This is a genomic window from Escherichia sp. MAL-1 (genome assembly GCF_052948035.1).
The window spans coordinates 4356338-4413520 of the sequence record NZ_CM129609.1; the positions used below are offsets into that span (position 1 = coordinate 4356338).

General features: G+C 52.1%; 56 protein-coding genes, 4 tRNA genes and 2 pseudogenes (1 of these 62 running past the window's edge). 19 read left to right on the plus strand and 43 right to left on the minus strand.

Going from position 1 to position 57183, the window contains the following annotated elements; all coding sequences use genetic code 11:
* The 23 genes and pseudogenes from ACU8XX_RS21735 to nnr all read right to left on the minus strand — a co-directional run.
* Positions 1-7: the start of an isovaleryl-CoA dehydrogenase gene (locus ACU8XX_RS21735; protein WP_001295190.1), read on the minus strand. Its footprint begins 1619 nt before the window's first position; 7 of the gene's 1626 nt are visible here — the first part of the coding sequence; it begins with the start codon at positions 5-7; its stop codon lies off the left edge, out of view.
* A gap of 83 nt (positions 8-90) precedes the next feature.
* On the minus strand, positions 91-1254 hold the full coding sequence (locus ACU8XX_RS21740; RefSeq protein WP_000943964.1) for a glutathionylspermidine synthase family protein: 1164 nt from the start codon (positions 1252-1254) through the stop codon (positions 91-93).
* Between the two features lie 2 nt (positions 1255-1256).
* Positions 1257-1829: pseudogene (locus ACU8XX_RS21745) on the minus strand (DUF1190 domain-containing protein); the annotation flags it as partial.
* Positions 1830-1843: 14 nt separating this feature from the next.
* A protein-coding gene (locus tag ACU8XX_RS21750; protein ID WP_103215986.1) for an IS1-like element IS1A family transposase occupies positions 1844-2541 on the minus strand; the annotation gives its coding sequence in 2 pieces (ribosomal slippage) (positions 1844-2292 and positions 2292-2541; 699 coding nt in all).
* Between the two features lie 56 nt (positions 2542-2597).
* Positions 2598-2672 (minus strand): annotated as a pseudogene (locus ACU8XX_RS21755) (DUF1190 domain-containing protein); the annotation flags it as partial.
* 9 nt (positions 2673-2681) lie between these two features.
* The gene (locus tag ACU8XX_RS21760) at positions 2682-3080 is read right to left on the minus strand and encodes a DUF350 domain-containing protein (RefSeq protein ID WP_000547760.1); all 399 of its coding nucleotides are present in this window, start codon (positions 3078-3080) and stop codon (positions 2682-2684) included.
* A 17-nt stretch (positions 3081-3097) separates the two neighbouring features.
* Positions 3098-3757 (minus strand): YjfK family protein, encoded by a 660-nt coding sequence (locus ACU8XX_RS21765; RefSeq protein ID WP_016241792.1) that lies wholly within the window; start codon positions 3755-3757, stop codon positions 3098-3100.
* 50 nt (positions 3758-3807) lie between these two features.
* The gene (locus ACU8XX_RS21770; RefSeq protein ID WP_000511955.1) at positions 3808-4506 is read right to left on the minus strand and encodes a PspA/IM30 family protein; all 699 of its coding nucleotides are present in this window, start codon (positions 4504-4506) and stop codon (positions 3808-3810) included.
* A gap of 18 nt (positions 4507-4524) precedes the next feature.
* Complete coding sequence (locus ACU8XX_RS21775; protein WP_000220137.1) at positions 4525-4926, minus strand: YjfI family protein; 402 nt, start codon at positions 4924-4926, stop codon at positions 4525-4527.
* A 126-nt stretch (positions 4927-5052) separates the two neighbouring features.
* Complete coding sequence (gene rlmB, locus ACU8XX_RS21780; protein ID WP_001293282.1) at positions 5053-5784, minus strand: 23S rRNA (guanosine(2251)-2'-O)-methyltransferase RlmB; 732 nt, start codon at positions 5782-5784, stop codon at positions 5053-5055.
* Positions 5785-5963: 179 nt separating this feature from the next.
* Positions 5964-8405 (minus strand): ribonuclease R, encoded by a 2442-nt coding sequence (gene rnr, locus ACU8XX_RS21785; RefSeq protein WP_000076316.1) that lies wholly within the window; start codon positions 8403-8405, stop codon positions 5964-5966.
* Between the two features lie 38 nt (positions 8406-8443).
* On the minus strand, positions 8444-8869 hold the full coding sequence (gene nsrR / locus ACU8XX_RS21790) for a nitric oxide-sensing transcriptional repressor NsrR (RefSeq protein ID WP_001177644.1): 426 nt from the start codon (positions 8867-8869) through the stop codon (positions 8444-8446).
* Positions 8870-9073: 204 nt separating this feature from the next.
* Positions 9074-10372, minus strand: coding sequence for an adenylosuccinate synthase (purA, locus tag ACU8XX_RS21795; RefSeq protein ID WP_000527955.1), 1299 nt, complete (start codon positions 10370-10372; stop codon positions 9074-9076).
* Between the two features lie 103 nt (positions 10373-10475).
* On the minus strand, positions 10476-10673 hold the full coding sequence (locus ACU8XX_RS21800) for a DUF2065 domain-containing protein (RefSeq protein ID WP_001089295.1): 198 nt from the start codon (positions 10671-10673) through the stop codon (positions 10476-10478).
* A gap of 81 nt (positions 10674-10754) precedes the next feature.
* Complete coding sequence (gene hflC, locus ACU8XX_RS21805) at positions 10755-11759, minus strand: protease modulator HflC (RefSeq protein WP_001232412.1); 1005 nt, start codon at positions 11757-11759, stop codon at positions 10755-10757.
* A 2-nt stretch (positions 11760-11761) separates the two neighbouring features.
* The gene (hflK, locus tag ACU8XX_RS21810; protein ID WP_000312488.1) at positions 11762-13021 is read right to left on the minus strand and encodes an FtsH protease activity modulator HflK; all 1260 of its coding nucleotides are present in this window, start codon (positions 13019-13021) and stop codon (positions 11762-11764) included.
* 85 nt (positions 13022-13106) lie between these two features.
* On the minus strand, positions 13107-14387 hold the full coding sequence (gene hflX / locus ACU8XX_RS21815; protein ID WP_000460360.1) for a ribosome rescue GTPase HflX: 1281 nt from the start codon (positions 14385-14387) through the stop codon (positions 13107-13109).
* A 75-nt stretch (positions 14388-14462) separates the two neighbouring features.
* On the minus strand, positions 14463-14771 hold the full coding sequence (gene hfq / locus ACU8XX_RS21820; RefSeq protein WP_001051883.1) for an RNA chaperone Hfq: 309 nt from the start codon (positions 14769-14771) through the stop codon (positions 14463-14465).
* An 85-nt stretch (positions 14772-14856) separates the two neighbouring features.
* A complete protein-coding gene (gene miaA / locus ACU8XX_RS21825; protein WP_001280345.1) occupies positions 14857-15807 on the minus strand; it encodes a tRNA (adenosine(37)-N6)-dimethylallyltransferase MiaA in 951 nt (316 codons plus the stop codon).
* Positions 15800-17647: a DNA mismatch repair endonuclease MutL gene (mutL, locus tag ACU8XX_RS21830; protein ID WP_446908313.1), complete on the minus strand. Its 1848-nt coding sequence runs from the start codon at positions 17645-17647 to the stop codon at positions 15800-15802. Before mutL ends, miaA begins: the two co-directional genes overlap by 8 nt.
* A gap of 9 nt (positions 17648-17656) precedes the next feature.
* A complete protein-coding gene (gene amiB, locus ACU8XX_RS21835) occupies positions 17657-18994 on the minus strand; it encodes an N-acetylmuramoyl-L-alanine amidase AmiB (protein ID WP_000990333.1) in 1338 nt (445 codons plus the stop codon).
* An 18-nt stretch (positions 18995-19012) separates the two neighbouring features.
* The gene (tsaE, locus tag ACU8XX_RS21840) at positions 19013-19474 is read right to left on the minus strand and encodes a tRNA (adenosine(37)-N6)-threonylcarbamoyltransferase complex ATPase subunit type 1 TsaE (RefSeq protein WP_000981977.1); all 462 of its coding nucleotides are present in this window, start codon (positions 19472-19474) and stop codon (positions 19013-19015) included.
* Entirely contained in the window at positions 19446-20993 is a 1548-nt protein-coding gene (gene nnr / locus ACU8XX_RS21845; RefSeq protein ID WP_001295189.1) for a bifunctional ADP-dependent NAD(P)H-hydrate dehydratase/NAD(P)H-hydrate epimerase, read from the minus strand. The genes tsaE and nnr overlap by 29 nt, the downstream gene beginning before the upstream one ends.
* Between nnr and queG the strand changes: the two genes are divergently transcribed.
* Complete coding sequence (gene queG / locus ACU8XX_RS21850) at positions 20992-22131, plus strand: tRNA epoxyqueuosine(34) reductase QueG (protein ID WP_001294219.1); 1140 nt, start codon at positions 20992-20994, stop codon at positions 22129-22131. The two genes, nnr and queG, sit on opposite strands and share 2 nt — an antisense overlap.
* Here the strand turns inward: queG and ACU8XX_RS21855 are convergent.
* The 5 genes from ACU8XX_RS21855 to orn form a co-directional block, all read right to left on the minus strand.
* Positions 22114-22167 carry a hypothetical protein gene (locus ACU8XX_RS21855; protein WP_010723271.1) on the minus strand — a complete coding sequence of 18 codons (54 nt, stop codon included), beginning with the start codon at positions 22165-22167 and terminating at the stop codon, positions 22114-22116. The genes queG and ACU8XX_RS21855 overlap by 18 nt on opposite strands.
* A 233-nt stretch (positions 22168-22400) precedes the next feature.
* A tRNA-Gly gene (locus tag ACU8XX_RS21860) sits at positions 22401-22476 on the minus strand.
* Between the two features lie 35 nt (positions 22477-22511).
* Positions 22512-22587, minus strand: a tRNA-Gly gene (locus ACU8XX_RS21865).
* Between the two features lie 36 nt (positions 22588-22623).
* A tRNA-Gly gene (locus ACU8XX_RS21870) sits at positions 22624-22699 on the minus strand.
* Between the two features lie 210 nt (positions 22700-22909).
* Positions 22910-23455, minus strand: coding sequence for an oligoribonuclease (gene orn / locus ACU8XX_RS21875; RefSeq protein ID WP_001295188.1), 546 nt, complete (start codon positions 23453-23455; stop codon positions 22910-22912).
* A gap of 94 nt (positions 23456-23549) precedes the next feature.
* Between orn and rsgA the strand changes: the two genes are divergently transcribed.
* From rsgA to mscM, 3 genes are all read left to right on the plus strand, one after another.
* Positions 23550-24602 carry a small ribosomal subunit biogenesis GTPase RsgA gene (gene rsgA / locus ACU8XX_RS21880; protein ID WP_000041964.1) on the plus strand — a complete coding sequence of 351 codons (1053 nt, stop codon included), beginning with the start codon at positions 23550-23552 and terminating at the stop codon, positions 24600-24602.
* A 96-nt stretch (positions 24603-24698) separates the two neighbouring features.
* On the plus strand, positions 24699-25667 hold the full coding sequence (gene asd, locus ACU8XX_RS21885; protein ID WP_016241789.1) for an archaetidylserine decarboxylase: 969 nt from the start codon (positions 24699-24701) through the stop codon (positions 25665-25667).
* A gap of 21 nt (positions 25668-25688) precedes the next feature.
* Positions 25689-29012 (plus strand): miniconductance mechanosensitive channel MscM, encoded by a 3324-nt coding sequence (gene mscM, locus ACU8XX_RS21890; protein WP_001236847.1) that lies wholly within the window; start codon positions 25689-25691, stop codon positions 29010-29012.
* A 28-nt stretch (positions 29013-29040) separates the two neighbouring features.
* On the opposite strand, the gene ACU8XX_RS21895 is transcribed toward mscM, so the two are convergent.
* The 4 genes from ACU8XX_RS21895 to epmA all read right to left on the minus strand — a co-directional run bounded on the left by ACU8XX_RS21895 (position 29041) and on the right by epmA (position 32416).
* A complete protein-coding gene (locus tag ACU8XX_RS21895) occupies positions 29041-29355 on the minus strand; it encodes a YjeO family protein (protein ID WP_001276180.1) in 315 nt (104 codons plus the stop codon).
* Positions 29352-29666, minus strand: a complete 315-nt coding sequence (yjeN, locus tag ACU8XX_RS21900) for a protein YjeN (protein WP_000342867.1) — start codon at positions 29664-29666, stop codon at positions 29352-29354. Before yjeN ends, ACU8XX_RS21895 begins: the two co-directional genes overlap by 4 nt.
* A gap of 51 nt (positions 29667-29717) precedes the next feature.
* A complete protein-coding gene (gene yjeM / locus ACU8XX_RS21905) occupies positions 29718-31220 on the minus strand; it encodes a glutamate/gamma-aminobutyrate family transporter YjeM (RefSeq protein ID WP_240765301.1) in 1503 nt (500 codons plus the stop codon).
* Between the two features lie 218 nt (positions 31221-31438).
* Positions 31439-32416, minus strand: a complete 978-nt coding sequence (gene epmA, locus ACU8XX_RS21910; RefSeq protein ID WP_000004770.1) for an elongation factor P--(R)-beta-lysine ligase — start codon at positions 32414-32416, stop codon at positions 31439-31441.
* 324 nt (positions 32417-32740) lie between these two features.
* Between epmA and frdA the strand changes: the two genes are divergently transcribed.
* The 6 genes from frdA to blc all read left to right on the plus strand — a co-directional run bounded on the left by frdA (position 32741) and on the right by blc (position 37870).
* Complete coding sequence (gene frdA / locus ACU8XX_RS21915) at positions 32741-34549, plus strand: fumarate reductase (quinol) flavoprotein subunit (protein ID WP_001192973.1); 1809 nt, start codon at positions 32741-32743, stop codon at positions 34547-34549.
* The gene (gene frdB / locus ACU8XX_RS21920) at positions 34542-35276 is read left to right on the plus strand and encodes a fumarate reductase iron-sulfur protein (protein WP_000829498.1); all 735 of its coding nucleotides are present in this window, start codon (positions 34542-34544) and stop codon (positions 35274-35276) included. The genes frdA and frdB overlap by 8 nt, the downstream gene beginning before the upstream one ends.
* Positions 35277-35286: 10 nt before the next feature.
* Positions 35287-35682 carry a fumarate reductase subunit FrdC gene (gene frdC, locus ACU8XX_RS21925; protein WP_000208757.1) on the plus strand — a complete coding sequence of 132 codons (396 nt, stop codon included), beginning with the start codon at positions 35287-35289 and terminating at the stop codon, positions 35680-35682.
* Positions 35683-35692: 10 nt separating this feature from the next.
* Positions 35693-36052: a fumarate reductase subunit FrdD gene (frdD, locus tag ACU8XX_RS21930; RefSeq protein WP_000609663.1), complete on the plus strand. Its 360-nt coding sequence runs from the start codon at positions 35693-35695 to the stop codon at positions 36050-36052.
* 62 nt (positions 36053-36114) lie between these two features.
* Positions 36115-37248 (plus strand): BlaEC family class C beta-lactamase, encoded by a 1134-nt coding sequence (locus tag ACU8XX_RS21935; protein ID WP_001300820.1) that lies wholly within the window; start codon positions 36115-36117, stop codon positions 37246-37248.
* Between the two features lie 88 nt (positions 37249-37336).
* On the plus strand, positions 37337-37870 hold the full coding sequence (gene blc / locus ACU8XX_RS21940) for a lipocalin Blc (RefSeq protein WP_001238369.1): 534 nt from the start codon (positions 37337-37339) through the stop codon (positions 37868-37870).
* Here the strand turns inward: blc and sugE are convergent.
* From sugE to efp, 4 genes are all read right to left on the minus strand, one after another.
* On the minus strand, positions 37867-38184 hold the full coding sequence (gene sugE, locus ACU8XX_RS21945; RefSeq protein WP_000118482.1) for a quaternary ammonium compound efflux SMR transporter SugE: 318 nt from the start codon (positions 38182-38184) through the stop codon (positions 37867-37869). The genes blc and sugE overlap by 4 nt on opposite strands.
* A gap of 181 nt (positions 38185-38365) precedes the next feature.
* Complete coding sequence (gene ecnB / locus ACU8XX_RS21950; protein WP_000239596.1) at positions 38366-38512, minus strand: lipoprotein toxin entericidin B; 147 nt, start codon at positions 38510-38512, stop codon at positions 38366-38368.
* Positions 38513-38622: 110 nt separating this feature from the next.
* Positions 38623-38748, minus strand: coding sequence for a lipoprotein antitoxin entericidin A (ecnA, locus tag ACU8XX_RS21955; RefSeq protein ID WP_000977757.1), 126 nt, complete (start codon positions 38746-38748; stop codon positions 38623-38625).
* 51 nt (positions 38749-38799) lie between these two features.
* Complete coding sequence (gene efp, locus ACU8XX_RS21960) at positions 38800-39366, minus strand: elongation factor P (RefSeq protein ID WP_000257278.1); 567 nt, start codon at positions 39364-39366, stop codon at positions 38800-38802.
* 41 nt (positions 39367-39407) lie between these two features.
* On the opposite strand from efp, the gene epmB reads away from it, so the two are divergent.
* Together epmB and ACU8XX_RS21970 are read left to right on the plus strand one after the other, a co-directional pair.
* Entirely contained in the window at positions 39408-40436 is a 1029-nt protein-coding gene (gene epmB / locus ACU8XX_RS21965; RefSeq protein ID WP_000940526.1) for an EF-P beta-lysylation protein EpmB, read from the plus strand.
* Between the two features lie 393 nt (positions 40437-40829).
* A complete protein-coding gene (locus ACU8XX_RS21970; protein ID WP_001008049.1) occupies positions 40830-41699 on the plus strand; it encodes a YjeJ family protein in 870 nt (289 codons plus the stop codon).
* 202 nt (positions 41700-41901) lie between these two features.
* Here the strand turns inward: ACU8XX_RS21970 and ACU8XX_RS21975 are convergent, their stop codons facing one another.
* The 3 genes from ACU8XX_RS21975 to ACU8XX_RS21985 all read right to left on the minus strand — a co-directional run bounded on the left by ACU8XX_RS21975 (position 41902) and on the right by ACU8XX_RS21985 (position 44376).
* Positions 41902-42255 carry a DUF4156 domain-containing protein gene (locus ACU8XX_RS21975; RefSeq protein ID WP_000558209.1) on the minus strand — a complete coding sequence of 118 codons (354 nt, stop codon included), beginning with the start codon at positions 42253-42255 and terminating at the stop codon, positions 41902-41904.
* A 137-nt stretch (positions 42256-42392) separates the two neighbouring features.
* Positions 42393-44039: a chaperonin GroEL gene (gene groL, locus ACU8XX_RS21980; RefSeq protein ID WP_000729117.1), complete on the minus strand. Its 1647-nt coding sequence runs from the start codon at positions 44037-44039 to the stop codon at positions 42393-42395.
* 43 nt (positions 44040-44082) lie between these two features.
* Positions 44083-44376: a co-chaperone GroES gene (locus ACU8XX_RS21985; RefSeq protein WP_001026276.1), complete on the minus strand. Its 294-nt coding sequence runs from the start codon at positions 44374-44376 to the stop codon at positions 44083-44085.
* A 275-nt stretch (positions 44377-44651) separates the two neighbouring features.
* On the opposite strand from ACU8XX_RS21985, the gene yjeH reads away from it, so the two are divergent.
* Entirely contained in the window at positions 44652-45908 is a 1257-nt protein-coding gene (gene yjeH / locus ACU8XX_RS21990; RefSeq protein ID WP_000015853.1) for an L-methionine/branched-chain amino acid transporter, read from the plus strand.
* Between the two features lie 15 nt (positions 45909-45923).
* Here the strand turns inward: yjeH and ACU8XX_RS21995 are convergent, their stop codons facing one another.
* Positions 45924-46400, minus strand: a complete 477-nt coding sequence (locus tag ACU8XX_RS21995) for an FxsA family protein (protein WP_001267448.1) — start codon at positions 46398-46400, stop codon at positions 45924-45926.
* 336 nt (positions 46401-46736) lie between these two features.
* Here ACU8XX_RS21995 and aspA point away from each other — a divergent pair, with 336 nt between their 5' ends.
* The 6 genes from aspA to ACU8XX_RS22025 all read left to right on the plus strand — a co-directional run bounded on the left by aspA (position 46737) and on the right by ACU8XX_RS22025 (position 52513).
* Positions 46737-48173 (plus strand): aspartate ammonia-lyase, encoded by a 1437-nt coding sequence (gene aspA, locus ACU8XX_RS22000; RefSeq protein ID WP_000069437.1) that lies wholly within the window; start codon positions 46737-46739, stop codon positions 48171-48173.
* A 117-nt stretch (positions 48174-48290) separates the two neighbouring features.
* Positions 48291-49592: an anaerobic C4-dicarboxylate transporter DcuA gene (gene dcuA / locus ACU8XX_RS22005; RefSeq protein ID WP_000961959.1), complete on the plus strand. Its 1302-nt coding sequence runs from the start codon at positions 48291-48293 to the stop codon at positions 49590-49592.
* Between the two features lie 115 nt (positions 49593-49707).
* Positions 49708-50046, plus strand: coding sequence for a divalent cation tolerance protein CutA (gene cutA, locus ACU8XX_RS22010; RefSeq protein WP_000883400.1), 339 nt, complete (start codon positions 49708-49710; stop codon positions 50044-50046).
* Entirely contained in the window at positions 50022-51719 is a 1698-nt protein-coding gene (dsbD, locus tag ACU8XX_RS22015) for a protein-disulfide reductase DsbD (protein ID WP_000068902.1), read from the plus strand. Before cutA ends, dsbD begins: the two co-directional genes overlap by 25 nt.
* A gap of 36 nt (positions 51720-51755) precedes the next feature.
* Positions 51756-52331, plus strand: coding sequence for a transcriptional regulator (locus tag ACU8XX_RS22020; RefSeq protein WP_001188520.1), 576 nt, complete (start codon positions 51756-51758; stop codon positions 52329-52331).
* Between the two features lie 106 nt (positions 52332-52437).
* A tRNA-Phe gene (locus tag ACU8XX_RS22025) sits at positions 52438-52513 on the plus strand.
* Positions 52514-52713: 200 nt separating this feature from the next.
* Here the strand turns inward: ACU8XX_RS22025 and ACU8XX_RS22030 are convergent.
* The 3 genes from ACU8XX_RS22030 to ACU8XX_RS22040 all read right to left on the minus strand — a co-directional run bounded on the left by ACU8XX_RS22030 (position 52714) and on the right by ACU8XX_RS22040 (position 57004).
* Positions 52714-53721 carry a tyrosine-type recombinase/integrase gene (locus ACU8XX_RS22030; RefSeq protein ID WP_446908314.1) on the minus strand — a complete coding sequence of 336 codons (1008 nt, stop codon included), beginning with the start codon at positions 53719-53721 and terminating at the stop codon, positions 52714-52716.
* Positions 53722-53786: 65 nt separating this feature from the next.
* Positions 53787-55556, minus strand: a complete 1770-nt coding sequence (locus ACU8XX_RS22035) for a TraI domain-containing protein (RefSeq protein WP_446908315.1) — start codon at positions 55554-55556, stop codon at positions 53787-53789.
* The gene (locus ACU8XX_RS22040; RefSeq protein WP_446908316.1) at positions 55550-57004 is read right to left on the minus strand and encodes a UvrD-helicase domain-containing protein; all 1455 of its coding nucleotides are present in this window, start codon (positions 57002-57004) and stop codon (positions 55550-55552) included. Before ACU8XX_RS22040 ends, ACU8XX_RS22035 begins: the two co-directional genes overlap by 7 nt.
* Positions 57005-57183 lie beyond the last annotated feature (179 nt).

Consider the following 57183-nt stretch of genomic DNA (forward strand, 5'->3'; position numbering starts at 1 on the left):
AGTGCACTGAGTCTCCCTCCATCAATGGCAGTCACCATTAGTATGGTCACTGCCATGGATTCATGACAGAAAGAGATTGCTAAAACATTCTTATCCAGCAATGTAATGCGGAACGAAACGTGAGGTGTCTTTGGTGATCAGTGTGTTATCTTCACGGATCCCCATTCCGCACGCTTCATCATCGACAATCCAGCTACCGATGAGTGTGTAGCTATCGCCAAACCGCGGCAGAGGTTGAAACGCCTGGTAGATCATCGGTTCATCGGCGTAATCACCATCAGCGTGGTCAACGACGTTATTCTGGCCGTCGAAAATGGTGACATTTCCGCCTTCGCGCGAGTAGAGCGGTTTACGCACATAGCTTTCGCCAGCGGCAATCTGCGATTTTTCACCCTCAAACCAGGATGCAAGAAGGTTAGGATGACCAGGGAAGAAGCGCCAAAGCAGCGGCATTAGCCCTTTATTACTCAAGATACTTTTCCATAACGGCTCCACCCATTGCTCGCGACGCTTGCGCAGCAGCGGACCGTTATCGTCACGCATCATCCACTCCAGCGGATACAGCTTAAATGCACGCTGGATGACATTATCATCAAGATCGGTCAGTACGCCGCCGACGCCCAAACCGAGATCTTCAATGTAGATAAACCGCGACTCCTGCCCTGCCTGCTGGGCGCAGTCCTGCAAGTACAGCACGGTACTCCTGTCTTCATCGGTGTCCTGACAGCAGCAAAAATAAAACGGTTCCCGACTGTAAAGCTCGCTAAAGCGTGAAATCAGGCGTTCCTGAATAGCATTGTACTGATCGGCATCACGCGGAATAATACCGCTGCGCCGGGCATCCTCCAGCCACAGCCACTGGAAATAAGCCGACTCGTACAATGAAGTTGGCGTATCGGCGTTGTACTCCAGCAGCTTCACCGGCGCATTGCCACACCAGGCAAAATCCATCCGTCCATACAGCGAAGGATCGCGGGCGCGCCAGCTTTCAGCGATCACATCCCAGTACAACGGCGGGATCGCCAGTTGCGTCAGGATCTCTTCATCTTTTACCGCGCGATCCACCACCTCAAGGCACATCTGATGCAGTTCCGCAGTCGGTTTTTCGATCTGCTCTTCAATCTGGCGCAGAGTAAAACGGTAAGCCCGACTCTCATCCCAATAGATTTCATTGTCGATGATATGAAAGTCGAAACCGTTGTCAGCGGCGATCTGGTCCAGATCCCGTCGCACAGGAACGTTGTGTCTCAGCATGATTAGCCTCCCCAATGCCCACGGGCGCTGGAAGAACGACCATAGCCGCCGCGAGAAACGGTAGACGCTTTTTTGGTGGTAAAGCCGCCCGAAGAGTAAGACTCTTTTTTGCCAGAACCGGAGCGCCAAGAGTAATCACCAGAAGTGCTGCGCCAGACTGGACGCGAAGCAAAAGAGGAACCGCCGCTGTTATAAACAAACGGCTCATCGCGATCTTTACGAATAACCCGGCTTAACAAAAATCCAGAAACGACCGGGATCCAACTCTGTTCAACATTGTCGTAGTAGCAATTTTCGTACTTAGACTGACAGTTCTGCTGAGTCATATTCTTCGGAACATCGGCATAAAATGCCGTTTTGGCGTTGTTCCAGCCACGCGCGCAAATGTCGGCATTATTACCGTCATCAATACAATCCTGCACTGTCGCGTAAAATGTTCCGTCGCCGTCGTTATCGACATCGCTACTATCGCTACAACCTTTCAATACGAAAAAAGCGGCACCGCCCATTAGCGCCAACGTTAAGTATTTTTGTGCGTAGCGATTGCGACGCGGTTCAAAAGGATTATTCGGTCGGTAATGACTCCAACTTATTGATAGTGTTTTATGTTCAGATAATGCCCGATGACTTTGTCATGCAGCTCCACCGATTTTGAGAACGACAGCGACTTCCGTCCCAGCCGTGCCAGGTGCTGCCTCAGATTCAGGTTATGCCGCTCAATTCGCTGCGTATATCGCTTGCTGATTACGTGCAGCTTTCCCTTCAGGCGGGATTCATACAGCGGCCAGCCATCCGTCATCCATATCACCACGTCAAAGGGTGACAGCAGGCTCATAAGACGCCCCAGCGTCGCCATAGTGCGTTCACCGAATACGTGCGCAACAACCGTCTTCCGGAGCCTGTCATACGCGTAAAACAGCCAGCGCTGGCGCGATTTAGCCCCGACATAGCCCCACTGTTCGTCCATTTCCGCGCAGACGATGACGTCACTGCCCGGCTGTATGCGCGAGGTTACCGACTGCGGCCTGAGTTTTTTAAGTGACGTAAAATCGTGTTGAGGCCAACGCCCATAATGCGGGCTGTTGCCCGGCATCCAACGCCATTCATGGCCATATCAATGATTTTCTGGTGCGTACCGGGTTGAGAAGCGGTGTAAGTGAACTGCAGTTGCCATGTTTTACGGCAGTGAGAGCAGAGATAGCGCTGATGTCCGGCGGTGCTTTTGCCGTTACGCACCACCCCGTCAGTAGCTGAACAGGAGGGACAGCTGATAGAAACAGAAGCCACTGGAGCACCTCAAAAACACCATCATACACTAAATCAGTAAGTTGGCAGCATCACCTATTCGGTCTACCAATGCGACTAATCGCTCCGTGACCAATTTTACTGTTATTTCTTGATTTGCGTTTTCTGGCCATGATCGTCCATTACCATGTCATACAAGCTGCGTTAAAAATACCGCCAGCCAGCGCGGCGGTTCCCATAAACATTCCTGCTGCGGTATTGTGATTAATAATTTTTTCGCTTAATGCGGGCATATAAAGTCTGACACCAGCAAAAACGAGTAACTGAATCACCAGTGCAATCCCGCCCCAGGCGAAATAGTCTGGAATACTCACCGCATTGATTGCCGCACTAGATAAGGGGATAACGTAACCCAACAATGTACCGCTGAACGCCAGTGACGCCGCGGTATTATTGTTTTTGATTAACTGCCATTCGTTGTGCGGTGTAATTTTAGAATAGATAAACAGAAAAATAATCACCATAGCCACGCCAATAAAAAAATAGGCGCTAAAGGCAAGAAGTGAATCCAGTATATGCATTGTAAACGTCCTTGTAATTAACCAATAATATGAAGTGATGTCAGCGGGATATCGACACCCAACGCGCGCGAAAATAACCACTCTGGCTCGCCGAGATCGTTAAAAGATTCCTCACCATTTAGCAGCAAATATTCGTAAGTATCTTCGGTTACTTGCCGTTGGTAGCCCATGGTAAAATTATGGACCTCCCATTTGGCATGGTTTTGATTTTCTACTTTTTCCAGCATGTAGACGGGTTCGATATTTCCCGGTTCTTCGCTGTTAAAAAATCGCTGCCAGCGTTTTTCCTGCCAGTTTAAGGTCATTGCTCCCATCGCTTTGGCGTTGATCGCCTCGCGCCAGTGACTCTCTTTACTGATACCGTAGCTCTCTTCATAGACAAAGAGCTTGATATCATCAATGTCATCAATATCTTCGCCGCCGGTGGTATTGATTTGCAGAAACTCATCGCCTGAAGTGTAGTAGCGGAAAATCTGACTACCGCCGCCCAGATCGATGTGGCTGACGGCGGCTACCGTAAATTCCTCACCCGGCAGCGCAATCAGCAATTCATCTTCCAGCAAACGAAACGCTAACGTGTCGAGCGTAAAGCCACTATTGAGATGAAGTCCCAGCGGACCACGAGCGATAGCTGGCTTATTACCCTTGCCAAACAGACGCTGGAAAAAACCAGACATATTTTATCCTTAAAATAGTTGCCAGCCTTTTAGCGAGGCTGGCAAAAAAATTACTCGCCCTGTTGGCGTTGCAGTCTTGCTAATACATCCTGGGCGCTACTTTTATTGCTACCGCCAATTCCGGCTTCCGCCAGCTTTTCGTCAAGGTCGCGACCGTCTGCGACTTTCTCCAACTGTGCGGCAGCATCCAGGCGAGCCTGACGTTCGGCCTGACGCGTTTGCAGGCGTTTTAAGGATTCTGCCGCTGTCGAAACGCTGGAAGATGCGCCAACGGTAGAGGTTGTTACAGCCTGTTGTGCACGCTGCATGGCTTCAGTGGCTTTAACGACTTCCATTTGCTGCTCAAACTGAGCGATACGCTGCGCTGTCGCTGTAACTGCTTTTTCCACGCCATCACGGGAGACTTCCAGATTCGACAACACTTGCTCTTCAGCGGTAATGAGATTCTCAAGGCGCGCGATTTCTTCAGCAACTTCGTTAATCAACGACGGATTAACGTTCTTGCTTAACGCTTCCAGCGCACGGGCTTCCAGACTGGCTTTGCGCTCACGTAAATCTTTCAGCTTATCGTGACTTAATTTCACCCGCGCCAGCAGATCAACGCGAGATTTTCCGGCTTTATCGAGTTCAGCTTTAGCGTCACGAATATGCTGTTCCAGCATGCGCACGCCCTGGGTTTCTTCAATGGATTCTTCCGCCTGGGAGATAAACGATTTCCCCAGCGTAAATAAACTTTTTAAAATTCCCATAAATACCCGTCCTTGTAATTAGTGTGAATATTCTTCTGTAATTTCAGCCAGATCCAATGCGTTATCTACCAGCGAGGTTATCTCAAGCAGGATATCTTCAAGAGAAGATTTAAGCGATAACGCCCCGAAAACAATGTAATACTCTTCCTGTTGCACGCTGGAGATTCCTACCGATGACAACGGCATCATCTTCTGATTTCTTAATAAGAAGGTATTAAATTCATCTGGATTGCTGATACTACTTACCGGACAAATAAAGGTTTCGATAATCATTTGGCGGGAAGTAAAAAGAATATTGATTTGCAAATCGCCATAATCATTCATTTTAATAATTAATGCGCTCTCGCTATTTGTCACATCAATATTTTGTTCAGGTACAGTTTGCAGCGCCGTCGCCAGCGCCAACGGATTCCATGTCATATATTATTCCATATAGATTTAGTTTAAATATTAATAAAATGAATATTTGCAGTACGTAATTATCTTACCAGCTATAGACAAAAAAAAACCATCCAAATCTGGATGGCTTTTCATAATTCAGACGAACTAGCTGCGCTGACGAACCGCTTCAAATAAGCAAATTCCGGTTGCAACCGAAACGTTCAGGGAAGAAACACTTCCTGCCATTGGGATGCTGATCAACTCATCGCAATGTTCACGGGTCAGGCGACGCATACCTTCACCTTCCGCGCCCATCACCAGCGCCAGGCGTCCGGTCATTTTGCTCTGATAGAGTGTATGATCCGCCTCGCCTGCCGTACCGACGATCCAGATATTCTCTTCCTGCAACATACGCATGGTGCGCGCAAGGTTAGTCACCCGAATCAGTGGAACGCTTTCTGCCGCGCCGCAGGCTACTTTTTTCGCCGTAGCGTTGAGCTGTGCGGAGCGATCTTTCGGCACAATCACCGCGTGAACGCCAGCAGCGTCCGCGCTACGCAGGCACGCGCCGAGGTTGTGCGGATCGGTTACACCGTCGAGGATCAGCAGGAACGGTTGATCGAGCGAAGCGATCAGATCCGGCAGATCGTTTTCCTGATACTGACGTCCTGGCTTCACGCGGGCGATAATGCCCTGATGCACGGCACCGTCGCTTTTCTCGTCGAGATATTGGCGGTTTGCCAACTGGATAACCACGCCCTGAGACTCAAGGGCGTGAATCAGCGGTAACAGACGTTTATCTTCACGGCCTTTTAAAATAAAGACTTCCTGAAAACGTTCAGGGGCGCGCTCCAGCAGGGCCTGCACTGCGTGGATGCCGTAAATCATTTCGCTCATTAATGTACTCGTTGTTTACGTTTTGCCTGATGCACTACGTTTATCCGGCCTACATGATCTCTGCAATATATTGAATTTGCGTGATTATGTAGGCCGGATAAGGCGTTCACGCCGCATCCGGCATGAACAAAGCGCATTTTGTCAGCAATCTAACCCTCTTCTTTTAAAGAGGGTATTGATCACTCTGCCACTTTTTTCTTCGCCGCACGCTTCGCTTTGGTCGCTGCGGCTATTTTCTGCGTTTTCGCCGATGGCTTTTTCGCTTTTCTCGCGTCTTTCTTCGCCGCTTTCGGCTTCGTTTTTTTCTCACCGCGGAAGGCGCTGTCTGGCTCAAAGTTTACCTTTTTACCGACCTGACGACGCTTGCCGCCTTTTTTGCCTGCATCGCCTTTTTTCGCTTTCTCGCGCGCCGTTTTACCGACGTTGCGCGGTGCGCGTTCACTGGAGATCAGACTAAAGTCGATTTTGCGCTCGTCCATATTAACCGCTTCGACGCGAACTTCCACGCGATCGCCCAGGCGATAAGTCTGGCCGCTGGATTCCCCCATCAGGCGTTGCCCTACCTGGTCAAAGCGATAGTAGTCATTGTCCAGCGAAGAGACATGGACCAGACCATCAATGAACAAGTCGTCCAGACGGACGAAGAAGCCAAAGCCAGTGACGCTGGAAATTACGCCTTTAAAGACGTTACCTACCTGGTCGAGCATGAAGTCACACTTCAGCCAGTCAGCGACATCGCGCGTTGCTTCGTCGGCACGACGTTCCGCCATCGAACAGTGCTGACCCAGTTGCAACATCTCTTCCATCGAATAATGGTAGCCGCCGGTTTCAGTGGTGTTGCCCTGATGCCCCTGCTCTTTCGCCAGCAGATATTTAATGGCGCGGTGCAGCGTCAGGTCAGGATAACGACGAATCGGTGAAGTAAAGTGCGCATAGGACTGCAATGCCAGACCGAAGTGACCACGGTTTTCTGGATCGTAAATCGCCTGTTTCATCGAGCGTAGCAGCATGGTTTGCAGCATTTCTGCATCAGGACGGTCGGCAACCGACTCCAGCAGTTCCGCGTAGTCACGCGGTTCCGGCTTGTTACCACCCGGCAGCTCCAGCCCCAGCTCCGCCAGCACTGAACGGAAAGAGGTAATCGCTTCGGTGCTCGGCTTGTCGTGAATACGGAACAGTGCCGGTTCTTTGGCTTTCTCAACGAAACGCGCCGCCGAGATATTCGCCAGAATCATGCACTCTTCAATTAATTTGTGCGCGTCGTTACGCTGGGTCTGTTCGATACGTTCAATACGGCGTTCAGCGTTGAAAATGAACTTCGCTTCTTCGCTCTCAAATGAGATCCCACCGCGTTCTTCACGGGCTTTATCCAGCACTTTATAGAGGTTATGCAACTCTTCGAGATGCTTAACCAGCGGGGCGTACTGCTCGCGCAGATCCTGATCGCCCTGCAGAATATGCCAGACTTTGGTGTAGGTCAGACGCGCGTGAGAGCTCATCACCGCTTCGTAGAATTTGTAGCCCGTCAGGCGGCCTTTCGACGAAACCGTCATCTCGCACACCATACACAGGCGGTCTACCTGCGGGTTGAGCGAACACAGGCCGTTAGAGAGCACTTCCGGCAGCATCGGGATAACCTGCGAAGGGAAGTACACCGACGTGCCACGGTTACGCGCTTCTCTGTCCAGCGGCGTTGGCGGACGCACATAGTAGCTGACGTCGGCAATCGCGACCCATAAACGCCAGCCGCCGCCGCGTTTTTTCTCGCAGTAAACTGCATCGTCAAAGTCACGGGCGTCTTCGCCATCAATGGTGACCAGCGGTAAATCGCGCAGATCAACACGGCCCGCTTTTGCTTCTTCCGGCACTTCTTCTTTCAGCCCGGCAACCTGTTGCTCAACAGCCTGCGGCCAGATGTACGGAATTTCATGGGTACGCAGAGCGATATCAACCGCCATGCCGGTGCCCATATTGTCGCCCAGCACTTCGACGATTTTACCCACCGCTTTGGTGCGGCGAGTCGGACGCTGAGTCAGTTCGACTACGACCACAAAGCCCATCCGCGCGCCCATGATCTGATCGGGCGGGATTAAGATATCGAAGCTCAGACGGCTATCGTCAGGAACCACAAAGCCGACGCCCGCTTCAGTAAAGTAGCGACCAACAATCTGGCTGGTTTTTGGCACCAGTACGCGGACAATACGCGCTTCACGACGACCTTTACGGTCAGCGCCCAGCGGCTGCGCCAGCACCTGATCGCCATGAATGCAGGTTTTCATCTGCTCGCTGGAGAGATACAAATCATCTTTACGCCCTTCAACCCGCAGAAAGCCGTAGCCATCACGGTGGCCAATAACGGTACCTTTCACCAGGTCGAGGCGTTCCGGCAGCGCATAGCACTGACGACGAGTGAAGACCAGTTGACCATCGCGCTCCATCGCGCGCAGGCGGCGACGCAGGCCTTCAAGCTGCTCTTCGCCTTCAATGTGCAGTTCTACCGCCAGCTCATCACGGCTGGCCGGTTTTTCACGTTTGGTTAAATGTTCGAGGATAAATTCCCGACTAGGGATGGGATTCGCGTATTTTTCAGCTTCGCGTTCCTGGAAAGGATCTTGTGACATCTCGGTTCCTCCGTTGTCATCTCTGATGAAGATTTTCGTCACTCCACCAGCAATAATTTATAAAGCGGTTGATTCTCTTCAACCAAATCGGCAAGCGTGTAGTTATCCAGTTCCGTAAGAAAACTTTGCACGGCCTTAGAAAGCGCCTGTTTCAACCGACAGGCAGGTGTAATGTGGCAAAACTCACTGCTGCAATTCACCAGCGATAAGGGCTCCAGCTCGCGCACCACATCACCAATACGTATCGCACTCGCCGATTTACCCAGGCGAATGCCGCCATTTTTTCCACGAACAGCAGTCACGTAGCCGGCACGACTAAGTTGATTGATTATTTTGACCATATGATTACGGGAGACGCCGTAGACGTCAGTCACTTCAGAAATACTGGTCATCCGCCCTTCTGGCAATGACGCCATGTAGATCAGCGCACGTAATCCGTAATCAGTGAAACTCGTTAACTGCACATCAACCTCAAAAGGGAAATCGGGAAAAAATACATTTATATTGATGATAAACCAGCCACAAGCTGTGTCGCTAATTTATTTCAGTTCGGGGAAGGAAAAAAGCGAGGATTTAACACTGTGTCGGATAGCGTAATGGCTTAACCGACACAGCAATGTATCACACTGTTAGCCCGGCAGGCAAAATATCTGCCAGGCGTACCAGAATTACGCGTCGAACGGATCGCGCAGAATCATGGTTTCAGTACGATCCGGACCGGTAGAGATGATATCGATCGGCACACCAGTCAGCTCTTCAATACGCTTGATGTAGTTCAGCGCCGCCTGCGGCAGACCGCTACGATCTTTCACGCCGAAGGTGGATTCAGACCAGCCCGGCATGGTTTCGTAAATCGGCTCTACACCTTTCCAGTCGTCAGCTGCCAGCGGAGTGGTAGTCACTTCGCGACCATCCGGCATACGGTAAGCCACGCAGAGTTTAACCTCTTTCAGGCCATCCAGAACGTCCAGTTTAGTCAGGCAGAAGCCAGACAGGGAGTTCAGCTGTACCGCACGACGAACGGCAACGGTGTCCAGCCAGCCGGTACGACGACGACGACCCGTAGTTGCGCCGAATTCGTTACCCTGCTTGCAGAGGAACTCGCCAGTTTCATCAAACAGTTCGGTCGGGAAAGGACCTGCACCTACACGAGTTGAGTAAGCTTTGAGGATACCCAGAACGTAATCAACATAACGCGGGCCCAGGCCGGAACCGGTCGCCACGCCACCAGCAGTGGTGTTGGAAGAAGTTACGTACGGATAAGTACCGTGGTCGATATCCAGCAGCGTACCCTGCGCACCTTCAAACATGACGAAATCGCCACGCTGACGCGCCTGGTCGAGCAGGTCAGAAACGTCAACCACCATAGAAGTCAGGATGTCGGCAACAGCCATCGTATCATCCAGAACTTTCTGGTAATCAACCGCTTCAGCTTTGTAGTAGTTAACCAACTGGAAGTTGTGATATTCCATCACTTCTTTCAGTTTTTCAGCGAAGGTTTCTTTGTCGAAAAGGTCGCCAACACGCAGACCGCGACGTGCTACTTTATCTTCATAAGCAGGCCCGATACCACGACCGGTGGTGCCGATCGCTTTCGCGCCACGCGCTTTCTCACGCGCGTTATCCAGCGCAACGTGATAATCAAGGATCAGCGGACATGCTTCAGACAGCAGCAGACGCTCACGAACGGGGATGCCACGGTCTTCCAGTTCTTTCATCTCTTTCATCAGCGCGGCCGGAGACAGCACAACACCGTTACCGATGATGCTGGTTACATTCTCGCGGAGAATACCTGATGGAATAAGATGGAGAACGGTTTTTTCACCGTTGATTACGAGAGTATGGCCTGCGTTGTGACCGCCCTGGTAGCGTACAACATATTTAGCCCGTTCAGTCAGAAGATCGACGATCTTACCTTTACCTTCGTCACCCCATTGGGTGCCCAGTACGACGACGTTGTTACCCATTTTTCAAAATCACCGTTTGCTTAAAAATGGATTCTACCATCGCTTTTTCAGAGTTACAGCACTTTTTGCACTCAAAAATGACCTCGATCAGTCTGTTTTTTGTTCAGCCAATCGTTTTCCTCAACATGTAGTAGACCACAACGCCCGCAACCACAAGTCCACCGCCAAAACGACGTAAAATATTATCGGGCAAATTGGTCATCGCAGAGATCATCTTCTTCCATGCCTTCGGGTAAAGCATCGGCCCTAAACCTTCCAGTACCAAAACCAGGGCAAGCGCCAGCCAGATTGTCGAATTCATTCATTATCCTTATAGAAAAAGAAAACCACCGACATCCCTGAGGATGCGGTGGCTTTATTGACCTGTACCGCAGTCGTTATATTAACGCGTTGCGGAAGTCGGCGTCTTCATGTAGCGGAAGAAATCGCTATCCGGGCTCATGACCATCACGTCCTGATTGCCAGAGAAGCTGTTCTCATAAGCACGCAGGCTACGGATGAATGCGTAGAAGTCCGGATCTTTACTGAATGCATCAGCAAACAGTTTGGCTGCTTCGGCATCGCCTTCACCACGCATGATACGGCCCTGACGCTCAGCTTCTGCCAGCGTTCTGGTCACTTCATAGTCGGCAGTCGCGCGCAGTTTTTCCGCTTCTTCCTGACCTTGTGAACGGTGACGACGCGCTACCGCTTCACGCTCGGCGCGCATACGGTTGTAGATCGCTTCAGACACTTCGGTAGGCAGGTTGATCTGCTTAATTCGCACATCGACAACTTCAATACCCAGCGCCGCCATACTGTTCGGGTTGATGACCGGAACTTTGCCCTTCGTCTCAGCCGTTACGCGCTCTGCCGCTTCGGCAATGGCGTTATCTGCCGCCGGGGTAGTAACTTCATCTTCTGTACCCGCAGAACCGGAGTTCAGCGCGTCACGTACTTCGAGGGTCAGACGACCACGGGAATCGGTGACGATGTCTTTCACGTCCAGGCGACCAATTTCAGAACGCAGACGGTCAGAGAACTTACGTTTCAACAGCACTTCCGCTTGCGAAATGTCGCCACCACCCGTTGCCAGGTAGTAACGGCTGAAATCGCTGATGCGCCATTTGATGTAAGAGTCGACGATCAGGTCTTTCTTCTCTTTGGTCACAAAGCGGTCGGCCTGGTTGTCCATGGTCTGAATACGTGCGTCGAGCATTTTCACCGTTTCAATGAACGGTATCTTGAAATGCAGACCCGGCTCATAAACCAGAGGTTTGTTGTCATCGTCACGCAGTACCTTACCAAAACGCAGCGTAATACCGCGCTCACCTTCTTTGACGACAAAGACAGACATGTAAAGCACTACCAGCACGATGATGATAATCGCGATAACTGACTTACGCATCGTTATTCCCCCTGACGCTGGTAGTCGTTACGCTGCGCGTTGGCGCGGCGTTGGTCCATAATATCGCCCTGACTGGTGGACGACGTGTTGCTTGCTCCACTGGTTGTGGAGGAAGAGGCTGGCGGCAGACGCAGCAGATTGCTGGCACCGTTATCGCTCTTCGCCGCAGGGGCGTTACCACCTTTCAGCATCTGGTCTAACGGCAGAACCATCAGGTTGCCACCTTTATCGTTAACCAGCACTTTGCGGGTGTTGCCCAACACTTTTTCCATCGTCTCGATATACAGACGCTCGCGAGTAATTTCCGGCGCGGCTTTATATTCCGGCAGAAGTTTAGCAAAGCGCGCCACTTCACCCTGGGCTTCCAGGATGGTCTGGGCCTTGTACGCACGCGCCTCTTCGAGGATACGTTGCGCCTGACCGTTCGCACGCGGCTGAACTTCGTTGGTATACGCTTCTGCTTCACGAATGTATTGCTGTTCGTTTTCACGCGCGGCAATCGCATCGTCAAACGCCGCTTTTACTTCTTCCGGCGGACGAGCAGCCTGGAAGTTGACGTCCAGCAGCGTGATACCCATGTCATACGGACGAATCGTCTCTTCCAGTTCGCGCTGAGTATCGCTACGAATCACGGTACGACCTTCCGTCAGAATGCGGTCCATGGTGTATTTACCGATAACTCCACGCAGGGCGCTGTCGGTAGCCTGACGCAGGCTGTCATCCGGGCTGGTCACGCTATACAGATATTTTTCCGGATTGGTGACGCGGTACTGCACGTTCATCTCAACGCGCACTACGTTCTCGTCCGACGTCAGCATCACACCAGAAGCGGCCAGTTCACGCACGGCTTCCACGTTCACCGGTTTGACTTCGTCGATAAACGTCGGTTTCCAGTTCAGACCCGGCTCAACCAGATGGCTGAATTTACCAAAGCGTGTTACCACGCCGCGTTCGGCTTCTTTAATGGTATAGAAACCACTGGCCGCCCAGATAATGACAATCGCTGCCGCTGCGATGGTAACGACACGACCGCCAAGCTGCGGGCGCGGGCCTTGCGATGAACTGCCACCGCCAGATCCGGTGCCTTTACCGCCGCCCAGACCACCGAGCTTTTTGCTCAGTTTGCGGAAGATATCATCTAAATCAGGTGGCCCTTGATCGCGACCGCCTTTGTTTCCATTTCCCTCAGAGTTGCCGCCAGGTTTGCTGCTTCCCCACGGGTCGCGGTCTTGTCCGTTATTACCGGGCTGATTCCACGCCATGTTTGTGCTCCATATTTGTTATGCGGTGATCCCTGTTGTCTTTCGACGCCAGAGGATATGACTCCACGCTTCAGACGCTACGCCGTTAGATCAGGTAATCGATCAACGCCGGTTCTTGTTTACAGAGGCGACGCCAGTCAACGATCGGCATACGAACTTGCAGACTTACGCTGCCGTCCTCCTCCATCCACTCTTTTTCTATTGCCTGAAGCTGATAAAAACGACTTCTCAGACGCCCTTCCTGCGGTGGCAGACGCAATGTATGCTGCGCCACCTCGCCGGAAAGCCGCTCCGTCAAAGCCTGAAAAAGCTGTGGTATCCCCGCTCCGGTCTGTGCGGAAAGCCAGACACGGATCGGTTTGTTCTCTTCGTCCCGATCAATACGCGGTTCGAAATCTTCCAGCATATCGATCTTGTTCATCACCAGCAGGGTTGGGATCTCGTGAGCGTCGATCTCTTCAAGAACCGTATTCACCGCTTCGATGTTTTCTTGTACACGCACATCCGCCGCATCAATGACGTGCAGCAGTAATGTGGCTTGCCGCGTCTCTTGTAACGTGGCTTTAAATGCCGCCACCAGATCGTGCGGCAGATGGCGAATAAACCCTACGGTATCTGCAAGTACGGTTTCACCGACATCCGCGACGTCAATACGCCGCAACGTCGGGTCGAGGGTGGCAAACAACTGGTCTGCCGCGTAGACCCGCGCTTCGGTGATGCGATTGAAAAGGGTAGATTTACCGGCGTTGGTATATCCCACCAGCGAAACAGTAGGAACGTCGGCTTTGATACGCGATTGCCGCCCCTGCTCACGCTGCTTTTCAACTCTTTCCAGGCGCGACTGTATCTGCACGATGCGATTACGCAACAAACGACGGTCGGTTTCGAGCTGGGTTTCACCCGGACCACGCAAACCTATCCCGCCTTTCTGTCTTTCAAGGTGGGTCCAGCCACGCACCAGGCGCGTAGCCAGATGGCGCAGCTGCGCCAGCTCAACCTGCAACTTACCCTCATGGGTACGCGCACGTTGGGCGAAAATATCTAAAATAAGGCCGGTGCGGTCGATAACACGACACTCGCACAAACGCTCCAGGTTACGCTCTTGCGCCGGGCTCAGGGCATGGTCAAAAAGAACGACCGAAGCACCCGTCGCTTTGACAGCTTCCGCAATTTCAACTGCTTTACCTTCACCTACAAAATACTTTGGGTGCGGCGCTTTACGGCTACCGGTAATCACCTGCAATGCTTCGACACCGGCGGAAGAGACCAGAGATTCAAACTCCTGGAGGTCTTCCATATCTTTGTCTTGCGTAAAATAGATGTGTACCAGTACCGCCTGCTCACCAGCATCATAACGGTCAAACAAGCGTATAACCCTCTAAATAGATCAGCGGGGAACGCAGGATCGCTGGCTCCCCGTGTAAAAAAACAGCCCGAAACCTTATTCGGTTTCTTCGCTGTCCTGTTGCGCGGAAGTATTCTGCGCGCTGCTACCATGATGGTAGTTACTGCTGGTACCGCCACCGGCGTTGTTACTGTGATGAGAAACCGGGCGAGACGGGACAACAGTAGAAATCGCGTGCTTGTAAACCATCTGGCTGACCGTGTTTTTCAACAGGATCACGAACTGATCAAAAGACTCGATTTGCCCTTGCAGCTTAATACCATTCACCAAATAAATAGAAACTGGAACACGTTCCCGACGCAGTGCGTTCAGGAACGGATCTTGTAAAGATTGCCCCTTAGCCATTCTCTCTTTTCCTTATATGCTTATTTGTACTTTGAACCTTTCGATTCTGAAAAAATTGCGCACGATACGTCTCAATTGTACACATTCAGCCTGCGATAGCACCAACAACCTGTAATACTTCGTCACGCGCCTGTTCTGGTTTTTCACTGTCAAGCCAGTGAACCCCTTCCCAACCACGCAGCCAGGTTATCTGCCGCTTCGCCAACTGTCTCGTGGCGCAAACACCTCGATAAACCATTTCATCGTATGAGATTTCGCCTTCAAGGTAAGACCACATCTGGCGATAACCCACGCAACGAATGGAAGGCAAGTCCGTATGCAAATCTCCTCGGGCAAAAAGCGCCCGGACTTCTGCTTCAAAACCTGAAGCCAACATCTGATGAAAACGCTGCTCAATGCGTTGATGGAGCAGTTCACGGCTCGCCGGGGCGATGGCGAACTGATGCACCTGATACGGTAGAGCGTCTCCTGACGTTTGCGTCAGTTCCGTTAAAGTTTTACCCGAAATGAAAAAAACTTCCAGTGCCCGGGAAAGCCTTTGTGGATCATTTGGATGAATCCTTGCTGCCGCAACCGGATCTACCTCCTGAAGTTGACGATGCAATGACTCCCAACCTTGCTCTGCCGCCTGTTGCTCAATTCTGGCCCGTACTTCCGGGTCTGCCGACGGTAGCGGCGACAACCCTTCCAGCAATGCCTTGAAATACAACATCGTACCGCCCACTAACAGTGGGATCCGCCCCGCCGCGGTGATATCGGCCATTTCCGCCAGCGCATCGCGGCGAAAATCAGCAGCCGAGTAAGCCTGCGACGGATCGCGAATATCCAGCAATCGGTGCGGCGCGGCGAGTAACTCTTCAGCGTTCGGCTTCGCCGTCCCGATATCCATCCCTTTGTAAATAAGGGCAGAATCAACGCTTATCAACTCTACTGGTAAAATTTTACGCAGCTCAATGGCTAACGCCGTTTTACCGGAGGCCGTCGGCCCCATCAAAAAAATCGCCTTAGGCAGGCTCGCCTTACTGATATCACTCATCTTTCAGGGCTTTTATCGCCGGATGTAAATCAACAGATTGTAACAGACCACCCGGCGGCGTTTTCACAAGTTGCGGACATAACCGTTCCACGTCCGCCAGCAGGGTTATGGCCTGTGCCATTGACCACTGCGCATGTTCGCTCATCAGATTTCGTGCAATCCACTGCGCAATATTGCCAGGTTCGAATACGGACTGCTTCGCCAGGTAGCCTATCAGTTCAGGAATCAAGATTTGTAAATTTTGTTGGCGTAAGGGTAAAGGCACTGCCCTGATGGTCACATGCTGTGCATCTGACTGGAAATCAATACCCAATTCCGCCAGGGCAGACTGCGCTTTTTCTAATGCCGATTTTTCTTCGGCAGAAACTTTTAGCCGCAACGGAATCAGCAGCGGCTGGGCGCAAACGGGCGCTTCACCCGGCGTCAATTGTGCCTGACGCAGCCAACGTTCTGCCACTGGCAAGGATAAAAGTGAAATGTTGCCGTCGCGCTCCAGCAACGCACAGTCGGAATGGACGATAGTCAGTACCCGACCAAAACTCTGACTGTTCGCCGCAAGTGCAGGTTCCTGCGGTTCCGGCGCTTTTAATTTTTGCATCGGCGCGGGCGTTTGCAAAAGCTGGCGATACACTTCACCTTGCTGTTTCTGGTAGCCTGGCTGCGCATTCGGCCAGGGGGCAGCCGGACGACTGACTGATGCTGGCGCAGGAGTGTAGCGCGGAGCTACCGGCTCACGAGCTGCCGGTTCTGCAAAGTGATTGCGCCCCGCCGCCACGCGGTTTTCCGGAATGGAACGCGGTGCAGGTTGGGGTTCATCGTCCAGCGGTAGCGGCGTTTCCAGTTGCTGTTGTAGCACGCTCAGCACGCCCTGATAGATAAAATCATGCACCAGACGCGACTGATGGAAACGCACTTCGTGTTTGGCGGGGTGCACGTTGACGTCCACCTGATGTGGGTCGATCTCCAGATACAACACAAATGTCGGTTGCTGATCGGCCCCCAGTTTGTCTTCGCAGGCCTGGCGGATCGCGTGATTGATCAGGCGATCGCGCATCATGCGACCGTTCACGTAGCAATACTGAATTTCTGCCAGTGCGGGCGTGGTGTGATTTGGATCGGCCACCCAGCCGCGTAGCGTGAGATCGCCGTGTTGCCATTCAATCGCCAGCGCTTGTTCAAGAAAAGCGGTGCCGCAAATCGCGCCTAAGCGCCGTTCTTTTTGCCCGCCTTCCGGCACTGCGCGGTACTGACGCACAATTTTACCGTTATGCGACAGGTTGATCGTGACGTCGAAACGCGCCAGCGCAATGCGGCGGATGATCTCATCAATGTGGTTAAATTCGGTTTTCTCGGTGCGCAGGAATTTGCGCCGCGCCGGGGTGTTGTAGAACAGATCCAGCACCTCCAGCGTCGTCCCCACAGGATGCGCCGCCGGTTTTACCGTCACGTTCATATCGCGCCCTTCGGCATAGGCCTGCCAGGCTTCCTGCTGTTCTGCGGTGCGTGAAGTGAGCGTCAGGCGGGAAACCGAACTGATACTCGCCAGCGCCTCACCGCGAAAGCCCAGGCTGATAATGGCTTCGAGATCGTCCAGAGAGGCGATTTTACTGGTGGCATGACGAGCCAGCGCCAGCGCCAGCTCATCTTTTTTGATACCGCAGCCGTTATCACGAATGCGGATAAGTTTCGCCCCACCGCGTTCGATATCAATATCGATACGCGTCGCACCTGCATCGAGGCTGTTTTCCACTAGTTCTTTGACTACCGACGCAGGTCGCTCGACCACCTCACCTGCGGCAATCTGGTTCGCCAGTTGTGGCGGTAAGACCTGAATTGGCATCAATCGTCCTTAGTTTGGCAGCGTGCGATCTGGCGTCGTCACCGTACTGGCAGTTTGTGCCGTTGCACCCTGCGGCGCAGATTGCATCGGATGCGCAAGGAAGTAATTGCGCAGGCCTTTGTAAATGGCTTCTGCCAGCTGTTGTTGGTAATCGTCGCTCGCCAGCAAACGTTCTTCGCTGTTGTTGCTGATAAAACCGGTTTCGACCAGTACTGATGGGATATCCGGCGAGCGCAGAACGCCAAGGCTGGCGTGTTCTGGTCGACGTTTATGTATTTCGCCAATGCGTTGCAACTGACTGATCATACTGGTCGCTACATCATACCCTACCCGCTGGGAATGACCGAACTGTAAATCCAGCACCGCCTGGCTTAAATAGGGGTCAGACTGACTGTTCGCCAGCACATCACCCGCCCCACCCAGCAGCTCCGACTGTTTCTCGTGCTGCTCCAGCCAGCTGGCCATTTCACTGTTGGCGCGACGGTTAGAGAGCACCCATACGGAAGCGCCAGTCGCACTGCGGTTCGGTGCGGCATCAGCGTGAATCGACACGAGGAAATTGGCGTTTTGCTTACGTGCCACATCACTGCGCCCCATCACCGAGATAAAGTAATCCCCGTCACGGGTTAAAACGCCTTTAAACATCGGATCGTCATTGAGCAAAGTACGCAATTTACGCGCGATGGCGATGGTGACATTTTTCTCCCGCGTACCACCGGGGCCGATAGCGCCAGGGTCCTGACCGCCGTGTCCGGCATCAATAGCGATGATAATTTTATCGCCAGTGTTAGCCGTCGCGCGCGCTGCCGGACGCGTTACCGTATTACTGCTGATAACACCCGTAGTGCGGTTACTTTCCGTTTTAAACGGATTGCGCGCCGGTTCGCTGACGCGCGGTGCGACAACCGCAGGCGTTTCAACGCGTTTCGCAACCACGGGCGGCGGAGGAGGCGGTGGCGGCACATCGGCGTTAATCGTAAAGACGACAGTGTAATTGCTGCCATTCTGCCGCTTCACCGCTTCGGTTTTACCGTTTTCGGTAAGATCGACCACCAGCCGTAGCGTTTGTGCATCTTTAGGCGTTCCAGAGCGAATCGCCTTCACCAGATTATTGCCGCTGAACAACAACGGCAGTCCCTGAATCACGCCCGTTTGTTTGATATCGAGCGCCACGGTGCGTTTGCTTTGATGGCTAAACGCATAATCAGGATCGCCAATAAAACTCAACGTTATCCGCGCCTGTTGATTACCGTTAGAAACCTGAATATCAGAGAGCGTCGCGGCACCCACCGGCGTGCACAGCAGCAGCAGCGTCGCTACCAACCAATTTCTGATGCGATACATCATCCCGCCACCTTTCAAAGGTTAACCGGCTAAACGCGCCAGCAACAATTCACCCGCAGAGGAAACCGCACTCACGCGCGCCTCACGGCCTTGTGCCTGATAATCAATGTGTATTTCGACATCCGGGTCAGGAAGAACACCTGTACCTTGTTGTGGCCACTCCACCAGGCAGATGGCATCGTTGGCAAAATAATCGCGGATCCCCATAAACTCCAGCTCCTCGGGATCGGCAAGGCGGTACAAATCAAAGTGATAGACCATTAAGTTGTCGAGCGTATAGGGTTCGACCAGCGTATAAGTGGGGCTTTTGACATTACCCTGATGACCCAGAGCCTGTAAAAAGCCCCGGCTAAAGGTGGTTTTACCTGCGCCTAAATCGCCATACAGATAGATTACGGTTGCGCCATCGCAGGCTTTCGCTACCCGCTCGCCCAGGTCTAATGTTGCCTGCTCATCAGGGAGCGGAATTACTCGATTCATCATGGTTTTTATCAGTCACTTCCGGGTTAACAATACGCTGTAGCGTGGAAAAGAGATCGGTTGCCAGCATCCCGCGCGTTCCAAAACGCGCCGCCAGTACGTCAGCTGCCGCACCGTGCGCGACACAGCCTGCACAGGCTGCATCATACGGCGACAGTTTTTGCCCAAGCAATGCGCCAATAATACCAGAGAGCACATCGCCCATGCCGCCGCTCGCCATGCCTGCATTTCCGGCATCAATAATGCCTAAAGCGTCAGGATGGGCGGCGACCACGGTTCCGGCACCTTTCAGCACCGCTACGCCGCCATAACGTTGTACCAGACGTTTGGCGCAATGTAAGCGGTCACTTTCAATTTCAGCGACGGAACAGCCTAACAACCGTGCGGCCTCGCCAGGATGCGGCGTGATCACGCGATTGTGACGCTTATCGGGATTGATTGCCAGCAGGTTCAATGCATCGGCATCCCACAACATCGGTTTGCGAAAATTCTCAACTTTTTGCAGTGCTTTTTTCCCCCACTCTTGCTGGCCCAGACCGGGACCAATCACCACCACATCGGCCCATTCCAGGCTTTCGGTAAGAGAGTCCATCGTCAGTTCATGCACCATCAATTCCGGTCGTGCAGTCAGCAGCGGCGCAATGTTTTCACTGCGGGTCAGTACTCGGACTAAACCAGCACCAGCACGCAGCGCCGCTTCCCCCGTCATACGAATAGCCCCCGCCGTGCCGTGATCGCCACCGATAATTACCAGCCGCCCGTGATCGCCTTTATGCGAAGTCGGGCGACGCGGTTTTAGCCAGTGAGAAAGTTGTTCTGCTGAAAACCGCTGAATTTTCGTCTCCTGACCTGCCAGCCAACTATCCAGCCCCAGTGAGTCAAAATGCAGTTGTCCGGTAACATCCCGCGCTTTTCCAGTGAGCAAGCCTGGTTTCAGCGCAATAAAAGTGATGGTGTGATCGGCGTTGATCACCGCGCCTGGCGTAGCGCCAGTTTCAGCCAGCAGGCCGGAAGGGATATCAACCGCCACAATCGGCGCAGGATGGGAATTAGCGTGGTCGATTAACTGGCTAATGGATTCGCGGGGCGCTTGCCGCAAACCGGTACCGAGCAGCGCATCAACAATCAGATCTACCGATTCGGGCCAGACAATATTCGAAGCATGGATCTCGCCACCCGCGTTTAACCATGCTTCGCGTGCCAGCGCGGCCTCTTCCGGCAACGGTTTGTCGCTCTCCTGGGCCAACAACGTGACCTCAATGCCGACCGCTTTGGCCAGTCGCGCGACCACGTAGCCATCGCCGCCGTTATTACCATGACCGCACAGCACCAGCCAGTGGCGGGCGTCAGGATACGCCGAACGACACACCTGGAATGCGGCCTCGCCAGCGCGAAGCATCAGCTCATAGAGTGTGAGCCCCAGCACATCTGCCGCCTCGCGTTCTCCGCGGCGGATATCGTCGGCGTACCAGACGGTGTGTGGTATACTTACGGGGTTTTTCTTCATTGTATGGTCCGTCATGTCAGAGCCCCTCGATCTCAATCAGTTAGCGCAAAAAATTAAACAGTGGGGGCTGGAACTGGGCTTTCAGCAGGTAGGTATTACCGATACCGATCTCAGCGAGTCCGAGCCCAAACTGCAAGCATGGCTGGACAAACAATACCACGGCGAAATGGACTGGATGGCACGTCACGGTATGCTGCGCGCTCGCCCTCATGAGTTATTGCCCGGTACGCTGCGCGTGATCAGCGTGCGGATGAATTACCTTCCTGCTAACGCCGCATTTGCCAGCACGCTGAAAAACCCCAAACTCGGCTATGTTAGCCGTTATGCGCTGGGCCGTGACTATCACAAACTTCTGCGCAACCGACTCAAAAAGCTGGGCGAGATGATTCAGCAACATTGTGTTTCGCTGAATTTTAGACCGTTTGTCGATTCTGCGCCTATTCTCGAGCGCCCGTTAGCTGAAAAAGCTGGGCTCGGCTGGACAGGTAAGCACTCACTTATCCTCAATCGCGAGGCCGGTTCGTTCTTCTTTTTAGGCGAATTGCTGGTCGATATTCCGCTGCCCGTGGATCAACCAGTCGAGGAAGGATGCGGCAAATGCGTGGCCTGTATGACGATTTGCCCGACCGGTGCCATCGTCGAGCCATATACCGTCGATGCTCGCCGCTGTATCTCTTATCTCACCATCGAACTTGAAGGGGCGATCCCGGAAGAGTTGCGACCGTTAATGGGAAACCGTATTTACGGTTGCGATGACTGCCAGCTTATCTGCCCGTGGAATCGCTATTCACAACTCACCACAGAAGAGGATTTCAGCCCGCGTAAGCCGCTACACGCACCGGAACTCATTGAGTTATTCGCCTGGAGCGAAGAGAAGTTTTTAAAAGTCACGGAAGGATCGGCGATTCGTCGTATTGGTCACCTGCGTTGGCTGCGTAATATCGCCGTAGCATTAGGCAATGCCCCTTGGGATGAAACGATTTTGACAGCGCTGGAAAGTCGTAAAGGTGAGCACCCACTTCTCGATGAGCACATAGCGTGGGCGATTGCGCAGCAAATAGAGAGACGAAATGCGTGCATAGTCGAAGTGCAATTGCCGAAAAAACAGCGTCTGGTTCGGGTGATTGAAAAAGGGTTACCGCGTGACGCCTGATTCATCCACAGCTTGTGAATAAAAATAAAAACGCATTGCAATTCAAGACGAATAAAATCGTCAAGTGATCGACTCGACAAAACGGAATCTTAATTTTTAACTTATCTATCAATAGGTTAAAAAAATACTATTCACCGTGCGAAGTTTCTTTGAAATTAAGATTACAGCCTGAGGCTGTGGATAACTCTGTTTACAAGAGTTTGTCAGAGACAACAAAAACCAGCAATAACGCATCGCGTCGCTGTGGATATTTTATTGAGAGAAGAATTTGGAGCGGGAAACGAGACTCGAACTCGCGACCCCGACCTTGGCAAGGTCGTGCTCTACCAACTGAGCTATTCCCGCTTGGGTGGTCTGTGCCTTACAGCACTTTCAAATTTTGGAGCGGGAAACGAGACTCGAACTCGCGACCCCGACCTTGGCAAGGTCGTGCTCTACCAACTGAGCTATTCCCGCTTGGGTGGTCTGTGCTTTGCAGCACTTTTCAAATTTTGGAGCGGGAAACGAGACTCGAACTCGCGACCCCGACCTTGGCAAGGTCGTGCTCTACCAACTGAGCTATTCCCGCGTACTACTTAATTTTGCTTTCGTAATTTTCGCATTTCTGCGTCGTTACGGGAGGCGCATTATACGAGAAATCTTTCCCTCTGCAACCCCCCAAAAAAGTTTTTTTTGCGTTTTTATCTCAAGTGCTGAAATTATCAGCAAGACGTTCAATTTAGCGTCAAAATCACGCCGCCGCAAGTGGATTCCGGCGCTTACGTGACCAGGAAAAATTTTACAGCTTGATAAAATGCTCGCGGTAGTAAGCCAGCTCCGCCACCGATTCACGGATATCATCCATCGCCTGATGCGTCCCCTGCTTGGTAAAACCATCCAGAATTTCCGGCTTCCAGCGGCGCGCCAGCTCTTTCAGGGTGCTGACATCGAGATAACGGTAGTGGAAGTAGGCTTCCAGCTCCGGCATGTATTTAAACAGGAAACGACGGTCCTGACCGATGCTGTTACCGCAAATCGGCGATTTTCCCGCAGGCACCCACTGTTTTAAAAATTCGAGCGTTGCCAGTTCAGCTTCCCGATCGCCCATCGTGCTCGCTTTCACGCGCTCTACCAGCCCGCTGGCGGTATGGGTGCGCACGTTCCAGTCATCCATCAGCGCCAGCTGTTCATCAGACTGGTGTACTGCAATGGTCGGCCCTTCTGCCAGAATATTCAGGTTGGCATCGGTCACCAGCGTGGCAATCTCAATAATGCGATCGCGCTCGGGATCCAGACCGGTCATCTCAAGATCGATCCAAATCAGGTTGTTTTCATTGGCACTCATGCTATTTTCCACCCATTCACAGTGACTATATTGATCCACAATTGCGTGTATCATAGATGTTTTGCCCATCAGGGGCGACCAGGAGTCTGTACGATTGAGTAAAAATAAACTCTCCAAAGGCCAGCAGCGCCGCGTGAACGCCAATCACCAGCGTCGTCTTAAAACGTCTAAGGAGAAGCCCGACTACGACGACAATCTGTTTGGCGAGCCTGATGAAGGTATCGTCATCAGCCGCTTTGGTATGCACGCTGATGTGGAATCCGCCGATGGCGACGTTCACCGCTGCAATATTCGCCGTACCATCCGTTCGCTGGTAACCGGCGACCGCGTAGTCTGGCGTCCGGGTAAACCGGCGGCGGAAGGCGTAAATGTCAAAGGGATCGTGGAAGCGGTGCATGAGCGTACCTCGGTGTTGACGCGTCCGGATTTCTACGACGGCGTAAAACCTATTGCCGCCAACATCGACCAGATTGTCATTGTCTCCGCCATTTTGCCGGAGCTGTCGCTCAATATTATCGACCGTTACCTGGTGGCCTGCGAAACCTTGCAGATTGAGCCGATTATTGTGCTCAACAAGATAGACCTGCTGGACGACGAAGGCATGGCGTTCGTCAACGAGCAGATGGATATCTACCGCAATATCGGTTATCGCGTATTGATGGTTTCCAGCCATACTCAGGATGGGCTAAAACCGCTGGAAGAGGCGTTGACCGGGCGCATCAGCATTTTTGCCGGGCAGTCTGGCGTCGGCAAATCCAGCCTGCTGAATGCGTTGCTGGGGCTGCAAAAAGAGATCCTGACCAACGATATCTCTGACAACTCGGGGCTCGGTCAGCACACCACGACCGCCGCTCGGCTGTATCACTTCCCGCACGGCGGTGATGTGATTGACTCCCCAGGAGTGCGTGAGTTCGGCCTCTGGCACCTGGAGCCGGAACAAATCACTCAGGGCTTTGTCGAATTCCATGACTATTTAGGTCTGTGTAAATATCGCGATTGCAAACACGATACCGATCCGGGCTGCGCTATCCGGGAAGCGGTTGAGGAAGGGAAAATCGCGGAAACCCGTTTCGAAAACTATCACCGTATTCTGGAAAGCATGGCGCAGGTAAAAACGCGTAAAAACTTTTCTGATACGGATGACTGACAATTAAGCTAACCGTCGTTAGAATCGTCCCCTTTTTTTCAGGATCCGGCATGTAGGCCGGATCAGGAACGACAAAACAATGGCCTGGAGGCTACCTTGTTAAATTCATTTAAACTTTCGCTACAGTACATTCTGCCGAAACTATGGCTTACTCGCCTGGCGGGTTGGGGCGCAAGCAAGCGGGCAGGATGGCTGACAAAACTGGTTATCGATCTGTTCGTTAAATACTACAAGGTCGACATGAAAGAGGCGCAAAAGCCGGACACCGCCAGCTACCGCACCTTTAACGAATTCTTTGTCCGTCCGCTGCGTGACGAAGTACGCCCAATCGATACCGATCCGAATGTACTGGTCATGCCTGCCGATGGCGTTATCAGCCAGTTGGGTAAAATCGAAGAAGATAAAATCCTGCAAGCCAAAGGCCACAACTACAGCCTCGAAGCCCTGCTGGCAGGCAACTATCTGATGGCGGACCTGTTCCGCAACGGTACGTTTGTGACCACTTACCTCTCCCCGCGTGACTACCACCGCGTACACATGCCGTGCAACGGTATTCTGCGTGAGATGATCTACGTGCCGGGCGATCTCTTCTCCGTTAACTATCTCACGGCTCAGAACGTGCCGAATCTGTTTGCCCGTAACGAACGCGTGATTTGCCTTTTCGATACCGAATTTGGCCCAATGGCGCAGATTCTGGTCGGAGCGACGATTGTTGGCAGCATTGAGACGGTCTGGGCGGGCACCATTACGCCGCCGCGCGAAGGTATCATCAAGCGCTGGACCTGGCCTGCCGGGGAAAACGACGGTTCTGTGGCACTGCTGAAAGGCCAGGAAATGGGTCGCTTTAAACTCGGTTCCACCGTTATCAACCTGTTTGCACCGGGTAAAGTGAATCTGGTTGAGCAACTGGAAAGCCTGTCTGTCACGAAAATTGGCCAGCCGCTGGCAGTATCTACCGAAACCTTTGTTACGCCAGACGCTGAACCTGCCCCGCTTCCTGCTGAAGAGATCGAAGCAGAACACGACGCCAGCCCATTGGTTGACGACAAAAAAGACCAGGTCTAATCCATCAAAGGAAACGCTGACGTGCGCCTGATTATCACTTTTCTGATGGCCTGGTGCCTCAGTTGGGGGGCGTACGCCGCGACGGCCCCCGATAGCAAACAAATCACTCAGGAACTGGAGCAGGCAAAAGCGGCGAAACCCGCACAGCCGGAAGTCGTAGAGGCGCTCCAGTCTGCCTTAAATGCGCTTGAGGAACGAAAAGGTTCCCTTGAGCGCATCAAACAATATCAGCAAGTTATCGATAATTATCCGAAACTCTCCGCTACTCTGCGCGCACAATTAAACAACATGCGTGACGAGCCGCGCAGCGTGTCGCCGGGAATGTCTACCGACGCGCTGAATCAGGAAATTCTCCAGGTCAGCAGCCAGTTGCTGGATAAAAGCCGTCAGGCCCAGCAAGAGCAGGAGCGCGCCCGCGAGATTGCCGATTCGCTGAATCAACTGCCGCAACAGCAAACCGACGCCCGCCGTCAGTTAAATGAGATCGAGCGCCGCCTGGGAACGCTTACCGGCAATACTCCGCTCAATCAGGCACAAAATTTCGCGTTGCAGTCTGACTCTGCACGTCTTAAGGCGCTCGTTGATGAACTGGAGCTGGCGCAGCTGTCTGCCAATAACCGCCAGGAATTAGCGCGCTTACGCTCAGAGCTGGCGGAAAAAGAGAGCCAGCAACTGGATGCGTATTTGCAGGCCTTGCGTAATCAATTAAACAGCCAACGTCAGCTTGAGGCGGAGCGGGCGCTGGAAAGTACCGAATTGCTGGCAGAAAACAGCGCCGATTTGCCGAAAGATATCGTCGCGCAATTCAAAATTAACCGCGAACTATCGGCGGCTTTGAATCAACAGGCGCAGCGGATGGATCTCGTTGCCTCGCAACAGCGTCAGGCTGCCAGCCAGACGTTACAGGTCCGGCAGGCGTTGAATACGCTGCGTGAACAGTCGCAATGGCTGGGATCGTCCAATCTGCTCGGCGAAGCGCTGCGGGCGCAGGTGGCACGGCTGCCGGAAATGCCGAAACCACAACAGCTTGATACCGAAATGGCGCAGTTGCGTGTGCAACGGTTACGTTATGAGGATCTGCTTAATAAACAGCCGCTGCTACGGCAAATTCATCAGGCCGACGGTCAGCCGCTGACTGCCGAGCAAAACCGTATTCTGGAAGCACAACTGCGCACTCAGCGTGAGTTGCTGAACTCATTGTTGCAGGGTGGCGACACGCTACTATTGGAACTGACCAAGCTGAAAGTCTCCAACGGGCAACTGGAGGATGCGCTGAAAGAGGTGAACGAAGCAACGCACCGCTATCTGTTCTGGACCTCTGACGTGCGCCCGATGACCATCGCCTGGCCGCTGGAAATCGCCCAGGATCTGCGTCGTCTCATTTCGCTGGACACCTTCAGTCAGTTGGGCAAAGCCAGTGTGATGATGCTGACCAGCAAAGAGACAATTTTGCCGCTGTTTGGCGCGTTGATTCTGGTCGGTTGCAGTATTTACTCGCGCCGCTATTTCACCCGTTTTCTTGAACGTTCGGCGGCGAAAGTTGGCAAAGTGACTCAGGATCACTTCTGGCTGACGTTGCGCACTCTTTTCTGGTCGATTCTCGTCGCGTCACCGTTACCGGTGCTGTGGATGACGCTGGGTTACGGCTTGCGCGAGGCGTGGCCTTATCCGCTGGCGGTCGCGATTGGCGATGGTGTAACGGCCACCGTGCCGCTGCTGTGGGTAGTGATGATTTGCGCCACCTTTGCCCGCCCGAACGGCTTGTTTATCGCTCATTTTGGCTGGCCGCGCGAACGTGTTTCCCGTGGGATGCGCTACTACCTGATGAGCATCGGGCTTATTGTGCCGCTGATTATGGCGCTGATGATGTTCGATAACCTCGACGACCGTGAATTCTCCGGTTCGCTGGGACGGCTTTGCTTTATCCTCATTTGCGGTGCGCTGGCGGTGGTCACCCTCAGCCTGAAAAAGGCCGGGATCCCACTGTATCTCAACAAAGAGGGCAGCGGCGACAACATTACCAACCATATGCTGTGGAACATGATGATTGGCGCGCCGTTGGTTGCCATTCTGGCGTCGGCTGTGGGTTATCTGGCAACGGCACAGGCGCTGTTAGCGAGGCTTGAAACCTCGGTTGCCATCTGGTTCCTGCTACTGGTGGTTTATCACGTTATCCGCCGCTGGATGCTGATCCAGCGTCGCAGGCTGGCGTTTGACCGGGCGAAGCATCGCCGGGCAGAGATGTTAGCGCAACGCGCGCGTGGCGAAGAGGAAGCGCATCATCACAGTAGCCCGGAAGGGGCAATTGAAGTCGATGAAAGCGAAGTCGATCTCGATGCCATCAGTGCGCAATCCTTGCGGCTGGTGCGCTCAATTTTGATGTTGATCGCCCTGCTTTCGGTCATTGTGCTGTGGTCAGAAATCCATTCCGCTTTCGGCTTCCTCGAAAATATTTCTCTGTGGGATGTCACTTCCACTGTACAGGGCGTAGAAAGCCTGGAGCCGATTACCCTCGGTGCAGTGCTAATTGCCATTCTGGTATTTATCATCACCACGCAGCTGGTGCGCAACCTACCCGCGCTGCTGGAACTGGCGATTTTGCAGCACCTGGATTTAACGCCGGGTACGGGTTACGCCATCACCACCATCACCAAATATCTGCTGATGCTGATTGGCGGGCTGGTCGGCTTCTCAATGATTGGTATTGAGTGGTCGAAATTGCAGTGGCTGGTTGCCGCGCTCGGTGTTGGTCTCGGTTTTGGTTTGCAGGAAATTTTCGCCAACTTTATCTCTGGTCTGATTATCCTGTTCGAAAAACCGATTCGCATTGGCGATACGGTGACAATTCGCGATCTCACCGGTAGCGTGACGAAAATTAACACCCGCGCCACCACCATCAGCGACTGGGACCGTAAAGAGATAATCGTGCCGAACAAGGCGTTTATTACCGAGCAGTTTATCAACTGGTCGCTCTCTGACTCGGTCACGCGCGTGGTGTTGACGATACCGGCCCCTGCCGATGCCAATAGCGAAGAAGTGACGGAAATCCTGCTCACCGCAGCGCGTCGCTGCTCGCTGGTGATCGACAACCCGGCACCGGAAGTCTTCCTGGTGGATCTGCAACAGGGGATTCAGATTTTCGAGCTGCGTATTTACGCCGCTGAGATGGGTCACCGTATGCCGCTACGCCATGAGATCCACCAGCTGATTCTGGCTGGCTTCCATGCCCACGGTATCGATATGCCATTCCCGCCCTTCCAGATGCGTCTGGAAAGCCTCAACGGTAAACAAACGGGGAGAACGCTGACGTCTGCGGGCAAAGGTCGTCAGGCGGGAAGTTTGTAAGTTTGTGTGCCGGATGAACCAATCCGGCTCACAAACAAAACTGATAGCGCAGAAAAAACTGCCACAGCCAGTAGCCGAAAATAGCCAGCGCGGTGGCGTACATAAACCAGCCGCGTTTTTTTCGCCACAAAGCGAACCAGAGAAAAGGGAAAAAGAGCGGTAACGTCATTATCACACCAACATCACGGGTATCGTCTTCTTCGAGATACATCAACACATCGCAGACGTTGTTAATCCCGCGTCCATCAATCATCCACTCTTTGTCCAGCGCGGAAGTGATGGTTATCCAGAGGAACGCCACAATAAACCAGATGCAGCATAAGACAAACATGCGCGCACTCATAAGGTAACCGGTCGCTTAATTTCGCTATAGCGCATACGAAACAAATCGCCGTATCCCACTAATTCCCCGCGAAAAACCAGACATCGGATAAGATAAGCGCAATAAATATCCGGCAGGTTTCCCCACCGTTTACCATCGCGATCTTTGAGGGTGTTAATGGTGCTACCCACCACCATCGCCACTTTACGGGTGTGGCAGGCATCGACAAAAGAGAGAATCGTCTGCTCTATTTCCGCTACATCCCCGGCAGAAAATTGCAGCGCCCTGATTTCATCTTCGGTTATTGCCGGGTCCCGGCTGGTGTCATCCATAACATTTCCTGTCTTTACGCCCTATCGTCAGGTAGACGATAGGGCATCGGGTTATTCCACCGCCCACTGCGGATTTTTTGCCACTCTGCTGCAATAGTTCTGGTAAATCGCCATCGCTAACAGCGAGAAGAAGACAGGGCCGCCAATCATCCACAATGTGCTGTCCCAGTCTCCAGCTTCAACCACAGGTTGAATGATGGTGAAGACGTTCGCAAATGTCACCACCAGTACGACAACCACCGTCGCGATCATTGCCGACATACGCGTTTTGAAAATCACAAATGGTCTGTCGAGATCCTGACGTGCTTTAAAGAATGGGAAAGCCAGCGCGAGGAACAGGTAAGGAAGCGTCATAGACACGTTCGCCATCAGCGTCAGCTTGTTAAAGAACGCCGATGCGGTACCGCCACCAAACGAAACCAGCAGAATGAAGATAGTAACCAACCCGCACTGCATCCACATGGCGATAGACGGCATCCCCATCGCATTCAGGCGCGTCATCGGTTCCGGCCACAATGCTTTCGGCGTCCCCTGGATGATGGCTTTCAACGGTGAATAGCAAAGCGTAAAGAACGCACCGGTATAGGCGAGGAACATCGAAAGTCCAGTAATACGCGCAAACCATACGCCCAGCGACAATGACGCTTCAGGTGACAAATGCAGTGCATTACCCAGCGTCATCCCAAGGCTCTTCATCAGCACATAGGTAATATTGCCGAGGTTAACGGAACCATTACTTAATACCTGCTGCCAGTTTGTGCTGACGCCCCATAAAAATATTGCCAGCGAATAACCGATTGAAATAACAATAGCGGCAAAAACAATACCTTTGGCAAAGTTCTTTTCTGGATTTTCCGTTTTATCGACCAGACCACCAACCGCTTCAATTCCGCCATAGGCAAAAATGGCAAATACCACAAACGATAGCATTGCCAGACCGGACTGATAACCCGGGTTCGGTGATGCAAGGAAATTAATATCCTGCGCGAAATGCCCACCATTTAATAACAAAATAGTAATGCTTACTAACAGCAATACTAAATTCAGACACATTACTGCAATACCGCCCACCGCAGTAATGCGGGCAATTTTATTAATCCCCTTAGAAGCAACGACGGTGACCAGAATCATCCATGCCACTGCCAGCAGACCAACCACCTGCGTAGGCTCCAGTCCGGCAATACGCCAGTGCTGGGTCATGTCGCTACCATAGAGGAATGTTGAGAACGGTACCCAAACTTTCGCGGAGGTACTCACCATCCAGATGATATAAGAGGAAAACCACATAAACGTACCAATGAAGGCAAAACGTGGTCCGACACTATTATTCATCCAGGAATAGATACCACCTTCTTCTTTGCGATAAGCAGCTCCCATTTCAGCCATCATTAAGGCGAATGGAATAAAGAATAACAATGCAGATAATATATAAAAGGGAATCGCACTATAACCCATTAAGTAATAAGCCGATGGGCTATTGGCAAAACCAAATACGGAAGTAAAGATCATCAATATGAGTCCTATCAGACTCATTTTTTTTATCGTGTGAGGCATGAAACCATCCTTCATTTCAGCGCGTGTATAACACGTGCCCACTGAACTGCACTGCGCAACATTGAGCAGGCAGCGTAAAAACCAATACAGAATTGATACCTGGATGATATCAAATATCCAGTCTTAAATTGTGGCCTTTAGCGGAAAAATGAAAACATATGCTACAGAATGGCGCTTATTACGCCATTCTTCGCTGTTAATTCAGTAATTTTTCAGAATTATGCCCGGTCAACGCTAAAGGCGATGACTTCAGCCAGTGTCTCCGCGCCCAGCGCCAACATCACCAGACGATCAACACCTAATGCCACGCCGGAACAGTCAGGCATACCGACTTTCAAGGCGTCAATCAGATTCTGGTCAATGGGGTGCTGCGGCAAACCGCGCGCCGCGCGCTTACGGTTATCTTGTTCAAAGCGTTGTTGCTGCTCACGGGCATCCGTCAATTCATGGAAACCATTCGCCAGCTCAATACCTTTATAATAAACCTCAAAGCGTTCAGCGACCCGATGATCTTCGGTACTGATTTGCGCCAGTGATGCCTGGCTGGCTGGAAAGTGGTACACAAAGGTCGGTTTTTCTTTACCAATATTTGGCTCTACGCCAAAGGTAAACAGCAATTGTAGCAACGTGTCGCGGTCTTCTTCGGTATCAGCAACATTGCTCAAATCCAGTTTCGCTGCCACTTCCCGCAGTTGCGTTTTGTCGGCAGAGAGTGGGTCAATTTCCAGATAACGCAAGAAAGCTTGTTGATAAGAAAGGCTTTCTGCTGCAGGGCAGTCCAGCACCTGTTGTAAGAGATCGTCCACCTCGTTCATCAACCGGTACATATCATAGTGCGGTCGATACCACTCCAGCATAGTGAACTCAGGGTTGTGATAACGCCCCATCTCTTCATTACGGAAACTGCGGCACAGCTGGAATACCGGCCCACAACCGGCAACCAGCAGGCGTTTCATATGGTATTCCGGGCTGGTCATTAACCAGAGATTCATCCCCTGCGAATGCCCGGGGCCAACGAAACGTGTCTCAAACGGGACCAAATGAATATCGGTTACCGTCGCCTGGCTCATACAAGGCGTCTCCACCTCCAGCACTCCACGATCGGCAAAGAAACGACGGATCTCCGCCATAATCGCCGCGCGTTTTAATAAGTTAGGAATGGATGCGCTCGGCTGCCAGGATGCCGTTTCGCTCATAGTTAAATCTCCAGTTTTTGACAAGGGCACGAAGTCTACTCGCAACGCGACGGCGAGACAAATTTTACGCAGGAATCAAACAACGGTGGGCAGTGACTAAAAAAAGCACGATCTGATGGTTTAGTAATTAAATTAATCATCTTCAGTGATAATTTAGCCCTCTTGCGCACTAAAAAAATCGATCTCGTCAAATTTCAGACTTATCCATCAGACTATACTGTTGTACCTATAAAGGAGCAGTGGAATAGCGTTCGCAGACCGTAACTTTCAGGCACTTACCCTGAAGTACGGGGCTGTGGGATAAAAACAATCTGGAGGAATGTCGTGCAAACCTTTCAAGCCGATCTTGCCATTGTAGGCGCCGGTGGCGCGGGATTACGTGCTGCAATTGCTGCCGCGCAGGCAAATCCAAATGCAAAAATCGCACTAATCTCAAAAGTATACCCGATGCGTAGCCATACCGTTGCTGCAGAAGGGGGCTCCGCCGCTGTCGCGCAGGATCATGACAGCTTCGAATATCACTTTCACGATACAGTAGCGGGTGGCGACTGGTTGTGTGAGCAGGATGTCGTGGATTATTTCGTCCACCACTGCCCAACCGAAATGACCCAACTGGAACTGTGGGGGTGCCCATGGAGCCGTCGCCCGGATGGTAGCGTCAACGTACGTCGCTTCGGCGGCATGAAAATCGAGCGTACCTGGTTCGCCGCCGATAAGACCGGCTTCCATATGCTGCACACGCTGTTCCAGACCTCTCTGCAATTCCCGCAGATCCAGCGTTTTGACGAACATTTCGTGCTGGATATTCTGGTTGATGATGGTCATGTTCGCGGCCTGGTAGCAATGAACATGATGGAAGGCACGCTGGTGCAGATCCGTGCTAACGCGGTCGTTATGGCTACCGGCGGTGCGGGTCGCGTTTATCGTTACAACACCAACGGCGGCATCGTTACCGGTGACGGTATGGGTATGGCGCTAAGCCACGGCGTTCCGCTGCGTGACATGGAATTCGTTCAGTATCACCCAACCGGTCTGCCAGGTTCCGGTATCCTGATGACCGAAGGCTGCCGTGGTGAAGGCGGTATTCTGGTCAACAAAAATGGCTACCGTTATCTGCAAGATTACGGCATGGGCCCGGAAACTCCGCTGGGCGAGCCGAAAAACAAATATATGGAACTGGGTCCACGCGACAAAGTTTCTCAGGCCTTTTGGCACGAATGGCGTAAAGGCAACACCATCTCCACGCCGCGTGGTGATGTGGTTTATCTCGACCTGCGTCACCTCGGCGAGAAAAAACTGCATGAACGTCTGCCGTTCATCTGCGAACTGGCGAAAGCGTACGTTGGCGTCGATCCGGTTAAAGAACCGATTCCGGTACGTCCGACCGCACACTACACCATGGGCGGTATCGAAACCGATCAGAACTGTGAAACCCGCATTAAAGGTCTGTTCGCCGTGGGTGAATGTTCCTCTGTTGGTCTGCACGGTGCAAACCGTCTGGGCTCCAACTCCCTGGCGGAACTGGTGGTCTTCGGCCGTCTGGCCGGTGAACAAGCGACAGAGCGTGCAGCAACTGCCGGTAATGGCAACGAAGCGGCAATTGAAGCGCAGGCAGCTGGCGTTGAACAACGTCTGAAAGATCTGGTTAACCAGGATGGCGGCGAAAACTGGGCGAAGATCCGCGACGAAATGGGCCTGGCAATGGAAGAAGGTTGCGGTATCTACCGTACGCCGGAACTGATGCAGAAAACCATCGACAAGCTGGCAGAGCTGCAGGAACGCTTCAAGCGCGTGCGCATCACCGACACTTCCAGCGTGTTCAACACCGACCTGCTCTACACCATTGAACTGGGCCACGGTCTGAACGTTGCTGAATGTATGGCGCACTCCGCAATGGCACGTAAAGAGTCCCGCGGCGCACACCAGCGTCTGGACGAAGGTTGCACCGAGCGTGACGACGTCAACTTCCTCAAACACACCCTCGCCTTCCGCGATGCTGATGGCACGACTCGCCTGGAGTACAGCGACGTGAAGATTACTACGCTGCCGCCAGCTAAACGCGTTTACGGTGGCGAAGCGGATGCAGCCGATAAGGCGGAAGCAGCCAATAAGAAGGAGAAGGCGAATGGCTGAGATGAAAAACCTGAAAATTGAGGTGGTGCGCTATAACCCGGAAGTCGATACCGCACCGCATAGCGCATTCTATGAAGTGCCTTATGACGCAACTACCTCATTACTGGATGCGCTGGGCTACATCAAAGACAACCTGGCACCGGACCTGAGCTACCGCTGGTCCTGCCGTATGGCGATTTGTGGTTCCTGCGGCATGATGGTTAACAACGTGCCAAAACTGGCATGTAAAACCTTCCTGCGTGATTACACCGACGGTATGAAGGTTGAAGCGTTAGCTAACTTCCCGATTGAACGCGATCTGGTGGTCGATATGACCCACTTCATCGAAAGTCTGGAAGCGATCAAACCGTACATCATCGGCAACTCCCGCACCGCGGATCAGGGTACTAACATCCAGACCCCGGCGCAGATGGCGAAGTATCACCAGTTCTCCGGTTGCATCAACTGTGGTCTGTGCTACGCCGCGTGCCCGCAGTTTGGCCTGAACCCAGAGTTCATCGGTCCGGCTGCCATTACGCTGGCGCATCGTTATAACGAAGATAGCCGCGACCACGGTAAGAAGGAGCGTATGGCGCAGTTGAACAGCCAGAACGGCGTATGGAGCTGTACTTTCGTGGGCTATTGCTCCGAAGTCTGCCCGAAACACGTCGATCCGGCTGCGGCCATTCAGCAGGGCAAAGTAGAAAGTTCGAAAGACTTTCTTATCGCGACCCTGAAACCACGCTAAGGAGTGCAACATGACGACTAAACGTAAACCGTATGTACGGCCAATGACGTCCACCTGGTGGAAAAAATTGCCGTTTTATCGCTTTTACATGCTGCGCGAAGGCACGGCGGTTCCGGCTGTGTGGTTCAGCATTGAACTGATTTTCGGGCTGTTTGCCCTGAAAAATGGCCCGGAAGCCTGGGCGGGATTCGTCGACTTTTTACAAAACCCGGTTATTGTGATCATTAACCTGATCACTCTGGCGGCAGCTCTGCTGCACACCAAAACCTGGTTTGAACTGGCACCGAAAGCGGCCAATATCATTGTAAAAGACGAAAAAATGGGTCCAGAGCCAATTATCAAAAGTCTCTGGGCGGTAACTGTGGTTGCCACCATCGTAATCCTGTTTGTTGCCCTGTACTGGTAAGGAGCCTGAGATGATCAATCCAAATCCAAAGCGTTCTGACGAACCGGTATTCTGGGGCCTCTTCGGGGCCGGTGGTATGTGGAGCGCAATTATTGCGCCGGTGATGATCCTGCTGGTGGGTATTCTGCTGCCGCTGGGGCTGTTTCCGGGTGATGCACTGAGCTACGAGCGCGTTCTGGCGTTCGCGCAGAGCTTCATTGGTCGCGTATTCCTGTTCCTGATGATCGTTCTGCCGCTGTGGTGTGGTTTACACCGTATGCACCACGCGATGCACGATCTGAAAATCCACGTACCTGCGGGCAAATGGGTTTTCTACGGTCTGGCTGCTATCCTGACAGTTGTCACGCTGATTGGTGTCGTTACAATCTAACGCATCGCCAATGTAAATCCGGCCCGCCTATGGCGGGCCGTTTTGTATGGAAACCAGACCCTATGTTCAAAACGACGCTCTGCGCCTTATTAATTACCGCCTCTTGCTCCACATTTGCTGCCCCCCAAAAAATCAACGATATTGTGCATCGCACAATTACCCCGCTTATAGAGCAACAAAAGATCCCCGGTATGGCGGTGGCGGTAATTTATCAGGGTAAACCTTATTACTTTACCTGGGGCTATGCGGACATCGCCAAAAAGCAGCCCGTCACACAGCAAACGTTGTTTGAGTTAGGTTCGGTCAGCAAAACATTTACGGGCGTGCTTGGTGGCGACGCTATTGCTCGAGGGGAAATCAAGTTAAGCGATCCCGCAACAAAATACTGGCCTGAACTTACCGCTAAACAGTGGAACGGGATCACACTATTACATCTCGCAACCTACACCGCTGGCGGCCTGCCATTGCAGGTGCCGGATGAGGTGAAATCCTCAAGCGACTTGCTGCGCTTCTATCAAAACTGGCAGCCTGCATGGGCTCCAGGAACACAACGTCTGTATGCCAACTCCAGTATCGGTTTGTTCGGCGCACTGGCTGTGAAGCCGTCTGGTTTGAGTTTTGAGCAGGCGATGCAAACACGTGTCTTCCAGCCACTCAAACTCAACCATACGTGGATTAATGTACCGCCCGCAGAAGAAAAGAATTACGCCTGGGGATATCGCGAAGGCAAGGCAGTTCATGTTTCGCCAGGGGCGTTAGATGCTGAAACTTATGGTGTGAAGTCGACCATTGAAGATATGGCCTGCTGGGTACGAAGCAATATGAATCCCCGTGATATCAACGACAAAACACTTCAGCAAGGGATACAACTGGCACAATCTCGCTACTGGCAAACCGGCGATATGTATCAGGGCCTGGGCTGGGAAATGCTGGACTGGCCGGTAAATCCTGACAGCATCATTAACGGCAGTGGCAATAAAATTGCACTGGCAGCACGCCCCGTAAAAGCGATTACGCCCCCAACTCCTGCAGTACGCGCATCATGGGTACATAAAACAGGGGCAACCGGCGGATTTGGTAGCTATGTCGCGTTTATTCCAGAAAAAGAGCTGGGTATAGTGATGCTGGCTAACAAAAACTATCCCAATCCAGCGAGAGTCACCGCCGCCTGGCAGATTCTCAACGCTCTACAGTAAAATTTCATCGGGTCCGAATTTTCGGACCTTTTCTGCGCTTTTCCTTGCTGTCATCTACACTTAGAAAAAAACCAGTAAGGAAACATTTATGCGCCTGCTCCCTCTCGTTGCCGCAGCGACAGCTGCATTTCTGGTCGTTGCCTGCAGTTCTCCTACGCCGCCGCGTGGCGTGACAGTAGTGAATAATTTCGACGCTAAACGCTATCTCGGTACCTGGTATGAGATTGCCCGTTTTGATCACCGTTTTGAACGTGGACTGGAAAAAGTCACCGCAACATACAGTCTGCGTGATGACGGCGGCCTGAATGTCATCAATAAAGGCTATAACCCTGACAGAGAAATGTGGCAGCAGAGTGAAGGGAAAGCGTACTTTACCGGCGCACCAACACGCGCTGCGCTGAAAGTGTCATTCTTTGGTCCTTTCTATGGCGGTTATAACGTCATTGCACTTGATCGGGAATACCGCCATGCGCTGGTTTGCGGCCCGGACCGCGACTACCTGTGGATACTCTCCCGCACGCCAACCATTTCTGACGAAGTGAAACAGGAGATGCTGGCAGTCGCGACCCGGGAAGGGTTTGATGTCAGTAAGTTTATTTGGGTACAGCAGCCCGGTAGTTAGTGAGTGCTGAGTTTCAGACCAATAATCCCCAATACGATTAACGCCAGACTCGCCAGGCGCATCGGGTTAGCGGACTCACCGAGCAGTACAATGCCGGTGATAGCCGCGCCGACTGCGCCAATACCCGTCCACACGGCATAAGCCGTCCCTACTGGTAACGATTTCATCGCCCAGGCAAGTAGCGCCATACTGACAATCATCGCCGTCACGGTAATAACACTCGGCGTCAAACGACTAAAGCCGTGGGTATATTTCAGGCCAACGGCCCATACCACTTCCAGCAGACCAGCAATAACTAAGATAATCCAGGACATATCAGGCTCCGGAGAATTGGGGCCGTCCCCGGTGAAAAGACGCGTTTGCAGGTCGTCCTGCAAAGCTGATGGTTGAACGGATATTTTGCCAGGTGGCAGGGGAATTTCAACTATTACCTTAGTGACTATCGCAGAAAAAACAAACGGCACGACACAGCTGTCGTACCGTTATTGCTTATTGCTATTGCTGCGCTTTCGTTGCTGCGCCAGAAATCGCGTTACCGCCATCAGAAATGTCTTCACCAACGCCACGCGTGGTGTTGCAGGCAGTTAATACTGTTGAAAGCACCAGAACAGAAAAGATCGCTGCAATTGTCTTCTTCACCATAACGTCTTCCTTTTAGGTAATGTTATTTATGTTTGCCTATAGCAAATTAATAATAGACAACATCGCCAAAAATGACGGAAATCTGATGATTTTTCGGAAGAGAAGAAAAATTAGCTGGCAGCGCGAGAGATGGAGTTGCCGAGATGTTTGATGTCTTCGCCGAAACCGCGAGCGGTGTTACAGCCCGTGAGCAGCGTGCTGGCAAGCAAAACAAGAACGATAAGGCGTTTCATCATCTCTGACCTGAATAAGTGATGGTGCAGCCTGCAGGCCGCACCACAACCGCATTACTTCACGCGAGAGACGTATTCACCAGAGCGGGTATCCACTTTGATGACTTCGCCGATTTGTACGAACAGCGGAACCTTAACCACAGCGCCAGTAGACAGGGTAGCCGGTTTGCCGCCAGTACCTGCGGTATCACCTTTCAGGCCCGGATCGGTATCAACGATTTCCAGTTCAACGAAGTTCGGCGGAGTAACGGAGATCGGCTGACCATTCCACAGAGTTACGATACACTCTGCCTGATCCAGCAGCCATTTAGCGTTATCGCCAATTGCTTTTGCATCAGCAGACAGCTGCTCGAAAGTTTCGTTGTTCATGAAGTGCCAGAACTCACCGTCGTTGTACAGGTAAGTCAGGTTCATATCGACAACATCAGCGCCTTCAGCGGAATCAGTAGATTTGAAGGTTTTTTCTACGCGAGTACCGGTCAGCAGACGACGCAGTTTAACGCGAGCAAATGCCTGGCCTTTACCCGGTTTTACGAATTCACTCGCTTCAACCGCGTAAGGTTCGCCGTCTAACATGATTTTAAGACCAGCACGAAAATCGTTGCTATAGTACGTTGCCATAAGGCCCTCTGAAATTTGTTAATTGGTAGCTAAGCCACAAAATGGCGCATATTGTAACCCTAAATACCCCATCCAGAGAAGATTGGTTAACGCAACTTGCCGATGTTGTGACCGATCCTGATGAACTTCTGCGTCTTTTGAATATAGACGCGGACGAAAAACTGTTGGCCGGACGCAGCGCCAAAAAGCTGTTTGCCCTGCGTGTGCCCCGCTCATTTATCGATCGCATGGAGAAAGGCAATCCGGACGATCCTCTTTTGCGTCAGGTACTTACCTCGCAAGATGAGTTTGTCGTCGCGTCCGGATTCTCCACCGACCCACTGGAAGAACAGCACAGCGTAGTGCCTGGTTTGTTGCATAAATACCACAACCGGGCGCTTTTGCTGGTCAAAGGCGGCTGCGCGGTAAATTGCCGCTATTGCTTCCGTCGCCACTTCCCCTATGCCGAAAATCAGGGCAACAAGCGTAACTGGCAGACTGCACTTGAGTATGTTGCTGCGCATCCGGAACTGGACGAGATGATTTTCTCTGGCGGCGATCCGCTGATGGCGAAAGATCACGAGCTGGACTGGTTGCTCACACAACTGGAAGCCATCCCGCATATCAAACGTCTGCGGATTCACAGCCGTCTGCCGATTGTGATCCCGGCACGCATCACAGATGCGCTGGTTGAACGCTTTTCACATTCTACGCTGCAAATCTTGCTGGTGAATCACATCAACCATGCCAATGAGATAGATGAAACATTCCGTCAGGCGATGGCTAAGTTGCGCCGGGTAGGCGTTACTTTGCTGAACCAGAGCGTTCTGTTACGTGATGTGAACGATAACGCACAAACGCTGGCAAACCTGAGTAATGCGTTGTTCGATGCCGGCGTGATGCCGTATTACCTGCATGTGCTCGATAAAGTACAGGGCGCGGCGCATTTTATGGTGAGTGATGACGAAGCACGGCAGATTATGCGTGAGTTGCTGACATTGGTGTCGGGATATCTGGTGCCGAAACTGGCGCGAGAAATCGGCGGCGAACCCAGCAAAACGCCGCTGGATCTCCAGCTACGCCAGCAGTAACTGATTAAACAGGGAAGTTAAACATTAAAATTGCCTGATGCGCTACGCTTATCAGGCCTACATCGTGCATTGAAATTGAATGGATTTGCATGAACTGTAGGCCGGATAAGGCGTTTACGCCGCATCCGGCAAGAGCAACAAACGCAAGTACAGCAACCTGTCATTAAACTGAGAAATTTAATCTTTGCCCGTTGCATAACCTTTAATTATTCATATGCATTGCTGTTGTTACTTTTTATATAGCTAACACCAATAATTAACCTTTCTTTTCTGTTTATATAGAGTGAGCACGGCTATTTATGTTATTTTAACAACTATTACTACCAAGCCCATTTATCTGGCTTATAAATTAAAATTAATTATTTAATTGAGAAATAGTTAGGGAGAACCTACATGGCCATAAGCATCAAGGGTGTTAATACCGGTGTTATTCGCAAGAGTAATAATTTCATTGCACTGGCGCTGAAAATTAAAGAACCTCGCAATAAAGAATCGTTGTTCTTTATGTCTGTCATGGAACTGCGCGACCTGCTGATTGCGCTGGAAAGTCGTCTGCATCAAAAGCATAAACTGGATGCTGCTGCACGCCTTCAGTATGAGCAAGCTCGCGATAAAGTCATTAAGAAAATGGCAGAAAACATCCCAGAAATTCTGGTTGATGAGCTTAAAAATGCCGATATTAATCGTCGGGTTAACACGCTGGAACTTACCGATAATCAAGGCGAAAATCTTACCTTCGTATTAACGCTACATGACGGTAGCAAATGTGAGTTAGTCGTCAATGAGTTGCAGATTGAAATGCTGGCGCGAGCAATCATTCATGCAATTAATAATGCGGAAATGCGTGAACTGGCATTACGTATTACCTCACTGTTAGATTTCCTGCCGTTATATGACGTTGACTGCCAAGAAAATGGCAATCTGGAATATGACACCTATTCCCAACCGGAATGGAAACATAACCTGTTCGACCATTATCTGGCGGTGCTTTACCGCTTTAAAGATGAAAGTGGCAAAGAACAATTTAGCGGCGCAGTGGTGAAAACGCGTGAAGCAACGCCGGGTAAAGAAATAGAGGCGATCACTCGCCGAATGCTTGATTTCAGCCCACGACTGAAAAAACTCGCGGGTGTGCCATGTCAGGTCTATGTTCGCACCGTAGCGGCGAATAACGCCCAACCGCTAACCCAGGATCAATGCTTACGCGCGCTGCATCACTTACGTGTTCAATCCACCAGCAAAACTGCACCACAGGCGAAATAATCTCATCTTTGCTAATGCGAGGCTGGAGCCATCCAGCCTGAAATGACTGATAACGTGATCGTTGGTCATGCCGGATGCGGCGTAAACGCCTTATCCGGCCTACAAATTCTCAAGCATTCAATCAGTTGCAATGCCTGCTGTAGGCCTGATAAGCGAAGCGCATCAGGCAATAATACGTTTGTCACCCAGCCTCTGGATCACATCAGTTCGGGCACTTATAAACCTGACCGATAATCTGGCTATCCGTCGGGACAAAACTGGACAACATTCCCTGCGACGGGCTGCTGATGCCATAAATCACGTTACCGCCCATTGCAGCCGCCTGGTTGCGCAGATCGTTTGCTGCGCCGCGCATAGAACCGCCCTCTTCTCCGTGTTGCCCGGAAAGCCAGTTGCTTTGCTTACCTGTCGCAGTACCAATCAGCTGGCACTCTGCGCCTGGCTGCTCGTCCACAATGCGTACACTCTGACCGGCAGCACTCAATTCGTTGCTGGAGCTACAACCCGCCATCAGTAGCGCGGCACCGACAATCCCTGCTAAGTATTTTACGTGCATGTTATTCCCCATAATCAATGAGCTGGACGCCACTCGCGTCGTCCGTGTCTGAATCTTATACTAGAAAGATGACCAAAAGAAAAACCCCCAGACATTTCTGCCCGGGGGTTTGTTTATTTCTGCGAGGTGCAGGGCAATTACATCATGCCGCCCATGCCACCCATGCCGCCCATACCGCCAGCAGCGCCTAAGTCAGCTGCATCATTTTTCGGCAGGTCGGTAACCATGCACTCGGTGGTGATCATCAGGCCAGCCACAGAAGCCGCGTACTGCAGAGCAGAACGGGTTACTTTGGTTGGGTCCAGGATACCCATGTCGATCATGTTGCCGTATTCTTCGGTTGCTGCGTTGTAACCGTAGTTGCCGTCGCCGCCTTTAACGGTGTTAGCAACAACAGACGGTTCTTCGCCGCAGTTCAGGACGATCTGACGCAGCGGAGCTTCCATTGCACGCAGTGCAACTTTGATACCCACGTTCTGGTCTTCGTTCTGACCACGCAGGTCAGCCAGTTTAGACGCTACGCGGATCAGCGCAACACCACCACCAGCAACCACGCCTTCTTCTACCGCAGCACGGGTCGCGTGCAGGGCGTCTTCAACGCGTGCTTTTTTCTCTTTCATTTCAACTTCGGTAGCAGCACCTACTTTGATAACTGCAACGCCGCCTGCCAGTTTCGCTACGCGTTCCTGCAGTTTTTCACGGTCGTAGTCAGAAGTTGCTTCTTCAATCTGCTGACGGATCTGAGCAACACGGCCCTGGATTGCAGCTTCTTCACCCACGCCATCGATGATAGTGGTGGTGTCTTTGTTGATCACAACACGTTTAGCCTGACCCAGGTCTTCCAGGGTTGCTTTTTCCAGCTCCATACCGATCTCTTCAGAGATTACGGTACCGCCAGTCAGGGTTGCGATATCCTGCAGCATAGCTTTACGACGATCGCCGAAGCCCGGAGCTTTAACCGCAGCAACTTTCACGATGCCACGCATGGTGTTAACAACCAGAGTTGCCAGCGCTTCGCCTTCAACATCTTCAGCGATGATCAGCAGCGGTTTGCCTGCTTTGGCAACAGCTTCCAGAACCGGCAGCATTTCGCGGATGTTAGAGATTTTCTTGTCAGCCAGCAGGATGAACGGGCTTTCCAGTTCTACTGCGCCAGTTTCCGGCTTGTTGATGAAGTAAGGAGACAGGTAGCCACGGTCGAACTGCATACCTTCAACCACGTCCAGTTCGTCCTGCAGACCGGTACCGTCTTCAACGGTGATAACGCCTTCTTTACCGACTTTGTCCATCGCTTCAGCGATCAGTTTACCTACGGTTTCGTCGGAGTTAGCGGAGATGGTACCAACCTGAGCAATCGCTTTAGAGTCAGAGCACGGTACGGACAGCGCTTTCAGTTCTTCAACTGCAGCGGTAACGGCTTTGTCGATACCACGTTTCAGGTCCATCGGGTTCATGCCCGCAGCAACAGCTTTCAGACCCTCAGTGATGATAGCCTGAGCCAGTACAGTTGCAGTGGTGGTACCGTCGCCTGCAGCGTCGTTCGCTTTAGAGGCAACTTCTTTCACCATCTGCGCACCCATGTTTTCGAACTTGTCTTCCAGTTCGATTTCACGAGCAACGGAAACACCATCTTTGGTGATGGTCGGTGCACCGAAAGATTTATCCAGAACTACGTTACGGCCTTTCGGACCGAGGGTAACTTTCACTGCATCTGCCAGTACGTTTACGCCGCGCAGCATTTTCACACGAGCGTCGTTACCGAATTTTACGTCTTTAGCTGCCATTATCTTTATTCCTTAAATTCGTATGTTCAGTGTCGTGCGAGGATTACGCTTCAACAATTGCCAGAATGTCGCTTTCGGACATGATCAACACTTCTTCATTGTCGATCTTCTCAGATTTCACACCGTAGCCATCGTTGAAAATAACGATGTCGCCAACTTTCACATCCAGCGGCTTCACTTCGCCATTTTCAAGGATACGGCCATTGCCGACAGCCAGCACTTCGCCGCGGGTGGATTTAGCCGCTGCAGAGCCGGTCAGAACGATGCCGCCAGCAGATTTAGTTTCAACTTCTTTACGCTTGACGATCACGCGATCATGCAATGGACGAATATTCATTGATAACTCTCCTTTGAGAAAGTCCGTATCTGTTATGGGTGACGCCGGAGCTTACGTGGTTTCCCGGCTGGTGACCAGAGAAATGGGGATGAGGATTCGCCCCTTCAAGGGGGAAAAAGAAAAAAAATTCTGATCAGCACAAAATCGGGTGAAAACCCTGATTCACCTCACATTTCATCGCAATTTCTTCATCGCCGTCATAAGCGAATCTGATTGTGCTACCATCGAAAATCTACGCAGTTGCCCAAAATTTGGGCGCAATCGGATATCAACCCATGAGTGGACTCAAACAAGAACTGGGGCTGGCCCAGGGCATTGGACTGCTATCGACGTCATTATTAGGCACTGGCGTGTTTGCCGTTCCTGCGTTAGCTGCGCTGGTAGCGGGCAATAACAGCCTGTGGGCGTGGCCCGTTTTGATTATCTTAGTGTTCCCGATTGCGATTGTGTTTGCGATTCTGGGTCGCCACTATCCCAGTGCAGGCGGCGTCGCGCACTTCGTCGGTATGGCGTTTGGTTCGCGGCTTGAGCGAGTCACCGGCTGGCTGTTTTTATCGGTCATTCCCGTGGGTTTGCCTGCCGCGCTACAAATTGCCGCCGGGTTCGGCCAGGCGATGTTTGGCTGGCATAGCTGGCAACTGTTGTTGGCAGAACTCGGTACGCTGGCGTTGGTGTGGTATATCGGTACTCGCGGTGCCAGTTCCAGTGCAAATCTACAAACCGTTATTGCCGGACTTATCGTCGCACTGATTGTCGCTATCTGGTGGGCGGGCGATATCAAACCTGCGAGTATCCCCTTCCCCGCGCCAGGAAATATCGAACTTACCGGGTTATTTGCTGCGTTATCAGTGATGTTCTGGTGTTTTGTCGGTCTGGAAGCATTTGCCCATCTTGCCTCGGAATTTAAAAATCCAGAACGTGATTTTCCTCGTGCTTTGATGATTGGTCTGCTGCTGGCAGGATTAGTCTACTGGGGCTGTACGGTAGTCGTCTTACACTTCGACGCCTATGGTGAACAAATGGCCGCGGCAGCATCGCTTCCAAAAATTGTAGTGCAACTGTTCGGTGTAGGAGCGTTATGGATTGCCTGCGTAATTGGCTATCTGGCCTGCTTTGCCAGTCTCAACATTTATATACAGAGCTTCGCCCGCCTGGTCTGGTCGCAGGCGCAACATAATCCTGACCACTACCTGGCACGCCTCTCTTCTCGCCATATCCCGAATAATGCCCTCAATGCGGTGCTCGGCTGCTGCGTGGTGAGCACTTTGGTGATTCATGCTTTAGAGATCAATCTGGACGCTCTTATTATTTATGCCAATGGCATCTTTATTATGATTTATCTGTTATGCATGCTGGCAGGCTGTAAATTATTGCAAGGACGTTATCGACTACTGGCGGTGGTTGGCGGGCTGTTATGCGTTCTGTTACTGGCAATGGTCGGCTGGAAAAGTCTCTATGCGCTGATCATGCTGGCGGGGTTATGGCTGTTGCTGCCAAAACGAAAAACGCCGGAAAATGGCATAACCACATAATCCGGCGTTTCGACATTAATCCTGGCGATCGTCTTTATGATCAAGGCGGTCGCGCTCATCATCCTTTCGCTGGTACTCACCATCAAAAGTATTACCGCCACCGGTCCCGGCGCTAAAACCGCCGCCTGGCATACGAGAAAAGCGCAAATGCGGCATCAACTTCACTGTCAGATGCTTTTGCACCGGCGGTAATAAAAGCAGAAGACCGAGGAAGTCGGTGAAAAAGCCCGGTAATAAAAGCAGCAAACCGGCAATGATCAGCGAAACACTTTTAATCATCTCCGCCGCTGGGTTTTCACCCGCCGCCATTTTTTGCTGCATCAGCACGAAATTCTTAAAGCCCTGGTTACGTACCAGTGACATCCCGATAACTGACGTGAATATAACCAGCACGAGGGTCAGCAATACCCCCAATACATGGGCAACCTGAATAAAGATTGAAATCTCAATATAGACATAAAGGAAAATGGCAATAAAAGGTAACCAGCGCAAAGGTTTCTCCTGTAATAGCAGCCGGTAAAACCCGGCTACCTGAATGGGTTGCGAATCGCGTTCAGCTTATATTGTGGTCATTAGCAAAATTTCAAGATGTTTGCGCAACTATTTTTGGTAGTAATCCCAAAGCGGTGATCTATTTCACAAATTAATAATTAAGGGGTAAAAACCGACACTTAAAGTGATCCAGATTACGGTAGAAATCCTCAAGCAGCATATGATCTCGGGTATTCGGTCGATGCAGGGGATAATCGTCGGTCGAAAAACATTCGAAACCACATATATTCTGTGTGTTTAAAGCAAATCATTGGCAGCTTGAAAAAGAAGGTTCACATGTCAAACAACATTCGTATCGAAGAAGATCTGTTGGGTACCAGGGAAGTTCCAGCTGATGCCTACTATGGTGTTCACACTCTGAGAGCGATTGAAAACTTCTATATCAGCAACAACAAAATCAGTGATATTCCTGAATTTGTTCGCGGTATGGTAATGGTTAAAAAAGCCGCAGCTATGGCAAACAAAGAGCTGCAAACCATTCCTAAAAGTGTAGCGAATGCCATCATTGCCGCATGTGATGAAGTCCTGAACAACGGAAAATGCATGGATCAGTTCCCGGTAGACGTCTACCAGGGCGGCGCAGGTACTTCCGTAAACATGAACACCAACGAAGTGCTGGCCAATATCGGTCTGGAACTGATGGGTCACCAGAAAGGTGAATATCAGTACCTGAACCCGAACGACCATGTTAACAAATGTCAGTCCACTAACGACGCCTACCCGACCGGTTTCCGTATCGCAGTTTACTCTTCCCTGATTAAGCTGGTAGATGCGATTAACCAACTGCGTGAAGGCTTTGAACGTAAAGCTGTCGAATTCCAGGACATCCTGAAAATGGGTCGTACCCAGCTGCAGGACGCAGTACCGATGACCCTCGGTCAGGAATTCCGCGCTTTCAGCATCCTGCTGAAAGAAGAAGTGAAAAATATCCAACGTACCGCTGAACTGCTGCTGGAAGTTAACCTTGGCGCAACAGCAATCGGTACTGGTCTGAACACGCCGAAAGAGTACTCTCCGCTGGCAGTGAAAAAACTGGCTGAAGTCACTGGCTTCCCATGCGTACCGGCTGAAGACCTGATCGAAGCGACCTCTGACTGCGGCGCTTATGTTATGGTTCACGGCGCGCTGAAACGCCTGGCTGTGAAGATGTCCAAAATCTGTAACGACCTGCGCTTGCTCTCTTCTGGTCCACGTGCCGGCCTGAACGAGATCAACCTGCCGGAACTGCAGGCGGGCTCTTCCATCATGCCAGCTAAAGTAAACCCGGTTGTTCCGGAAGTGGTTAACCAGGTATGCTTCAAAGTCATCGGTAACGACACCACTGTTACCATGGCAGCAGAAGCAGGTCAGCTGCAGTTGAACGTTATGGAGCCGGTCATTGGCCAGGCTATGTTCGAATCCGTTCACATTCTGACCAACGCTTGCTACAACCTGCTGGAAAAATGCATTAACGGCATCACTGCTAACAAAGAAGTGTGCGAAGGTTACGTTTACAACTCTATCGGTATCGTTACTTACCTGAACCCGTTCATCGGTCACCACAACGGTGACATCGTGGGTAAAATCTGTGCCGAAACCGGTAAGAGTGTACGTGAAGTCGTTCTGGAACGCGGTCTGTTGACTGAAGCGGAACTTGACGATATTTTCTCCGTACAGAATCTGATGCACCCGGCTTACAAAGCAAAACGCTATACTGATGAAAGCGAACAGTAATCGTACAGGGTAGTACAAATAAAGAAGGCACGTCAGATGACGTGCCTTTTTTCTTGTGAGCAGTAACTTAAAAACAACAATCTAATATCAACTTGTTAAAAAACAAGGAAGGCTAATATGCTAGTTGTAGAACTCATCATAGTTTTGCTGGCGATCTTCTTGGGCGCCAGATTGGGGGGAATAGGTATTGGTTTTGCAGGCGGATTGGGGGTGCTGGTTCTTGCCGCTATTGGCGTTAAACCCGGTAACATCCCGTTCGATGTCATTTCCATTATCATGGCGGTTATCGCCGCTATTTCTGCCATGCAGGTTGCTGGCGGTCTGGACTATCTGGTTCATCAGACAGAAAAGCTGCTGCGCCGTAACCCGAAATACATCACGATCCTCGCACCTATCGTGACCTATTTCCTGACAATCTTTGCTGGTACTGGCAACATCTCTCTGGCGACACTGCCAGTTATCGCTGAAGTTGCGAAGGAACAAGGCGTTAAACCTTGCCGTCCGCTGTCTACTGCAGTGGTATCCGCGCAGATTGCGATCACCGCATCGCCAATCTCAGCGGCAGTGGTTTACATGTCTTCCGTGATGGAAGGTCATGGCATCAGCTACCTCCATCTGCTCTCCGTGGTCATCCCGTCCACCCTGCTGGCGGTTCTGGTGATGTCCTTTCTGGTCACTATGCTGTTCAACTCCAAACTCTCTGACGATCCGATTTATCGCAAGCGTCTGGAAGAGGGCCTGGTTGAACTGCGCGGTGAAAAGCAGATTGAAATCAAATCCGGTGCAAAAACGTCCGTTTGGCTGTTCCTGCTGGGCGTAGTTGGCGTGGTTATCTATGCAATCATCAACAGCCCAAGCATGGGTCTGGTTGAAAAACCGCTGATGAACACCACCAACGCAATCCTGATCATCATGCTCAGCGTTGCAACTCTGACCACCGTTATCTGTAAAGTCGATACCGACAACATCCTCAACTCCAGCACCTTCAAAGCAGGTATGAGCGCCTGTATTTGTATCCTGGGTGTTGCGTGGCTGGGCGATACTTTCGTTTCCAACAACATCGACTGGATCAAAGATACCGCTGGTGAAGTGATTCAGGGTCATCCGTGGCTGCTGGCCGTCATCTTCTTCTTTGCTTCTGCTCTGCTGTACTCTCAGGCTGCAACCGCAAAAGCACTGATGCCGATGGCTCTGGCACTGAACGTTTCTCCGCTGACCGCTGTTGCTTCTTTCGCTGCGGTGTCTGGTCTGTTCATTCTGCCGACCTATCCGACGCTGGTTGCTGCGGTACAGATGGATGACACGGGTACTACCCGTATCGGTAAATTCGTCTTCAACCATCCGTTCTTCATCCCGGGTACTCTGGGTGTTGCCCTGGCCGTTTGCTTCGGCTTCGTGCTGGGTAGCTTCATGCTGTAATGACCAATCGCGGGGCGTTCACGCCCCGCTTTCTTTCCCGCCGACTAACATCCTTCCCCCGTCCGTTGTATAGTGACCTCTCTCTTGCGGTTCCATCTGTTCTTGCGAGGTGTTTATGCTTGATGAAAAAAGTTCGAATACCGCGTCTGTCGTGGTGCTATGTACGGCACCAGATGAAGCGACAGCCCAGGATTTAGCCGCCAAAGTGCTGGCGGAAAAACTGGCGGCCTGCGCGACCTTGATCCCCGGCGCTACCTCTCTCTATTACTGGGAAGGTAAGCTGGAGCAAGAATACGAAGTGCAGATGATTTTAAAAACTACCGTATCTCACCAGCAGGCACTGCTGGAATGCCTGAAGTCTCATCATCCATATCAAACCCCGGAACTTCTGGTTTTACCTGTTACACACGGAGACACAGATTACCTCTCATGGCTCAACGCATCTTTACGCTGATCCTGCTACTTTGCAGCACTTCCGTTTTTGCCGGATTATTCGACGCGCCGGGACGTTCACATTTTGTCCCCGCGGATCAAGCCTTTGCTTTTGATTTTCAGCAAAACCAACATGACCTGAATCTGACCTGGCAGATCAAAGACGGTTACTACCTCTACCGTAAACAGATCCGCATTACGCCGGAACACGCGAAAATTGCCGACGTGCAGCTGCCGCAAGGCGTCTGGCATGAAGATGAGTTTTACGGCAAAAGCGAGATTTACCGCGATCGGCTGACGCTTCCCGTAACCATCAACCAGGCGAGTGCGGGAGCGACGTTAACTGTCACCTACCAGGGCTGTGCTGATGCCGGTTTCTGTTATCCGCCAGAAACCAAAACCGTTCCGTTAAGCGAAGTGGTAGCCAACAACGCAGCGTCACAGCCTGTGTCTGTTCCGCAGCAAGAGCAGCACACCGCGCAATTGCCCTTTTCCGCGCTCTGGGCGTTGTTGATCGGTATTGGTATCGCCTTTACGCCATGCGTGCTGCCAATGTACCCACTGATTTCTGGCATCGTGCTGGGTGGTAAACAGCGGCTCTCCACTGCCAGAGCATTGTTGCTGACCTTTATTTATGTGCAGGGGATGGCACTGACTTACACGGCGCTGGGTCTGGTAGTTGCCGCCGCAGGGTTACAGTTCCAGGCGGCGCTACAGCACCCATACGTGCTCATTGGCCTCGCCATCGTCTTTACCTTGCTGGCGATGTCAATGTTTGGCTTGTTTACTCTACAACTCCCCTCTTCGCTGCAAACACGTCTCACGTTGATGAGCAATCGCCAACAGGGCGGCTCACCTGGCGGTGTGTTTGTTATGGGGGCGATTGCCGGACTGATCTGTTCACCATGCACCACCGCACCGCTTAGCGCGATTCTGCTGTATATCGCCCAAAGCGGGAACATGTGGCTGGGCGGCGGCACGCTTTATCTCTATGCGTTGGGCATGGGCCTGCCGCTGATGCTAATTACCGTCTTTGGTAACCGCTTGCTGCCGAAAAGCGGCCCGTGGATGGAACAAGTCAAAACCGCGTTTGGTTTTGTGATCCTCGCACTGCCGGTCTTCCTGCTGGAGCGAGTGATTGGTGATGTATGGGGATTACGCTTGTGGTCGGCGCTGGGTGTCGCATTCTTTGGCTGGGCCTTTATCACCAGCCTACAGGCTAAACGCGGCTGGATGCGTATTGTGCAAATTATTCTGCTGGCAGCGGCATTGGTTAGCGTGCGCCCACTTCAGGATTGGGCATTTGGTGCGACGCATACCGCGCAAACTCAGACGCATCTCAACTTTACACAAATCAAAACGGTAGATGAGTTAAATCAGGCGCTCGTTGAAGCCAAAGGCAAACCGGTGATGTTAGATCTTTATGCCGACTGGTGCGTCGCCTGTAAAGAGTTTGAGAAATACACCTTCAGCGACCCGCAGGTGCAAAAAGCGTTAGCAGACACGGTCTTACTTCAGGCCAACGTCACTGCTAACGACGCACAAGATGTGGCGCTGTTAAAGCATCTTAATGTCCTTGGCCTACCGACAATTCTCTTTTTTGACGGACAAGGCCAGGAGCATCCACAAGCACGCGTCACGGGCTTTATGGATGCTGAAACCTTCAGCGCACATTTGCGCGATCGCCAACCGTGAACGACACTTGCAGTGGGAAAGACGGAGGAAAATAGCGTGCAACGTGAAGATGTACTGGGAGAAGCCCTGAAATTATTAGAATTACAAGGGATTGCCAACACCACGCTGGAGATGGTTGCTGAACGTGTGGATTATCCACTGGACGAGCTGCGCCGCTTCTGGCCAGACAAAGAGGCAATCCTCTACGATGCGCTGCGTTATCTTAGCCAACAGATAGATGTCTGGCGTCGTCAGCTGATGCTGGACGAAACGCAAACCGCCGAACAAAAGCTGCTGGCACGTTATCAGGCGTTATCGGAGTGCGTTAAAAACAACCGCTATCCGGGCTGTCTATTTATCGCTGCCTGTACGTTTTATCCCGATCCTGGCCACCCTATTCATCAACTGGCCGATCAGCAAAAAAGCGCGGCCTACGATTTCACCCACGAACTGTTAACCACGCTGGAAGTTGACGATCCGGCGATGGTAGCAAAGCAGATGGAACTGGTGCTGGAAGGCTGTTTAAGCCGAATGCTGGTGAACCGTAGCCAGGCGGATGTCGACACTGCACATCGGCTGGCGGAAGATATCCTGCGCTTCGCCCGCTGCCGCCAGGGTGGTGCATTGACCTGACAGAAACACAGAAAAGAAGCGATTTGCCGCAATCTTAAGCAGTTGAATCGCTTTTACTGAAATTAGGTTGACGAGATGTGCAGATTACGGTTTAATGCGCCCCGTTGCCCGGATAGCTCAGTCGGTAGAGCAGGGGATTGAAAATCCCCGTGTCCTTGGTTCGATTCCGAGTCCGGGCACCACTAATTCTGCATGAAAGCACGCTAGTTAGAGGCATACCTTTAACGGGCGGAACAAAGGAGCTTTGCAAGTCAAAATCGAAGTGTTGTTAACTGCACTATCGAGATTGATGATTAGGTTCCTCTTAAAAAGGATGCCTGTGGTTGGACACAGGCGTCCTTTTCTCGATCACTGGCTATTTTTACAGCTTATTAAAGTTATGTCAAGATACCCCGGTGCCTGTTGCTGGTATTCGGGGTATATCCATATAAAGCGCCAGCTCACTTTCCAATGCCTGTCCTGTTATCTTCAGATCCAGCTCAATATATTCCATAGTGGTACTCACGCTGCGGTGCCCCAAAAGATTTTTAACCATGGCCAGATTGCGCTCAGGAGATTTCATCATCTCAGTCGCCAGAGTATGTCGGAAACGATGTGGTGTGACCTTAAAACCACACTCTTTTGTCAGTCGCGTGAAAAAAGAGCGCACCGGTTGTATCTCAGGTTCCGGGCCGACTAGCCCCAAAGGATTTTTAAATCGCTTCACGTCGAACAGATAATCTCCCGGCTCAGCCCCCTGATTGATTGCCCTGTTGATTAATATTCGCATCCGTTCACGCGCAAAGCCGACTATCGGGACAAGCCATTCGCGATGCGTTTTACTCCCTTCCCTGCACAACAATATCGAATTTGCCTCCATATCAACATCCATCAGACGGATATGTAACAACTGGTTTTGTCGCATCCCAGTCGAACGCAGAACGTCAATGACAGTCCTCCAGAACCATACAGGGTAAAGGGCGCATGGACGATTCTTGCCAACACTCAATTTTTCCTGTCCTTCAAATTGTTCCAACACCAGATTCAGCCTCACCAGTTGGTCACGATTGAGCAACCTTTTCCTTTTACTACCAGGAGGAACCTGAGTTTCCTTAACTGGGTTCTCAGATATCAAGAGCCATTTTTTCTTGATCCCCTGGTTATAAAGCGCCTGAAGATGGCGTACCTTATTATTCCAGGTGCTGGTAGTCAGCCCTCGTCCAAGCATGTCCCTGCGCCATAGAATAAAATCACGATGCGTCACTTCGTCTGGAAACTTATCTTCGCCAATAAACTTTTGGAAAACGGCCACAACACCGCGATAGCTTTTCTCCGTATCTGGTCGTAACGGCTTCGAGAAGAAATACTCCTCAAGTAGCGTCTCCCAGTCCATCATTCCTCGTTTATTCATGATATACCCCCGGGTTGATATTAAGTGCCCTAAGCAGTCGTGCTTGAAGACACAGGCAATCTCTATCACGGGATAACCAGTACCGGACTGTCGTCAGGTACGGGTACGCCTCGGTAGAGTAAACTGGCTTTAATGAGATACCCTTTCGTTCGCTTGAAAGATCCTTTGCGTTCTGAGCTGGCATACAACTCCGCAAAATAAAAACGCTTACCCTTAACTCGGCGATGCTTGTCCAGGCGCTCGAAACTATCCTGTAATGCTTCACGCTGATCGCCGACTAATCCGGTTTGCTTCAGATAGAGGTAAAAAATTCCAGGTACCGTGATAAAGACGAACCCGGCAACCAGGTGCACCCTCGCCTCTACCGTATTAATCTGGATGTCTCCTGAACTCAGGCCGGCGCTCAGCCACTGCCAGAACAGTTCCCCGGAATGCTCATCGGAGGCAGGTACAACCTCCCCACTGACCACTGCGCTTTCCTGGTCTGTCCCAGGTTCCGTTAGTTCAGGAGGCGATTGAGGCATCACTGTTTCTGCACGGGCAACGACATCCTTAGAGGGGGCAGCGCTTGCCGTCAGGATTGGTGTCTTTTCTGGCACTGCCGGCTCACTATCCGCTACAGTGGGCAAATCTGTTGCCGGTCGTTCACGTTGTGCATGCTCAGGATCTTCCTCCTGGGGGGCGTCCTCCTGAGACTGCATCTCGGGAGCCTCCGGCGCAGATACACTGACATTCATCAGCGAAAGCAGCGCCTGCATATCCTCCTCAACCTCAACAGCAGGTTCGGGGGCAACAACCATCTCAGCCAGGGGCAAATCATTTACAGGGGCATCCAACGCGGAGCTCAGCAGTACATCCCCCGATGGAACAGCCATGGCTTCTTCCGAGCTGACTGCAGCTACAGTGTCAGCACCATTTTCCTGGTCGTTAGTGGCAGCTGGTTCTCCCGTCACAGCACTTTGGACAACTGCACCAGGTACACTGCTCTCCAACACAACCTGCGCAGCAGGTGCTCCAACAGGATCTGGCAATGTCTCTGCCGGCACGGGCATGGAAGAAGAAGGACCAGTAACGGCCGTTGGCGCGGCCATGCCAATGGCATCACCGCGCGCCAGCTTGACAGCCTCCTGGACTATCTCATCGATCACCGGCAGGGAACTGGGCTGACGTGAAGCTATCAGCATCACTGCCTGCACTGCAGCCGGCAGGGTAGACAGCCAGTTGACCGCCTCCGCCGGCAACAACCGACACGCTATTAACGCACTTTGGCTTGCCGTGATAACAGGATCAGGAACCACCGGTTTGAACCGAAAACGGTAAGGTTCAGCGGGTACCATAACACCAGGTAACCACGCCCGGCCGTTTTGAAACTCGCCTTCTACCAGGTCTAATTGCGGCAGGTAACGCCAGAGCGCCGCGTAAAACACCACCGCGTTCCACAGAATATTTTGCGCCGACTGATCTTCAGGTGCGGCGCCAGGCGGCAACATATGCCCCTTGGCCAGGCGAACGGCAAAGGTCGTCGTCTGCAGCGTGATATCAACCAGCCCCCCTTCGCTGGCATACTCACCTTGCCGGGCTGCCGGCAGTACCTGCATCAGAGTCACCAGGTGATGCAGCGGCTGCAGATAAAACTGCTCGTACAAATCCTTTGGCAGCGCACTGTTTTCCCACAGCTGCTGCAGGCACTGTTTACGGGCGGGCATGTCCAGCAGCTGCGTGGCGGACTTCGGCATAAAATACCCTGCCGGTCCTGCAGGTGATGAAGCCACAGAGGAGGATTTAGCCCTGGTCGGCGCCGTGCCGATCAGCAGTTCCTTGATGGCCTTCAACATGCCGGCATATCCCCTTCCCCGTCATCCGCGGCGTCTTCATCAAGGAGTACCTGCAGCAACCCGTTAATGACCAGAACTTTTCGTGCGCGAGTCACCGCCACATACAACAGATTGGTTTCATCGGTACGTTCATCATCAGGCAACATCGGGTCGGTGATGTCGGCAAAGTCTTCGTTCAGGGCGACCACCGGCCATTCCAATCCCTTACTGCGGTGCGCTGTCGACACCGTAACCTGGGCATGGGTTTCCTCCTTCACCGCATGCTCACGCATCACCTGCAGTTTCTGCGGCAACGGGAAATACTGTTCAAGCAGGCGTAAACCCTGGTTCATTTCCGGATCTTTCGTGGCCTTGGCCACCGATTCGAATTCCTCAAAATCACGGTACTCCCGCGACAACGCCGGCGAGCGCATACGTTCCGGCATGTCTGCAGAGAACCAGTACAGGTCCTCGAGCTCCTCAGTCTTGTAGCCGGCGATACCGCCGACCCAAAACACCTTTTGTCCTGCCAGGCTGGCATCCAGCGCCGCGCCAATCACGCCGGCAACGGTTCGGCTTAATACCGTGACGTGCTCTCCCCGATGCTCGTCTGGAAGGCGTGTGACCACCGCGTCTTCCCCGCCATCGCCCACTACGGACAGCGTTTCTCCCTGGCGGGCCAGCAGCATGTTAGCCACGCTGGCCACCGCAGGTCCAAACCGGAAGCTGTGGGTCAGATTCAACCGTTCAGCGTCAACCAATGCCGGCGCATCGAGGGCATTTTCGGCACCTCGGAAGCGGTAAATCTGCTGATGACGATCGCCGACCAGCACTACATTACAGTTCTGCGCCAGCACCAGGCTCTGTGTCACCGGATTGGCATCCTGCGCCTCGTCGAACAGCAACGTTTGCCAGCGTTTTGAGAGATCTGGCTGAGAAAGCTGATACAGCTTGAGATAGACATCGTGCGTGACCGGGAATGTGCCATCCTGGCGCGCGGATTCGCGCCACAGCTGCTGTGCAGCGGCCAGGGTCCGGCCTGCTGATAACCCGCTGCGGTCATCCTCATCCGGCAGGTGTTGCGGCCCAAATTCGTGGTCACCACTGCACAAAAAAGCATTGAAGGTCATGATGGCCGTTCTGGCCAACGGCCAGTGACGGGTATTGAGCTGGCGGGCAACGTCAGTGATCCGCAGATTCCCTGCTAACCGCGTCTGGTAATGACGACCGAAGTTGGGCCAGGCCAGCTGATGCGACGTTTTGCACTCAACGTTGAAGGGGAATTTTTGTTCGGCTTCATCTCTGACCGCGCGGTTATACGCAAGATAGAGCATCCTGCTATTGGGGTTCGCCAGGGCATAGCGCACCAGGGTGGACGTTTTACCCGTACCGGCAAACGCTCTGACGACCAGGCGATGACCAGACCAGCCGATAATAGCGGCCTGTTCAGGTGTATCAGAATAAGACATCAGCAGCACTCCATTAAAACGGGACCGGCGCTATGCTGCGCAGGTCGGCACGATACGCACCACAGGAAACTCTTTTCCCGGAAGAAAAGATTTATCCTGTTCAGGCGTATCCAGGGTGATATACCGTTATCACTCTCATGCTGCTTCAGTCTGGTAAGGTAAAAGGCCGAAAAAAGACC

Excerpts from the sequence above, each read along its gene's own strand:
- cutA (WP_000883400.1), top strand. The coding sequence starts at position 49,708 with ATGCTTGATGAAAAAAGTTCGAATACCGCGTCTGTCGTGGTGCTATGT.
- ACU8XX_RS21935 (WP_001300820.1), top strand. The coding sequence starts at position 36,115 with ATGTTCAAAACGACGCTCTGCGCCTTATTAATTACCGCCTCTTGCTCC.
- ACU8XX_RS21985 (WP_001026276.1), bottom strand. The coding sequence starts at position 44,376 with ATGAATATTCGTCCATTGCATGATCGCGTGATCGTCAAGCGTAAAGAA.
- ACU8XX_RS22035 (WP_446908315.1), bottom strand. The coding sequence starts at position 55,556 with ATGTTGAAGGCCATCAAGGAACTGCTGATCGGCACGGCGCCGACCAGG.
- rlmB (WP_001293282.1), bottom strand. The coding sequence starts at position 5,784 with ATGAGCGAAATGATTTACGGCATCCACGCAGTGCAGGCCCTGCTGGAG.
- ACU8XX_RS22030 (WP_446908314.1), bottom strand. The coding sequence starts at position 53,721 with ATGAATAAACGAGGAATGATGGACTGGGAGACGCTACTTGAGGAGTAT.
- miaA (WP_001280345.1), bottom strand. The coding sequence starts at position 15,807 with ATGAGTGATATCAGTAAGGCGAGCCTGCCTAAGGCGATTTTTTTGATG.
- ACU8XX_RS21975 (WP_000558209.1), bottom strand. The coding sequence starts at position 42,255 with ATGCACGTAAAATACTTAGCAGGGATTGTCGGTGCCGCGCTACTGATG.
- purA (WP_000527955.1), bottom strand. The coding sequence starts at position 10,372 with ATGGGTAACAACGTCGTCGTACTGGGCACCCAATGGGGTGACGAAGGT.
- blc (WP_001238369.1), top strand. The coding sequence starts at position 37,337 with ATGCGCCTGCTCCCTCTCGTTGCCGCAGCGACAGCTGCATTTCTGGTC.
- hflK (WP_000312488.1), bottom strand. The coding sequence starts at position 13,021 with ATGGCGTGGAATCAGCCCGGTAATAACGGACAAGACCGCGACCCGTGG.
- sugE (WP_000118482.1), bottom strand. The coding sequence starts at position 38,184 with ATGTCCTGGATTATCTTAGTTATTGCTGGTCTGCTGGAAGTGGTATGG.
- nnr (WP_001295189.1), bottom strand. The coding sequence starts at position 20,993 with ATGACGGACCATACAATGAAGAAAAACCCCGTAAGTATACCACACACC.
- rnr (WP_000076316.1), bottom strand. The coding sequence starts at position 8,405 with ATGTCACAAGATCCTTTCCAGGAACGCGAAGCTGAAAAATACGCGAAT.
- groL (WP_000729117.1), bottom strand. The coding sequence starts at position 44,039 with ATGGCAGCTAAAGACGTAAAATTCGGTAACGACGCTCGTGTGAAAATG.
- dcuA (WP_000961959.1), top strand. The coding sequence starts at position 48,291 with ATGCTAGTTGTAGAACTCATCATAGTTTTGCTGGCGATCTTCTTGGGC.
- hfq (WP_001051883.1), bottom strand. The coding sequence starts at position 14,771 with ATGGCTAAGGGGCAATCTTTACAAGATCCGTTCCTGAACGCACTGCGT.
- ACU8XX_RS21770 (WP_000511955.1), bottom strand. The coding sequence starts at position 4,506 with ATGGGAATTTTAAAAAGTTTATTTACGCTGGGGAAATCGTTTATCTCC.
- ACU8XX_RS21895 (WP_001276180.1), bottom strand. The coding sequence starts at position 29,355 with ATGAGTGCGCGCATGTTTGTCTTATGCTGCATCTGGTTTATTGTGGCG.
- dsbD (WP_000068902.1), top strand. The coding sequence starts at position 50,022 with ATGGCTCAACGCATCTTTACGCTGATCCTGCTACTTTGCAGCACTTCC.
- ecnB (WP_000239596.1), bottom strand. The coding sequence starts at position 38,512 with ATGGTGAAGAAGACAATTGCAGCGATCTTTTCTGTTCTGGTGCTTTCA.
- frdC (WP_000208757.1), top strand. The coding sequence starts at position 35,287 with ATGACGACTAAACGTAAACCGTATGTACGGCCAATGACGTCCACCTGG.
- mutL (WP_446908313.1), bottom strand. The coding sequence starts at position 17,647 with ATGCCAATTCAGGTCTTACCGCCACAACTGGCGAACCAGATTGCCGCA.
- ACU8XX_RS21740 (WP_000943964.1), bottom strand. The coding sequence starts at position 1,254 with ATGCTGAGACACAACGTTCCTGTGCGACGGGATCTGGACCAGATCGCC.
- ACU8XX_RS21760 (WP_000547760.1), bottom strand. The coding sequence starts at position 3,080 with ATGCATATACTGGATTCACTTCTTGCCTTTAGCGCCTATTTTTTTATT.
- hflC (WP_001232412.1), bottom strand. The coding sequence starts at position 11,759 with ATGCGTAAGTCAGTTATCGCGATTATCATCATCGTGCTGGTAGTGCTT.
- ACU8XX_RS22040 (WP_446908316.1), bottom strand. The coding sequence starts at position 57,004 with ATGTCTTATTCTGATACACCTGAACAGGCCGCTATTATCGGCTGGTCT.
- aspA (WP_000069437.1), top strand. The coding sequence starts at position 46,737 with ATGTCAAACAACATTCGTATCGAAGAAGATCTGTTGGGTACCAGGGAA.
- ecnA (WP_000977757.1), bottom strand. The coding sequence starts at position 38,748 with ATGATGAAACGCCTTATCGTTCTTGTTTTGCTTGCCAGCACGCTGCTC.
- tsaE (WP_000981977.1), bottom strand. The coding sequence starts at position 19,474 with ATGATGAATCGAGTAATTCCGCTCCCTGATGAGCAGGCAACATTAGAC.
- frdB (WP_000829498.1), top strand. The coding sequence starts at position 34,542 with ATGGCTGAGATGAAAAACCTGAAAATTGAGGTGGTGCGCTATAACCCG.
- ACU8XX_RS21775 (WP_000220137.1), bottom strand. The coding sequence starts at position 4,926 with ATGACATGGAATCCGTTGGCGCTGGCGACGGCGCTGCAAACTGTACCT.
- yjeM (WP_240765301.1), bottom strand. The coding sequence starts at position 31,220 with ATGCCTCACACGATAAAAAAAATGAGTCTGATAGGACTCATATTGATG.
- yjeN (WP_000342867.1), bottom strand. The coding sequence starts at position 29,666 with ATGGATGACACCAGCCGGGACCCGGCAATAACCGAAGATGAAATCAGG.
- frdD (WP_000609663.1), top strand. The coding sequence starts at position 35,693 with ATGATCAATCCAAATCCAAAGCGTTCTGACGAACCGGTATTCTGGGGC.
- efp (WP_000257278.1), bottom strand. The coding sequence starts at position 39,366 with ATGGCAACGTACTATAGCAACGATTTTCGTGCTGGTCTTAAAATCATG.
- queG (WP_001294219.1), top strand. The coding sequence starts at position 20,992 with ATGTCAGAGCCCCTCGATCTCAATCAGTTAGCGCAAAAAATTAAACAG.
- amiB (WP_000990333.1), bottom strand. The coding sequence starts at position 18,994 with ATGATGTATCGCATCAGAAATTGGTTGGTAGCGACGCTGCTGCTGCTG.
- yjeH (WP_000015853.1), top strand. The coding sequence starts at position 44,652 with ATGAGTGGACTCAAACAAGAACTGGGGCTGGCCCAGGGCATTGGACTG.
- epmB (WP_000940526.1), top strand. The coding sequence starts at position 39,408 with ATGGCGCATATTGTAACCCTAAATACCCCATCCAGAGAAGATTGGTTA.
- orn (WP_001295188.1), bottom strand. The coding sequence starts at position 23,455 with ATGAGTGCCAATGAAAACAACCTGATTTGGATCGATCTTGAGATGACC.
- ACU8XX_RS21800 (WP_001089295.1), bottom strand. The coding sequence starts at position 10,673 with ATGAATTCGACAATCTGGCTGGCGCTTGCCCTGGTTTTGGTACTGGAA.
- epmA (WP_000004770.1), bottom strand. The coding sequence starts at position 32,416 with ATGAGCGAAACGGCATCCTGGCAGCCGAGCGCATCCATTCCTAACTTA.
- ACU8XX_RS21765 (WP_016241792.1), bottom strand. The coding sequence starts at position 3,757 with ATGTCTGGTTTTTTCCAGCGTCTGTTTGGCAAGGGTAATAAGCCAGCT.
- ACU8XX_RS21970 (WP_001008049.1), top strand. The coding sequence starts at position 40,830 with ATGGCCATAAGCATCAAGGGTGTTAATACCGGTGTTATTCGCAAGAGT.